We start from the raw sequence: 57525 nt of genomic DNA on the forward strand, positions 1-57525 counted from the left end.
GTAAATGCTCTAAATAATTCGTGCTACAGCTAGGCGGCGAGTGAGTTTAGCCCTAGGAGCATACATAAGTATGTGACTAGGGTGAACTCATGAAGCCAACAACGCTGTGGTGCGAAGTATGACGAGCATCATCGCAACTTACCGCGCAAGCGCTTAATAGCCTGACTATGAAGCTGACTCACCCTCGACTCCCCCACCTCCAGCACCGCACCAATCTCCTTCAGGTTCAGCTCCTCTTGGTAGTACAACGTCAGCACCATTTTTTCACGCTCTGGTAGCTGGTCTATCGCCGCCATCACTTGCGACTTTAAGCTCGACTCCATCAGCAAGCTTAGCGGGTTACCACCGTCGCTCTCATCCATTTGCGGCTCACAGCTTTCCCCGTGAACTTCATGCCACTCATCGTAGGAAAATAGCTGGCTATTATTGGTATCTAGCAGTGCTTGGCGATACTCTGCAAGGTCAATATCCAGCGCTTTAGCGATTTCTGGCTCCGTCGCGCTGCGCCCCAGTGATTGTTCCAGCGCGCCAATGGCCTTGGTCATTTCCCTTGCTTGGCGGCGCACGCTGCGCGGTACCCAGTCACGGCTGCGCAGTTCATCAAGCATTGAGCCACGAATACGCTGCACCGCATAGGTGGCGAACGATGCCCCTTGGGTAACATCGAAACGTTCCAATGCATGCAATAAACCAATGCCCCCCGCTTGAATTAGGTCGTCGATATCAACACTGGCGGGTAGTCTAACTTGCAGTTTCAGGGCTTCATGGCGTATTAGAGGGTAATAACGCTCCCATAGGCTATTTTTATTAATCACACCTTCGGCAGTATACAAATCACTCACAACCTGAATCACCCTTCAAGCTTTATAAAAGGTACCCATTATCTGTGTTGGTTTTGATTTCAATCCGTAGAGTAAGGCACTAAATGTGGCTTTATTTCCCTTATCCTAAATAGGTAAAATTTGAATATTCACGAGGTTAATGGTTGTTTTAACACAATTTTCAGGGGGTTTTACTGGTAATACAAGTGGGAGTAGTTGTTTTGTTGAAAGGTGGATTTGTCATTAAATTGCAGATTTTGATTTTAGACCTTGCCATTGACTGTAGGCTTAGTTAGCCACCCTTAAAACAAATAAAACTATTGGTAAACAACAAGCGCGCTTGGCGCTATGCATCATAACCAAGGTAAACATAGCATTTGCTATGGGAAGTAATGACAATGAAAATAATCGGACTAATAGATTATATAAAAAATATAATTCTTAAATCTATTTAATATTAATTAAACATTGAAATTATTCAGGCTAACAAGGTAAAAAATTACTATTTGACAGATTTAATTTACATAATGTATTTTTACATTCACCAATGTAACGGCAGATGAGTTTAATTAAAAAATCAAGTATGACCTTTATGAAATAATTAACTTTTAATTTTAACTTAAACCGTTAAGAATAAAAATGGCATACAAAATATATTTCTTTTATTTTTTCTTTCTTTTCCCAATGTGGATATCCAAAACATTGCAGCCCATCTATTGGGAACAGAAGGCGCAATTGAAGTTATTTTCAATTTCATACGTAATGATGGCGGTTGCGGGGGCGTGCTCACTATTTTATGCCAAAGGGCTATCCCGATTTGGTACTAAGACTGGTTTAATTGTGGGCTTTTTCCTGTATGGGTGTGGCCTTGTTCTTAGAGCCTATCCCACAGGGATGGCTATCGCCGTGACTTCAGGTTTGATGGCAGGGATGGGTGCGAGTATTATCGCTATTGCGCTAAAATCACTAATTTTTAATATTGATAAACAGGAACAAAATAAAGTCCTGCTACACACCGATAATTTAAGCACAGTTGCACAAAGCCTTGGGGCTTTTATTGCAGGAGGGCTAGTGACGATTTTATCAATTATCGATCAAACTCCATATCGTTCCGCCTTATTGATTAGCGGGGTCATGGTATTAATCGCCATAGTAGCCATTCCTTCATTAAAAATACCAAAAACTGAGAAACCATTAGTGAAAAAAGGTTCCCCAAAAGGCATTTCATTTTTTCCTTTTCTCAGTAAAGCAGATTTAATTTTATTTATTGCATTTATTATCAGTGGCGCCAGTTGGGCACTGATCTTTCCCATTATTCCTGTGTATTTAAAAAACATGCATTTTTCAGATGCGAATGTTGGCCTTGTGATGTCATTAGGCGTTATTTCTGGGTTAGTACTCAAGAACCTTTTTATGTTTATTTTTTCTGACAAAGATAAACCTATCTCATTACTCGTTTTTTCTGGTTTATGCATGCTGATGCTCTATGGCATGTTTTGGTCGATAAAATTTAGCTCCCCGATTGTTTTCGCCATCTCGGTTATTGCCATGTATATGTTTAGAACCGTTTGCTCACTATTAATTAATTTGGTTGAGATGGAGATTGCCCGCAAAGGGAATGCCGAACATATTTTTGGTTTAATACAAACCGCATTTTTAACAGGGGATATATTTGGCGGAATCGCCCTACCCTATGTTTATGAGTCTGGTTTTCTGGTTAACACCCCTCTCGTTATTATTATTTTTATTCTGTTATCAAATATATTAATTTACGCCTGTGCCAAAATTAACACTAAAACGTATGCGGAGTTTAACTGAAATACTACAGCGAGCCCTAAATAACTCGTGTTGCGGCTAGGCGACGAAGGCGGTTATCCCGATGAGCGTACATAAGTACGTGATTCGGGTGACTGACTGACGGCAACACCCTTGTAGTGCAAAATATGACAGGCAAAGAAAAGGCCAGCAATGCTGGCCTTCAGTATCATTAACCAATTACGAATTAACGTAACAGGCTCAGAACACCTTGTGGAACTTGGTTAGCTTGTGCTAACACAGCAGTACCTGCTTGTTGCAGAATTTGACCACGGCTCATGTTAGAAACTTCTGTTGCGAAGTCAGCATCTTGAATACGGCTACGTGCTGCGCTCAGGTTGTTAACAGAGTTGTTCAGGTTATTGATGGTAGACTGCATACGGTTTTGGAATGCACCAAGTTTAGAGCGGTAAGTGTCTACCGTCGTTAACGCATCATCTAAAGTAGATAATTGCTTATCAAAATCAGCCTTTGCTTCTTCTGCTGTTTTAGGATCTAATTTTACTTCAGCTTTAGCGTTCAAGGTAAAATCAGCCGTTGTCGCTGTCGTGCCATTAGCCTGGAAATCTGATTGTGCTACTTTATAGTATGCATCATCTTTTTTGGCATAAATTTGACCGTTCTCACCCTTATGGAAAGTAACGTCTGCTCCAGCATCAACTATAGTAAATGTTGCATTACCTGTTAGTTCCTTGATTTGCGCAGCAGCAGCAGCCTTTTCGTCAGCATCGCCAGTGGTTGCATCTAATTTATCCATATCAGATAAGATATCACCCTTGCCAACTTTAAACTTATCAATACCTAATTCTTCTAGGTTGATTTTCTTCATATCTAATTCGATACTTTCTTTATCATTTGCACCAACCTGAAAACTCATTTTATTTTCTGATGCTAATACATTGATTCCATTGAACTGAGTTTGGTCAGAAATACGAGTTATTTCATCCATGCGATCTTTAACTTCCGCTTGGATAGAAGCAATATCACTTGATGAGTTAGTACCGTTTTTCGCTTGAACAGTCAGTTCACGAATACGTTGTAAGTTATCGTTGATTTCGTTAACTGCGCCTTCCGCAGTTTGTGCGATAGAAATACCGTCATTGGCATTACGAGAAGCTTGGGTTAAACCTTTAACGTTTGCAGTAAAACGGTTAGCAATCGCTTGGCCTGCTGCATCGTCTTTAGCGCTATTGATACGTGAACCTGAAGATAAACGTTCAATTGCAGAACCTAATACGCCTTGTGAACGGTTTAAATTGTTCTGAGTAGTCAGAGACAGAATGTTAGTGTTAATAACTTGTGCCATGGTAATGTCCTTGTTATTCAAATTAATAAGTTAAGCCTATGCGCTTAACTGAGTGATTTTCGTCAGCAATATGTTTATCGGCTGTAACCAAAACCCCTTTAGGCTTTTTGAATAAAAATTTCATCAATAACGGCAAAACCTGCACGGGAAGCCGCTTTTTACTTTATTATTTTGCTTGGAATTATTTTATTTTTATCAATTTTCGAGTTATTTACCCCTAATAAGGATAAATACCTAGATTTACCTCGTTACTTCCCGCCATCGTTGTTTTTCAGAATAGTCTAAAATTTTGCTCCGTTTTGCCGATAAGACTCTAAATAGACTCTATTTCAGAGTTAATAACACAGGCATAGACTCTAAATCATTCGGGTTGCAGGTAGGCGACAAGTGAAGATAGGCCGATGAGCATACACAAGTATGTGATTCCGCTAGCTGAGCGAAGTCAACACCCCTGCAACTTGAAGGATGACGAGAATAGCGTAGGAGAAAACATGGCAGGAATATCCACACTCGGTATCGGGTCAAACTTAGATTTAAATGTACAAATGGACCAATTAGAAGCGATGGAGCGCCGTCGTTTAGAGCCATTAACCACCCAGAAAGCCAGTTATGACGCACAAATTAGTGCCTTTGGCAAAATGCAGTCATCCTTAGAAAAACTAAAAAAAGCCGCTGAAGACTTAAAAAAATATGGCGATATCAGCACCACCAAAGTCACTGGTGAATATAAAGCCTTTGATGTAAAAACGGACGGTAAAGCTGTCGCAGGTGTGCATGATGTGTTAGTTACACGGTTGGCAAAAGCGCAAACTATTGCCAGCCAAGGGCAAACTGATAATAAAAAATTATTAGGCAGTGATGCAGATGAACGCACCATTACCATCACTCAACCTTCACAAAAAGAATCTAAAGACAAAATCGTTATCAAACTTGATAAAGAGAGTACCTCTTTAATCGAGATTGCAGATGCCATTAATAAAACTGATAAAGGCGTCACTGCCTCCGTCATTAAAGATAAAAATAACGAATATCACCTCGTCGTGACGTCCAAAAAAGAAGGTACAGAAAACCGTATTAGCATTAATGTGGATGGTGATGATGAACTTGCTAAAATACTCAATGTTGAATCGGTGATGGATGATAAGGGTGTCGTTACCTTAAATACTGATAAAGACAGTGGTATGGTGCAGAAAGTTGCCCCACAAACGGCTTTACTGGAAATTGACGGTTTTGAGTTGGAATCACAAACCAATGAAGCCAAAGATCTCTTCCCTGGTTTAACCCTCACCCTGAAAAAAGAAAGTGAAGAAGGTAAAGCTGACCATTTAATCGTTTCTGAAGATATCGAACCGGCTAAAGGCAAAATTAAAGCGTGGGTGGATGCCTATAATGAATTCCAAAATTTAGCTCGCGAACTGACTAAGTACACACCAACAGAAAAAGGCACGGCACCGGATAAAACCAATGGCCCACTGATTGGTGATTCTACTTTACGCATGATCCAAAGTACCCTGCGCACGCAAGTTCGCGTCCCACAAGCTAGCGGTGAAATTGATACACTTGGCAAAATGGGTATTAAGCAAAAACTGGATGGCACCTTAGAAATCGATAATAAAGTGCTGGATAAAGTCCTGAAAGAAAACCCATCTAGCGTCAAAGTGTTTTTTGCTGGGGACGGAAAAGAAACGGGGTTTGGCACCGAAAACTTTAACTACTTAAAAGACACCTTAGATAGCAAAGAAGGCACGCTACATAACGCCACCGATGGTATCCAAAAGAAAAAGAAAAGTTTAGATAAACGTATTGAGCAGACCAATAAGCAAATCGAAAACACCATGGATATGTACCGTCGCCAATTCCAAAACCTCGATAAAATGATGACGTCGCTCAACAGCACCAGTAATTCATTAGGCCGACTTTTAGGTTAAAAAATATGTATCAACGACACGCACAGCAAGCCTACCAACAAGTCGATTTGGAGAGTGAAATCACCAATGCGACCCCGTACCAGCTGATCCAAATCCTGTTTAAAGGGGCGCTAAGTGCCCTGAAACGCGGGGAGATTTTTATGCAGCAAGGGAAGGTGGCTGAAAAAGGTAAAGAAATCTCAAAAGCTATCGACATCATTGACACTGGGTTAAAGCAGTCGTTAAATTATGAAGCTGGCGGCGAACTTGCGGAAAATTTAGCAAGTTTGTATGAGTATATGACAATGCAGCTACTCCGTGCCAACCTCGAAAACAACGTGGCTTATGTCCAAGAAGTTTACCAGTTACTCTCCGATATCGCCTCTGCATGGCAACAAATCGGTGCAAATGTGGATGAAAGATAATCAGGTGGACAATAAAAATCCTATCGATTTACAAGAAATATACCGTAATGTCTTAGTATTAAGTGAAAATTTAGTTGCCTTAGCGCAATCTGGGGAATGGGAGACACTGGTCTCCCGCGAAACGGAGTACGTCCTGGCGGTGGAAAACCTCACCGCGTTAACGCAAGCGTTCGAAGAACAGCAGCCAATCACTGAGGAATTTATTCAGTTATTGCATAAAATTATTGAAAATGAACGTGTGACTAAAGAATATTTACAACAGCATTTAAACTTTTTAAGCAAAGAAATTAAGCAATTAGACCAAAAACGGGTGCTCAATAACAGCTATGGGCAATTCGATGAGACTGACGCCCCGTTGGTTATTCGCCCTAGGGAATAAAATTTGTGTGTCAGGCCAACAAACCTGACACGCCTCTTCCAATGACTATTGCTGCTGTTTTAAACGTTGCTGTTTTTTCAGCTTTTTAAGCAGCATATTGCGTTTTAACGTGGATAAGTGGTCGAGGAACACTTTACCGTGCAAGTGGTCGATTTCATGTTGCATCACGATGGCTAAAAACTCATCGCTATCCACCTCAAATTCTTTACCGTGTCTATCAAACGCTTTCACTTTCACACGTAAGAAACGGTCGACATCCGCGTAGATTTCAGGCACTGACAAGCACCCTTCTTGGTAACTGGTTTCCCCTTCGCTTTCGACGATTTCAGGGTTGACAAACACCATCGGTTCATCACGGTTTTCCGAAATGTCAATCACCATAATGGATTTGGTTTCAGCAATTTGCGTAGCAGCAAGGCCAATGCCATTATCAGTGCTGTACATGGTATCGATTAAATCATCGATTAACGTTTGTACCGCGGCGAAATCCGTCACAGGGCTGCATTTAATGCGCAGTCTTTCATCGGGAATTTCAATAATTTCTCTTACTGCCATAATTCAAATCCTATTAATTCAGTCTTTATTCTTAATAATTGAATCTATTGCTCAGCCAAATTATCTAAACGAACAAAGTTGCATAAGCAAGCACCCCAACACCGCGCGTTAAACACGTTAAGAGGAGATAGGCTTGCACGCCTTTTTCTAATGAATGGCCTAATAAATAAGTATGGAAAACATTATCAACTTTTTCATTTGCCAAAAATAGGCAAAAAATGACATTGTGATTTAACCTTGCTCGCACCTTGATGCTTTTTTCGCTTCTTCGCTTGACCAAGCAATTTAAAATTTCGTGTAAAAACAAGGTACAATGCGGATTGGCAGAAAAATACCATGTTATTTAACAAACTTCACCTAAAATATGCAAAAAGTGTCATTTAAGCAATTAATCATTTTACAATTATCTATCGCTAACAATTTCTCATCACCTGTTTAAATAACACTGGAGTTAAACTATCCCACTGCCAATATCCCGAATAAACAGCTTTGTATAAGCGATTTATCATTTAAGCCAAAAGCCTATAGCATACTGGTGTCATTCAGACGATGACACATATTCAAACGATAACAAATAAAACAGAAAATAAATAAAACCACCAAACAAGCTAACTCTGGCATTGCCTCTGTCGCGACAATGAGTAATATCCCCTATTCCCTAAACAGCCGATTCAGTGCAGGGTTGGTATCGGCCGTAATCAAGACGGCAAAGTACTTGCCGCTGGGATGCAATACCCAGTTAGGCAAAATGTAAACCTACGTAGTTCTATTGCGTGAAATAACGCAAATAACCCAGTAATTAATGCGGTGCCGCTGTCGGCTGGTAAGCTGGGTAAATACAATACGTATTTTCTTCTACCAAAGTCTCAAAGTACGTTAAAGTGGTAAAGAAAATAGAGGATGCCGCCTACGCTGTGTAATAGGGTTACGCAGGCTTAGCCATCCTCTATTTAAAATATATTCAAGGGCATTAGCAATGCAAAGTAAATATACCATTTGCAAATACGCCTTAATGGGGACGCTTTCATACTTTTTCTTTGTGAAAACACAGGTAAACGATTGCAGTTGATCTAGGTTGTGAATTCAGAGAAATAACCGCAGATACAAATTGCAACCAGGGGATCAGCTGGATACAATGCTTGCCTTTGTTTGCTCTCATCTCTATTGATAACCCAAATAATCTTGATTTATTAATATGTTAACGCAAACCTTCATTAAAAACATGCGTGTTTCTGATTTAATCAGCTCAAAAGCTGAATCGAGACAACAAGATATTTGTTTTTATTAAGCATAACAATGCTGCACTGAGTAACCATAAGCAACCGCCTAAGGTTCTCTGAAATTGATTAACCCTAATTTGAAGTCGCTATTGTGAAATTACTTTTTTGTCTTTCGTTAACTACTGCAATTCTCTCGGGCCTTTGGGCATGGGTCGCTGATTTACTTGGCTTAATTGGCTGGGCAGGATTTCTGGGCTGTACGGCTTACTTTGCCTACCCGAAAGATGGCATCAAAGGCCTTGGTATTACCGCACTAACCGTTAGCAGCGGTGTTGTGTGGGGATTAGTTATCTTACATAGCGGTAGCTATTTGCAAAACTTGCCGAGCTTTATCGGCTATTTCGTCACAGGATTTGTGGCCTTTTTTATGTGCATTCAAGCAAAAAAACAGTGGTTGTCATACATCCCTGGAACCTTTGTCGGTACCTGCACCATTTTTGCTGCACAGGGGGCATGGCTGATCACCATTCAATCATTACTAATTGGTATAGTGTTTGGTTTTTCCATGAAGAAAAGTGGAATGTGGCTGGCTGAAAAGTGACAAAAAAAGCCGCTTTTAGGCGGCATAAAAGAATAAATAAAACCAAGGGAATTTCAAACAAGATTGATAGTACCTTAAATTCGTATAACAACAATATATAACATAATGATTTTATTAATAATTAATTAGAATAACGACTAAGTAAGCTTACATAGCTAAACGAAGAAAATGAAGTAAATATTGTTAACGAAATGATAAAAAATGAATATAAGATTCATTTTTTGATTAAGTAAGCTTATCTAACTACTCAATAAATAATTTCATATGAAACTATTCACATCATTATTAGTTAAATTCAGATTTATCTGTATGCTAATTAAGAGTTAAATAATGGAAAGATTAGATTGACTTAACATAAATAATAGTTTGGCTAAAAATAAAATCTTACTAGGGCTGGCGATTATTCGATATTTCTCGTTTATGAGAAAGAAAAAAACCATAAAAATAATATAGTTACCAATGGAATTCTTCTTTTTTAGAACCGACACTGCGTTTTCATTTTCAACCAAAAGTTTTGTTGGCAAATATTAAAAAACTCTTTTCTTTTTGGGAATATTTTCAGACCATTCTCTTCGACTAATTGCCAGATAATCCAGCGCTCAGGGCATTGACTATCACAGGTAAATTCCGCTATTTCAATTTCCTCTGTGCATAAAAGTACGACCCCATCCGCAAATTGCCATTGGCGAGTTTTAATAAACACTTCAGATAAACTATCTTGCTGTTGTTGGTTAACAATTAATGTGCAATTCTTAGCAACTAGGGCTTGAGATATATAATGAGAAAGCATGCTAGTTTTCTATCTATAAAGGAAGTTTAGAGATCTTACGATTTAATTTGCTGCGCACAACAGCTATTAGTGACAAATCGCCTTTTTTGTGATCATTTTTAATAAAAACCAGTTATAACCTTAAGAAATAGTATCATTTGACTTAAATTAAGGAAGAACACATGAATTACCAAATTGTGACCATCAACGAAAGCCCTACTCTTATTTTTCAAAATCTACCAACGCAAATTAATGACTTACTTAATTTAGTGATGGATGCATCATTGACTGAAGGGATAAAAACAATTGCATTACCCGTTGATCAGCTAGCCCCTGCGTTTTTTACACTCTCCTCAGGCTATGCGGGGGAATTACTGCAAAAACTAACAAATTACGCCATTCATACGCTCATTATTGGGGATATTGAGCACGTTAAAAAACAAAGCAAACCCTTTAATGACTTTGTTTTGGAAGCAAATAAAGGCCATTCAATCAACTTTATTAACATGCTGTAAAGTTTGATAAACCATAAATTAGGTGGTCAGACGGTAGCTTTCATTCACCAAGGACATCAGCTCTGCAGCATTTACCTCCGCCCCTAGCTTCACGGTCACCCAATGTTCTTTATTCATATGGTAGGCGGGGTAAATCCCTTTTTGTAACCGCAATGAGCCCACTAACTCGGGCGGTACCTTGATATTCACAATATCAATTTTTTCCTCTCCTCCACCTTCGACTACTTTTTTTGCAGCAATATCCATAATTACCGCAAACCATTTTCCGTTATTGCCGTGTTTAAAGGTCGCAAATGTGGGGGCTCTTGCCCATGGGTACTCAGGGATAACACCATAATTATTTTGAATATACGCGATCAATTCATTTCGGTTCATCGTGGGCTCCACCCGCGCGTCTTAGTGAGCATTATTATAAAGGGAATTTTATCGTGAACCTAATCAGGCCCACGATAATTTTAGTGAAGTTCAATGCGTTACTTTAAAATATGGTCTGCCACTAAATAGCCCGAAATGGCATTAAGCCCAGCACCTGGCCACGTCGCAGCACCGATCATCCACAAGTTTTTAATCGGCGTTTTATATCGTGAATGCCCAGGGAAAGGCCTAAAAAGATAGTTTTGACTGAGTTGATGGCTGCCCGATACACTGTCACCATTCACCAAGTTACGGTTATGCCGCATGAGATCTGCTGGGGATAACACTGCATAATCAAGGATATTCTGTTTGATATTCGGCGCATAATCCGCAATTTTATCAATCACACGTTCGGCATATTGCTGCTTCATTGAGCCCCATTCCCCCATGGCAATTTCATTTCGGGAATCCGCCGTCGGTGCAAATGGCAGTGCTCTGACTTGTACCCACAAAGTTTCTTTTCCTTCTGGTGCACGTGTTCTGTCACTACGACTTTGTTGCCCCACCACCAGCATTGGGCTATCGGGCAAAATCCCCCTTTGGGCTTGGTCAAAGGTTGCGGAAATATCGTCTGTATACGGGCCAATATGTACATAACCAAAGTTAGAAAAATCTTCCCCTGCATTCCATTCAAGGGGTTTATCCAATGCAAAGTGCAACATCATCGTACCCGCACCATAACGATAACGCTTCGCTTTTTGAATATAATTGCTCGGTAAGTGCTGCTCTTTGATCAGCGAGTTAACGATTTGTGTTGGTGTAATATTACCAATAACCGCTTTTTTCGCACCAAAAGTTTGACCCGATGTGGTTTTCACCCCGATCGCTTTACCATTTTCGATAATAATTTCAGTGACCTCTTTTTGAGTCAGCACTTTCCCGCCATGATTTTCAATAATTCTGGCAATACTGTGCATTAAATTTCCCACGCCACCACGGCTAATGGAGAGTCCATTAAGATGGTCACTTAAGCTTTCTAAAAATGAAAATGTTGCTCCACCTGTTACATCAGGCCCATAATCAAGGTGAAAAGCCCAAGGAATAAATAATGCGCGAGTTTTTGGATGCGTAAAATAGTCTTCTGAAAATTGCCGTGTGGATTTAAGAATTAATTGCGCCAAATTAAGCGATTCCCCCATGCCTAAATGTCTAACCATGGAAAACAACTGCTTAGCTGCTTTAAAAGATGGCAACTCCATTTGCATTAATGGTGCAAAATGCCCAACGGTTTTTTGAAAATAACTGAGTAACGCCCAAAAGCTGTCTGCATCTTGCGGAGAATATTTGCGAAACATCGCATCGGTTTTAGCTCGGTCTTGGTAAACACCTATCCCATCGCCATCTGGAAATACATTGGAGTAAGGGCGGTCACTGGTCACGATATCAAAACCATTTTTATGCAGTTCACTTTGATATTCTTGGTAAAACGGTGATCCTAAAAATAACCCGATATTGGTTGCATACAAATCATGGTGGAAACCAGGCTGCGTAATTTCAGCGGTACGAGCCGCCCCGCCTATTGTCTCTTCACTTTCTAATACAACAACTTTAAGCCCTTTGTGCGCAAGCTTTGCTCCAGCAACGAGGCCATTGTGACCACTGCCAATAATCACCACGTCATATTGCTCATCCATTCTATTCCCCTTAATTCTTATTGTTAGCTTGAGGCCAGACCCAAGTGTCAATTTACATTTAAGCCTTTTAAGTTTAGATAATGAATTAGAAAAGCTAGATTATTTTTCGATTTATCTCATGCAATCTACCATTGAAACTATACTCTTATATTTCAATTAGATAAAACCTCAATAACAACATATCATTTAACTTGTCATACTCAAAATTGTTTGATTTTTTCAAAAAAGAAACTCTGTTGGTTTTTGTCTATTATTAATTATTTCGCATACCCACTCTCACAACATGAGAATGGTAAAACATTAAATCCAAATAAATTGTATAAAGACAACTGTAATCTGTTTATTGTTTTAATAATACAGTTTCAATCATCATACAAAAATAAAGATGTAGTTATTCAAAAACAATTAAAAACCACATTAAAATAATAAAAACCATATTAGTTACTCAAAAAGTATTTGAATTACCTGATTTTAAAAGTAGTTAAAACGACGTTTTAGATAGATAATAACTTGTTCATAAAGGAAAAAACCTATAAAAATAGTATATTACATGGCTATCAATAGCATGTAAAAGTTTAATGTTCCACATTAAGTCCACAACGCTAACGCCAGATAAATTAATGGTATGTTATATCAATCAATTAACTATTAATGCGATACAACTACACATTAGAATAATATAGTGATATAACAACCCATGTTATTTTAATAGGTCTCAGATTAAGAATATCAAGTTACTAAATATCAGTACAACAAAATATTACATACATTGTATGGTGGAATAACCGATGAAAGATCTTATTTTAGGGGGAACTGTTTTTATACCAGGGATCATACTCGTATTTTTTCTAGGGTTCTTTTCATGGCTAATCTTTAGGACTATTTATATAAATTTAATGAGCAAATATGAATATGCTGGGAACCTATTTGATATCTCTATGTTATTTTTATGTATTTTATGCATACACTTCATTATTAATTCGTAGTTGGTAAAAATGAATATCAGAAAATATTTAATCATCGTTCTCTCTTTGTTCATCATTATTTCCTCTATTTATTTACTATGGAACCATTATGCACTAAGCCCGTGGACTCGTGATGGCAGGATAAGAGCTGAGATCAACCAAGTGACCGCTGAGGTTTCAGGTAAAATTGATAATCTTTTAATCATTGATAACCAAGAAGTTAAAAAAGGTGATTTGTTATTAATTATAGACCCGACAGATTACGAAATTAAAGTTCGCCAATCTGAACTCGAACTCAACGAACTGGTTATTCAACATAACTTTGCAAAAAACCAACTCGCTAGGCGTACAAAACTAAACCAAGTCGCCATTTCAAAAGAAGAGCTTGAAGATGCTCAGTCTCGGCTAGCGAGTCTGACCCAAAAAATAGAATTGGCAAAAGTAAAGATAAACAAAGCAAAACTTGATCTTTCAAGAACGCAAATAACCTCCCCCGTAAATGGCTTTATCACGAACTTAAACCTTAGAACGGGTAATTATATTAATGCTGGCTCGCCTTTATTCGCAATTGTAGATAAAGACTCCTACTATGTTATCGCCTATTTGGAAGAAACTAAAATGACAAATGTGGTTATAGGAGACAATGCAAAAATACAGCTATATAGCAATAACAATGAATTAAGCGGAAAAGTACAAAGTATCGGCCGTGCAATTGATGATAATAACTCATCAACAGGTAACCAACTATTAGAAAATGTGCAGCCCAATTACCCTTGGGTTAGGCTAGCGCAACGTGTACCAGTCAAAATATCGCTGAAAAATAGTCAAAATATATCTTTGATCCCAGGAACAACTTGCACTGTATTTATTGAAGAGTAAGCAATGAAATTAAACTGGTTATTTGCAATCAAGTATACATTAGCTATTTTACTTGCTTGGTTTTTATCCTCTTATTTTGGTTTTGATAAGCCATATTGGTCGATGATGACCGTTGCTATTATTGGCTATCCAGACCCATCGCTAAGCTTAGCTAAAATGGCTGCAAGGCTATCGGGTAGTGTTATTGGTGTCATTGCTGTTACTCTCATTGCCAATATCAGTATTAACGATCATTGGATTTTTACTGCATTAATCATTATTTGGTTATCGATATGTCTTTTTATGACATTAATTTCGCGTTATATGATGCCATATCTGTTTTCGTTATCGGGTTACACCTCCGCAATCATTGCTTTCGGTACGTCAGTATTTCCATTACCAATGACAATTTTTAACTTATCTCAAGAACGGTTAATGGAAGTGATGATAGGGATTGTCGTGTACACTTTTATAACCTACTTACTGCCTAATCAGTCGAATATACCTCAAACAAAATTAATTGATAAAAAAATACAAACAGAAAAAAAACAGTTATTATCAAACCTGTTCAAACAAAGAAATGATAAAATTCATACAAGCTTAAAAAATGTATTAGAAAGTAGCATTAGTTATGATGAAACAAGTCAATATGAAAGCCATTTTTTATCGTTTAAAACAGCAAAGCATAAAGCGAAACAGTTACCTATGCTTATCGTTTTCTCTATCATGGGCATGGTTGATAAGCACTTTTTAAAATACACTAGCTACAAACAATTTTTAGACTTTAAAAAGCAAGAGAATGATTTATCTGACAGCAGTTTCTATTATTTTTTTGATTGGAAAGATGCTTTTTTAAATACACTTAGGTTAGTGATCAGTCTGGTTATTAGCGTATTATTTTGGCTAAACACAGGTTGGGAATATGGTTATATACTCCCTGTATTAGTAAGTATTTCATTTACATTTGGCGTGACTATCCCCAATGCAAATAAACTCGCCTTTATTATATTAGTCGTTGCCATTCTAGTGATTATTATCAGCTACATATTGAAGTTTTACTTTTTGATTCAAGCATCTAGTTATTTTCAAGCTGTAATGATCATGGCTCCAATATTTTTAATTCTTGGTGTTTTAAAATCCGTAGGTAAACTCGCCTTTTTGCTCTCTCATGTCGTATGTATTTCCATGATATTTCTCATTAATTTTACTAATCCAATGGATTTTGATTTTTCTTACTTTGCTAACACCTCAATTGCACTTATTTTTTCCATTATCATTGTGATATTGATGCTATATATCATTCCACTGAGTAGTGCTCAGCAAATCGAGTCACGTAAAATGAATTTTATGTTGCAAAAAATTAGTAGCATGACATCTAAAGACCTTAATTCAGATAAATTAAAAAATACGATACTATTGAATATTAGTGCTATTTCTAACCCTAAGCACATTAATAAGCTTTATGTTTTATTGTCCTTAATTAGTCTCTACCAATTAGCTAAGTCACATGATGCCAAAAATAAAATTTTTCATCTTATTCATAGTGTTTCTATAGGTAAAGATAAGAGTTCGATTCTTTTCTCAATAAATTTAGAGGATAAATCAAACGATGATATTAGCTTAAAATATAGTCATAAAATTCTTAATTTCTTGCTCTAATTACATAGGAAGTTGGCATGTTTGAATTATTAACTGCAATTGGTATTGGGCTCGCCGTATTATTACCCTTGTCTAACCCATTAACAACTGTTGCATTATTTCTTGGCTTATCGGGTGGAATGACGATTGATGCTCGTAAGAAAACCATAAATACAACGCCGATTTATGTTTTTTTTATTATGCTTGTTTCATGGTATTCAGGCCAAGCGATTATGAATACGTTTGGTGTTAGTATTCCAGGGTTAAGGATCGCAGGCGGTTTTATTGTCGCTTATATTGGCTTTAGAATGCTATTTCCCGTTGTTGAAGCCAACAAAAATAATGATGAAGCAAAGATATTAGATAACACCTCTAGTATTGCTTTCGTTCCTTTAGCTATGCCAAGTACTGCGGGACCAGGGACAATTGCAATGATCATCAGTATGGCCTCATCTGTCATCACAAATGAAAGTGAATACCCTCATTGGGTTGTTTTAGTTGCTCCACCATTAGTTTTTTTCTTATTCTCTATTATTCTTTGGGCCTGTTTGAAAAGCTCAAATATGATAATGAAATTTTTTGGAACAAGTGGCATCGATGCAATATCAAGAATAATGGGATTTTTATTAGTTTGTATGGGAGTGCAGTTTATTATCACAGGAATTGGTGAATTAACCCGATCTGGCTTCTTTTATTAACTATTTTCCTATAACCATAATTAAACTAAGACAAAATTAAACGGACTGAGCCCTGTCATATACAGAGTTCAGTCCTTAAAGGCAGATTAAGTTATTGTCTAGTTTTATGGCGTCAGTTCACTTTTTAGGGAGCCTGCAAGCTGATTTACTTAAACCCCTAATGCCAATACATTAATGAAATAATTCCTAGTTCGATGACAATAATGCTTATAATAAATACATTTAGTCAGCCTTATATACAACAAAACCTCGCAGTGCGAGGTTTTAAATAATATTCTAATTGGCTATTAATAAGCCTAAGGTTTTATCGCACTTTTACAAAAGTGTGAATAATTAAACCTAAATAGATTTTTATTAATTTTTACAGTGCAATTACGTTTGCAGCTGCTGGGCCTTTTGCGCCATTTTCGATAGAAAATGAAACTTGTTGGCCTTCAGCTAAAGATTTAAAGTTATCACTCTGGATTGCAGAGAAGTGAACAAACACATCTTTGCTGCCATCTGCAGGAGTAATAAAACCAAAACCTTTATCATCGTTAAACCATTTTACTGAACCAGTCATTGTATTAGACATAGAATTTCCTTTAATTTTTTTAATTGCCATAAGGCATGTGTTCGTTTGGTTGTTTATTGGTACTTATGGAATTAATTAGAAGGAATTCGCAATGAAGGGGTATCTGAGATAACGCTTAATGGTGAACAACTTTAAACTGACTAGCATAAATAGGCCTGTACTTCCAAACCAGTGACGACATTAAGCCACACATAAAACATAATTGCAATTTTATTTTACACCCTGCCCGCAAACCCATGGGTAATTCCATTAAAAATTGCGCCTAATAGAACACAATTTCCATCTTCATTTTAGACATAAAAAACCCGCCATTTCTGGCGGGCTAAAATTAGTAACACTATGATTTTATATCTTTATTTTCAATCGCGATGACTTGCGTTTTTTCTTCCTCTGGAATTTCATATTCAATATCTAATGCTAATAACCCACCCGATAATTCAGCAGATTCAATTTTCACATTTTTACCTAAATTAAACTCAAGGGAGAACGTGTTTTGCGTAATTCCTTTATGGATCCATTTTTCTGAGTCATTGTTTAATTCAGTAGATTGCTCACCTTGTATGCACAATTTCCCACCTTTCATGGACACCGTTAAGTCATCTTCCTTATAACCTGGCACACTCACTGTTAATTGATAGTGCGTATCGTCTATTTGTTTTAAATTATAAGGATGCTCTGTAGTTAACGGCCGATTACCTGTTAATTGGCTAAACAATCTGTCTATTTGATCAAACCTATTTGAAAGCAAGTTATCTGATAATGTTGGAAATAATGAAAAAGATCGAATGTTAGACATAAACGCTCCTTCAATATTCTATATCGTAAACTAAACCTATATAACCTTGCACCATCAACCTAGTGTGGCGTCATGCTTTAGCTTGGTGCATTATTTATATAAGGCTTACAGCGAATATTTCAAGTTTTCAATGGCACTTTTTTTACACATTTTTATTGGCTATCTTGATATGAATAGGACAACAAATTAGACATATTTGGCGTTATTTGCAGGTTATCTTACAGCCTTTATTAGCGTATAAATAAGATGGGTATCGTCAAAGTGGAATTATGATATTTGATCGCTGGATAACTCAAAGTCACTCAAGCCCATTATTATTTTGAATAAAAATGCCTTATCGTTGCTACTAACACGCCACGATAAGACCATTAATTTATAATATTCAAATAGATAAATAACTCACACTGGCATTGACATGATATGATAGTGTAATTTGATATTTACTAGCATATTCGAGCAATATCGAGTTAGACAGGCAATTGGCCTGAAATATTTACGCTCTTACCGACCTCTTTCGATACTCTGACCGATGAAATAATGTCGCCTACTTTAAAAATCTTTCCGCACTCAATCATATGTTGAATATTCATCTCTCTTGCTGCTCCTTGAGTTTCATATATTCCGAATTGTTTGGGATTGTCACGAGGCAACCTATTCCCGCCACCCAGCATTCAACCGGCTCCATAAAGTGGAACATTTCACCTGTATCTAACTTTGATGTTTTTCATAGCGTCCTGACGCGCTTTATATCTTGCGTGGTGACGTCTATCATTTCAGTGACCTCATAGCCTAGGAATGTATGCTTTAACATCTCCTTGACGGTCTCAGGCGTGAAATTAGACTTGTTCTTACATAGATATTTGCTTATCTCTGTGCACCACAAATGAAAAGTGGCATTCTGAGATAGTGAGCGCTTGTTTTTCCAAGGCTTGATAATGATTCGGTGTGGTTGGTTTGTTGCTAGAACTTCTTTGAGGTGTTTCCATGCTGCGGTTTTGGTTGATTCGAGGAAGAGAAAATCAGCTTCCAAGTGCTTCTCCTTAACTTAAACTACAAATGAATTTTAATTAATAGTAATTCGTATTATCATTAGTGATACTTATGTAATTGTCTAGATAGCAATAATCACTAAAAATCCAAAATTACAATTTCACATGGAGACTAAAATGCCTAATAAAACAAATGATACTTATATATTGAGGTATTCAATAACTATACTTATTTTAGGCCTGACTCCGTTGATAGCCATATTTTTTGCTAGTTTCAATGAGTATTTATCAAATACCTGGCTCAACTCTATATATGAGAAAATACAAAGCCTCCCTTCATCATATTCTCAGACACATCCAGTTATAAGTACTATATTTAGTAACTACATTAAATTGTCACCTATATTTTCTTTGCTTTTTCTTTTCTGTATATGGAGAAAGTTAGAATTAAGCAATGATATTTTAGAAAAAATAAATTTTCAAAGTTGGTTTTATTCATTCTTCCCATTTACACTTATAGTAATATTAGTTATATTTTTCACATACTTTCATAGCACAAATCTATCAGAAAGCTGGAGGTATATTCAAAAAATACCCAAAACTAAAGAACTTCTTTTAATTTACTATTCATTAGCTTTCACTGCAGTATATTTTTGTTTTTGCTTATTTCTCATTTGCTTTATTTATATCCCTTATAAAATAAAAGCCAGAAAGTAAATCTGGCTTTTATTTTATAGTTTATATTTTATCACTGAGCTACCCTAATAAGCTCGTGATTAATTTTATCAACAAGACTGGCGTCAATAAGTGATGATAAATAACTAATAAGAATAATCGCAGCAATACTAGCAAGTGCGACAGGTAATGTTCCTAGCGCCAAAATAGATGCAATGCTACTAATAGTACTAAAAGTAATGCTTAAGGCCAGGCTAGCAGTGTATCCACTTAAAATCATAGCTTCTACTTCAAGCATTAGGGGTTTCCAATTTCCAGTATCAAACCCCTCAGCTGTTTTTTCCCAAACTTTCTCTATTTTTAGTCCTGCATCTAAAACTTTAAAAGCTTTACCTAAGCGATAAAAATTATCAGACAAAGTTTTTGCATGAATCTGTTTAGTTGCATTTGCTATCGCATTACGATCCTGCTTACTAACTTTAAAATTAGGATTTTTCAATACTTTATCCAAATCTTTTAAAGCATCATTAAAACTTCTAATTTTTTTTCCTTGGAAATTTTTCACATCGTTAGCAATTCTATCTGAGATGACTTTATACTCTTTTCCTAACAAAACACTTAGTTTTTCTCCTGAATCGACAATCATTGCACTTGCATCTAGCAAAGTATCTTTTTCAAGCTGTTTTACTCTACTTTTGTTTTTTTCATAATTATTAAAAAACGTATTGGTAAAGCTAATTAAATACTGGTCTAAGTCAGCATCTGTTTTAACTCCTTTACTTTCTAATTCTTTTTTTTGCCTTGCAATTTCTTTCTTTTCAGAGTAAAGAACTTTACTATATTTGGTTTTTTTCAAATTAACTAAAACACCAAATTTATTTATTTTAATATTATAGTTAAAATCTAATACATCAATTGAAAAATCACGAATTTCAGATGATTGAGTTTTATATTCAAGCTCTACTAATTTTGTGACCATTTCTTTTCTCTTGGCATCACCTAAACCTTTATATTTCATCATATCCATGTTTTTAGTTTTGCCAGTTTCTTGCTCTTTATAATCAGTAAATTTTCCATCATCATTTAATTGAACACTATAATTATAACCATGATGGTAAAAATTTATCCTATTAGTTGAGTCAAATTTACTTTTTTTAATATCACGATTAATAGAGTTATAATGCCGTGCATAATCATTTGAAAGCTTATGTGTCACAACTGCATCTTTCACAGGAAGATTTCTGTTGTATGAGTTTTTTTCAGTAGAATTCCCCCCTTTTTTCTTATCGTTTAAATCAACAAAACCTTCAATTTTAGTTTCCATTTTATTAGGATCTTTGATAGCAAGGCCAATAAAAGTCATTGTCCATCTATTTCCATCACCTGGAGCTATATCCAAAGAAATTGATGAATTAGGGTTATCAACAACAGTAATATCACCCACACCATTATCTCGACTATCTCCGTTCCCTTCAGGTCCTGTACCTCTTCCGCCACTATCATTGCTTCCTGAAACAGTTATGCTGTCATTTGAATCATCATAAGCCATAAAAACACCTCATAAATATAGTTTAAATACTGTGTGAATATACAGCCTACCACATTTTGACTTGTTACCCATCTTCACAAATAAAAACAATTAAATTATAAATATCAATAAGTAACATAAACTTAATTATTCAAATAAAAAAAACAGATTGATCAGTGTTTTGCTTTCATTGTTAGCCTGGGAAGATATAGACATGGTCGAGAAGACACTAATGGTTAGGCGCAACATATTTGCTCCATCCAAGTTTTCATATCCCAAAACCAGTGCCGGGACAGATAGGGTCATTCATCTTGTTGATGCTGCATTTAATTGCTTGAAAAACCAATCTGCATATACAAAGCTAACGTAGCAGATAGATATAAATGTAAATACCAGAGAATTTAAAAAAATAAGGAAAGATAAATGCACGTTTGTATTTCAACCATCCGTTGTAAGCGTCAATGGCGGCACTAGTAAATATTATTCTCCTGGTGGGTTCTCGCAAATATGGAAATCATTAATTCGCAAATCAGGGGTTAAGCATAGAAAATCATACCAGACTAGGCACACATACGCCTGCTGGATGCTAAGCGTAGGCGCAAACCCTTCGTTTATAGCGACGCAAATGGGGCACTCATCCTCAAAGATGGTTCAGGCGCTTGGATGCCCGAGAACGACCAAGACCAAATTTCTTTATTAAACCAAAGATTGAGTAATAATGTCCCCTATGTGTCCCCAGATGGAATTGAAATTAATAACACTCTTTTTAATTCAAATAGATAACCATATCACACTGGCATTGACATAATCTCTTGATACGCCGCAACCAGTTTATTTCGCACTTGAATACCCATTTGCAGACTTAGACTGGCTTTTTGCATATCCACCATCACATCATTTAGGGAAATATCTTGCTTCCCAAGGGTAAAATCTTCAATTTGCTTCGCAGAATCATTGCGTGTTTTATTGATTTGGTTAACGGATGCAACAAGGTGATCCGCAAAGCCCACTGGCTCAATAGTAGGTTTTATTGGGTTAGTCGCTTGCGTCGCTACCACATTTAATTGTGAAATAACCCCTTCAATGGCTTGAACTGTCATGATGTTCTCTTCTCAATATAGTGAATATGTACCACTAATTCATTCGTCGAGCTTACCCTACCACACCCTTTTTAACTTGAAGCCGATAAATAACACCAAATTTATAGGCTGATTCCGTCATTAGATTGCCCCAAGACAAGAAATAATAGCAAAGTGAAAAAGTGACGTTACGAAGAGGGAAATAACATTGTTTCACCAAAAGTATTTTCATCCGTCTAGTAGTCTGCCAAGCAGGGAATATTTATGAGTGCCGCATCTAAAGACACAGGAGAGGCTAAAAAAGGGTTTGCCTCAATGGTTGACCGCATTAAAGCCGATCCTAAAATACCGCTAATGATTGCAGCCGCTGCTGCCATCGCAATTATCGTTGCCCTCCTGCTCTGGTTACGCAGCCCCGACTACCGTGTCCTGCTTAGCAACTTAAGTGCTAAGGATGGTGGCGACATTGTTGGTCAGCTAACGCAGATGAACGTCCCTTATCAAATCGCCGATAATGGTAGCGCCATTTTAGTACCTGCCGATAAAGTGCATGAGTTACGATTAAAGCTGGCCCAATCAGGCTTGCCCAAAGGGGGGAACACAGGTTTCGAACTGTTGGATAAAGAACAGTTTGGTATTAGCCAGTTTAGCGAACAAATTAACTACCAGCGTGCGCTGGAAGGTGAGTTATCGCGCACAATTGAGTCACTCAGCCCTGTCCAAAGTGCACGAGTGCATTTAGCTATCCCTAAACCTACTTTATTTGTGCGTGAGCAAAAATTGCCTACCGCCTCAGTCACCGTAGGTTTATTGCCTGGCCGAATGCTTGATGAAGGGCAAATTAGCGCTATCGTCCATATGGTGTCGAGCAGTGTCACTGAGCTAACAGCAACAAATGTCATTATTGTTGACCAAGCGGGTCGCTTACTCACCAATAACGATAACAGCCAGCAATCCGCTAACAGTGCGCAAATTAAAATGACCAAAGAGATGGAATCCCATCTTAAACAGCGCATTGAAGATATTCTTTCTCCATTAGTGGGTCGTGCAAATATTCATGCACAAGTCACCGCACAAATGGATTTCTCCAAGGTAGAACAAACCTCAGAAGAATATAAACCAAACCAAGCAGCAAATAGCGCCGCTATCCGTTCCCGCCAAAACAGCCAAAGTATGCAAAATAACAATGGCGGAACAGGTGGCGTACCAGGCGCGTTATCAAACCAACCCGTTAGTGCACCAACTGCACCAATTGAAACAAATAAAGACAATAAAGACGCACAGCAAACCACCAATAACCGTAATAACACGACTAACTCGCAAAGCGATGAAACGACCAATTACGAGGTGGATCGCAAAATTAGTCATACCCAACGGCAAATTGGCGTAGTCGATAGGCTCTCGGTCGCAGTTATCGTCAATTACCATTCACAAGAAGGTGAAAATGGCGCAGAAATGAAGCCATTGCCGCCTGAGATGATGCAGCAAATTGAAGCATTAACTCGTGAAGCAATGGGCTACTCCACTGCACGTGGCGACTCGTTAAATATCACCAACTCGTTATTTACGAATGACACGCCAGTTGAAGTTGAACCGTCGTTACTGGAAAGCCCGCAATTTATCGCCCAGTTGCTGGATTACGGCAAAATTCTGCTCATTGCCCTAATTGCTTGGTTTATGTGGCGTTTTGGTATCAAACCGCAATGGGTTAAATACCGTAAAACGCAACAAGCTCAAACTGATGCAGAAATGTTTGTAGCAACGCAGATGAAAACACCACTTGTGGTAGACGAAGAAATTAACGAAGACATGGATGAGCAAACTCGCCGCCGTCTCACTCGCCAACGTGTTAGCGCTGAAATCCAAAGTCAACGTATTCGCGAAATGGCCGAAAAAGACCCACAAATCGTGGCAATGGTTATCCGTCAGTGGTTAGGAAAAGCGTAATGAGTTTAAGTGGAACAGAAAAAAGCGCCGTGATGTTAATGACACTCGGCGAAGATCAGGCTGCAGAAGTATTTAAACACCTGAATCCAAAAGAAGTTCAGCAGCTGAGTATGGCGGTGTCTAACATGCGCCAGATCTCCAATAACGAACTGGCGGAAGTCCTCACCGAGTTTGAAGAGTCGGCAATTCAATTTGCGGCGCTGAACATTAACACCAATGACTACCTACGCTCTGTCCTTATCAAGGCGCTAGGTGAAGAGCGTGCTGCGAGCCTGCTTGAAGATATCTTTGAAAAACAAGAAACCACCTCAGGTATCGAAAGCCTCAACTATATGGAGCCACAAACCGTTGCTGATATTATCCGTGATGAACATCCACAGATTATCGCCACGATTTTGGTTCACTTAAAACGCAACCTGGCTGCCGATGTTTTGGAGTTGTTCGAAGAACGCCAACGCAACGATATTATGCTGCGTATCGCGACTTTCGGTGGCGTACAACCTGCAGCACTTGCCGAGCTGACCGAAGTGTTAAACAATTTGCTGGATGGCCAAAACCTCAAACGCAGCAAAATGGGTGGCATAAGAACGGCTGCCGAAATTATCAACCTGATGAAGAGCCAGCAAGAAGAAAGCGTTATCGATGCAATGCGTGACTACGATGGCGAACTGGCACAACGTATCATTGATGAAATGTTCCTGTTCGAAAACCTTATCGAAGTGGACAACCGCAGCATTCAACGTATTTTGCAAGAAGTGTCTACCGACTCGCTGGTTATTGCCCTCAAAGGCAGCAACCAAGCTCTGCGCGACCACTTCCTCAACAATATGGCAGCGCGTGCAGCGGAAATTGTTCGCGACGATTTGGAATCCCGCTCACCAGTGCGTATGTCCCAAGTGGAAAACGAGCAAAAAGCTATCCTGCTTATTGTTCGCCGCTTAGTCGAGAAAGGCGAAATCGCCATCGGTGGTGGAGACGACGTGTATGTCTAAAACAAAACCGACTCATGACCAATGGCAGCCATGGAAATTACGTGAACTTAATCAATGGGAGCTGAACGCATCCGCTATCCCATCATTAAGTGATGTCCCTGAGCCTGACACACCCAAAGTGCCATGTCTTGAGCCCAAAGAAGTGTTAGAGCAGATTAACCTACTGGATAATATTAAAGAAGACGCCCAACGCACTGGGTTTCAACAAGGCTATGAAAAAGGCCAAAAAGAAGGCTACCAAGCAGGTTTTGAACAAGGTTTACGGGCTGGGGAAGAGCAAGGGCGTGAGCAAGCACTTGCTTTACAGCAACCTGTTATTGAAACCTGGCAGAAATTATTGTCGGAGTTTAATTACTCCCTCGATACCTTCGATACGGTGGTAACAACCAAATTATTGCAAATTGCCTTAACCGCAGCGAAACAAGTGCTGGGGCAATCCACCGTTTGCGATGGCACGGCCCTACTTGAAGAAATCAGCCATTTACTACAACAAAAACCAATCTTTGCAGGTCAACCTGAGCTGCACGTCAACCCGAATCACTTTGAGCTTATAGAGCAGCATCTAGGCTCATTATTAAACCTACACGGTTGGCGCTTAGTAGCTGACCCGAAATTGCACTTAGGTGGCTGTCGTGTTGTCGCCGAAGATGGTGAAATCGATATGACTGTCGCAACCCGTTGGCAAGAGTTATGCCGTTTATATGCACCGGAGAGCCTTTCATGACCGCACGTTTGGGACGCTGGATTGCCTCGCTTGACGATTTAGAATCGCGGATGAAAGGGATCCCGATGGTGCGCCGTTATGGCCGTTTAACCAAAATAACGGGGTTGGTGATGGAAGCCGAAGGCATAAAAATGCCACTTGGTGCCACCTGCTTTATTGAACGCGCCATCAATGGTGGCACGGATGAGGTAGTTTGCGAAGTGGTTGGTTTTAATGGCCCTCGCATGCTACTGATGCCACTCGCTGACCTTGAAGGAATAGCCCCTGGTGCCCGCGTATATGCACAATCAACGGGTGAGGATGGGCAAACCAGCCGCTTACTGCCGATTGGTAATGAACTGTTAGGCCGTGTATTGGATGCCCAAGGCACTCCCCTTGATGGTAAGGGGCCTTTAGAAGTGAAAACCCGTGCACCGCTCATCACGCCCCCCATCAACCCATTAGAACGCACGCCGATTAGCAGTGTGCTGGATGTGGGCGTTCGCGCAATCAATGCCTTACTCACCGTTGGGCGCGGGCAGCGTATGGGCTTGTTTGCTGGCTCAGGGGTCGGTAAAAGTGTACTACTTGGTATGATGGCGCGGTTTACTCAAGCCGATATTATCGTCGTTGGTTTAATTGGTGAACGGGGACGTGAAGTTAAAGACTTTATCGAAAATATTTTAGGGGTTGAAGGCTTAAAACGTGCCGTTGTGGTTGCTGCACCTGCGGATGTTTCGCCGCTTTTGCGTATGCAAGGTGCCTCTTATGCCACGCGTATTGCCGAATATTTTCGCGACCAAGGCCTTAGCGTATTGCTGATTATGGACTCACTCACCCGCTACAGTATGGCACAACGTGAAATTGCCCTTGCCGTGGGCGAACCACCTGCGACAAAAGGCTATCCACCGTCTGTTTTCGCTAAACTGCCTGCGCTAGTTGAACGTGCGGGGAACGGTAAAAATGGCGGTTCAATCACCGCATTTTACACCGTCTTGACCGAAGGGGATGACCAACAAGACCCCATTGCAGACTCTGCCCGCGCGATCCTTGATGGTCACATCGTGCTTTCTCGCTCGTTAGCCGAATCTGGGCATTACCCTGCTATTGATATTGAAGCCTCTATTAGCCGTGCAATGACCGAATTAATTCCCAAAGAACATTATCGAAAAATTCAGCGGTTTAAACAGTTAACGTCTAGTTATCAACGTAACCGCGATTTAATCAATGTGGGGGCATATGCCATGGGGAGCGACCCCATGTTGGATACCGCTATTCAGTATTACCCACGGATGTCGGCATTTTTACAGCAAGATATTGATGAGCGTTGTGACTATCAAACCGCTTGCGAACAGCTGATGCAAGTTGTTCCCAACGAGTAATGAGAGGATAAATGGCCAAAAACAATGCGTTGACAACTTTACTCAGCTTAGCTGAGGAAGCCTCTGAAGAGGCCGCAAAAGTGTTAGCTCAAGTGCGCCAAACACACACGCAAATGGCGCAACAACTACATATGTTGGAAAACTACCAGTCTGAATACCGACAAAAGCTAAACCAAACGCTACACAGCGGGATGGCATCAGATAAATGGCAGAATTACCAACAGTTTTTGGTCACTTTAGAGCTGACCATCGAACAGCAACAGCAGCAGCTTAATGTATGGGAACAACGCGTTAACGATGCCAACCGCCATTGGCAAGAAAAACAACAACGCGTCAATGCATTCGATACCTTAATTCAACGCGCTGAACAAACTGAATACCAACGTCAAAATCGCTTAGAGCAAAAGCAAATGGATGAATTTGCTCAACGCGCGACTTTACGGAGACCACAATAGATGGACATCAACGCCAATAGCGTACCAACACTTGCGCCAGCTAAAAACAATAACGCGCAACAAAATGAATCACGCATTGATGAAAACCAAGCACCCGCCCTGCCTTTCCAAGCAGTGTTGGATAACCAACAGCCTGCCCCTAAAGAAAGCACGGTTACCCCGCCTATCGACGAAAAATCTGTCAACAAAGAGATTGTCGATAATAAACTGACCAGTGCAAATGAAAAAAACGCTGAACCAACGAGTGTCTTGCAAAAAAGTGCGGAAAACACGATAGAGCAACTAAACTTTAGCCGTAATTTGCGCCCAGATAGTGTACAAACTGCATTGAATGCTGATTTATTAACAGGTAAAGAAGCCAATGAGCAATCTTGGCTCAATAACTTAAAGCAATCGTTAAGCAATCAAGCGCAATTAACGGCGAAACCTTTAACGACGCCAGAAACTCACTCCACGCTTGGGGCATTTACCCAGCGCATGCAGCAGCTTAACCAAGGTACTCATGATGTGTTACCTGATGATGGCAAGCACCTTGAAGGGTCGCAATTGCAATTAGCGGGTGAAGATGAAGCCCCTGCTTTAGGCACCGTGATTAAGAATGAAAAAGAAGAGCGCCGCGATCAACCGCTTTTTGCACTTGATAACCCACGAGATGTCCGTGGGAAAAACCTAACTCAAGACTTTATGCCGTTGAACAAAAAAGTTAGCGACAAAGACCCCCTTACTAACATGCAAACAGTAACGAACGAAACGTTAAGCCAAACAGCAAAAGGCGCGTTTACCTTGCAAACGGACACGGGAGCATTTACCTCCAGCGCCTCGCACCATACCAATACGCAGCCAATCAGTATGATGCCAACGACCTCAACGGTTCAAGCTGCGGCGATGAATGCGCCAACAGCAGCGCCAACCCTGCATTTAACCAGTCAACTAGGCAGTGAAGCATGGCAACAGCAGTTAAGCCAGCACATGCTGTTTTTCTCACGCCAAGGGGTTTCCCAAGCACAAATTCGTTTACACCCTGAAGAATTAGGTTCACTCAATGTGCATTTACGTATCGAAGATAACCAAGCGGTGATGCATTTTGTGTCGCCTCATAGCCATGTTCGCGCAGCGATGGAGTCGATGATGCCAGTGCTACGCAGTGCGCTACAAGAAAGTGGCATTCATCTGGCACAAGGTTCTGTTGGGCAGGAGAACTTAAACCACCAATCCGATGGTTCACAACAAGGCTCACAACAGCATCGTGATGGGCAAATTCAAGCAACACATCCGTCGGTTGGCGTAGTTGGCATCAGTGAAGCCAATGCCACTGTTTCGGCTAAAACCACCCAAGTGCGCCAAGGTGGTATCAGTACCTTTGCATAATTAATAAACAAAATGCGGTGATTTCACAACTAAAGCGCCGAGTTACCGCCTTTTTGTTTCGTTTTTCACTCCTTTAACTCTCAGCAAGCAAGCCATAATGCTAGAGATCATAAAGAAAAAACCCATTTGGGTTTAGCATCCAAGAAACAGGAATTCAGCTAACATGTCGTCACGCAAAGAATCTAAACGTTCGAATAAAGGGTTACTCATTCTGTTCGCCCTTGTTGCCCTCGCGGGTGCTGGTTTTGGTGGGTACACCTGGTGGACGACACAGCAAGACACTCAAACGGCAAGTGAGGACGAAAAGCGCCCGAATATGCCGCAGCCAATTTTTATGGAATTAGAGCCCTTTACGGTGAACTTAGCGGGTGTTGATGGCCCTGACCGCGTGCTTTATATCCACGTAACATTGCGCCTTGCGAATGAAAAATCTCGCAAGCAACTTCATGAATACCTTCCTGAAGTTCGCAGTCGCTTACTACTACTTTTGTCTGAGCAAAAAGCCAAAAACATTGAAAATCATGATGGTAAGTTGCAGCTAATGAAAGAAATTAAGCAAACGCTCACCCCAACCCTGATCCCTGGCGATACCGATCAGGATATTTCAGATGTGTTATTTACGACTTTTATTCTGCGGTAATATTCATGAGCGATAATATTTTATCTCAGGCTGAAATTGATGCGCTTCTTAATGATGATGCGCCATCAAGCAACACGCCTGCACCTGAAATGCAAGGGAAAGACCACGTTCGCCCTTATGACCCGAATACCCAACGTCGGGTTATTCGTGAGCGAATGCAATCCCTTGAAATCATTAATGAGCGTTTCGCCCGTCAGTTCCGCATGGGGCTGTTTAACATGTTACGCCGTAGCCCAGACATCACCGTTGGTGGCATTAAAATCGAGCCTTATCATGAATTTGCTCGCAACTTACCCGTGCCAACGAACTTAAATCTCATTCATATGCCACCTTTGCGAGGCACGGCCCTATTTACCTTCGAACCCGCGTTAGTGTATATCGCTGTGGATAACCTATTTGGTGGCGATGGTCGTTTCCCTGTTCGCCAAGAAGGTAAAGAGTTTACCAATACGGAACAACGTATTATTAACCGCATGTTGAAATTAGCTCTGGGCGCATATCGTGATGCATGGAAGCCCATTGCTGATATCGAAGTGGAATATGTACGTTCTGAGGTGCAAGTTAAATTTACCAATATCACCACTTCACCAAACGACATTGTCGTGACTACACCGTTTTTAGTTGAGATTGGCAACACGGTGGGTGAATTCAGCATTTGTATCCCTATTGCCATGATTGAGCCATTGCGTGAGCGTTTAATCAACCCACCCGTGGAGCAAGGGCATCAGGAAAATGAAGCATGGGTCTCTAACCTTGTGACCCAAGTTAAACGTTCTGAACTTGAGTTGGTTGCCAACTTTGTTGACATTCCAATGCGAATTTCTCGCTTACTGCAACTGCAAAAAGGGGATGTTATCCCCATTGAGAAGCCAGACCGCCTAATGGTGAATGTCGATGGCGTACCTGTGTTGACCAGTCAATACGGCACTCAAAATGGCCAATATGCGTTGCGTGTAGAACATTTGATTAACCCTGTTTTAAACACTCTAGATGAGGAAAGTACCAATGAGTGAGGCGAAGAACTCTCCTGATGCATCAACCAATCACGACAGTGAAGACCTGTGGGCTGAAGCGTTAGAACAGCAAAAAAAAGCGGAATCCGCCTCTGCTGGTGCACAGGCTTTTGATAACTTTGATGGGCAAAACCCATTAAATCAGCTCTCCGATATCGACATGATTATGGACATTCCCGTTCGCCTGTCGGTTGAACTAGGTCGCACCAAAATGACCATTAAAAAACTGCTGAGTTTATCCCAAGGCTCTGTGGTGTCTTTAGATGGTTTAGCGGGCGAACCTCTGGATATTTTAATCAACGGCTATTTAATTGCGCAGGGTGAAGTTGTCGTGGTTTCAGATAATTACGGTATCCGTATTACTGACATCATTACGCCTTCAGAACGTATGCGCCGCTTGAGTCGTTAAAATACAAGAGCAATTGCCAATGACAATGTTTTCGCAAATCGAACCCATAACGCAGCCGCAAACAGCGCCATTTTTATCCAATACGATTTCGCTCAGTGAGCCGAATGCACCAGCCATTAACCAAAATGATAGCTTGGTACAAATTTCAGGTTCACTCGGTGGCATTATTTTGCTGATCCTCGCAGGTGCTTGGTTGGTTAAAAAATTGGGATTCGCCCCGAAAAAATTTGGCAAAGACTCGCTGATAAAAGTCAAAAGCAGTTGCTCATTAGGTAATAAAGAACGGGTTGTCGTGGTCGAAGTGAATAATGAATGTTTAGTTCTTGGGGTGACGGCGCAAAATATCAATGTGCTACATCAATACCCTGTACAAACTGAGCATTTACCCGTTTCAATAAATGAACCACTGACGTTTCAATCTGTTTTCAAGAAAAAACAAGATGCTGCGAACCATGCAGCGTCAGTGACTCCTTTGTATAAGTAATCGGAAGCTCGCATGTCACTTGTAAAAAACGCGTTGTTTGTTGCTGCGCTTCTGTTTGCTTTACCCCATTCCGCTTTTGCAGCGTTACCTGCGGTCATCAGCCACAGTTTAGCTGATGGCGGACAAACTTGGTCGTTACCCGTCCAAACCTTGCTGTTTTTAACGTTATTAGGCTTTATCCCCGCACTACTGTTAATGATGACCAGTTTTACACGCATCATTATCGTGCTGGGCTTGCTACGAAATGCGTTAGGGACACCATCTGCCCCACCTAACCAAGTGCTGCTTGGCTTAGCGCTGTTTCTGACTTTTTTCGTGATGTCCCCTGTTGCAGACCAAGTCTATCGTGAAGCTTATCAGCCTTTTAGCGAAGATAAAATCAGCCTTGAGACAGCTCTGGAAAAAGGCACGGCACCGTTACGTACTTTTATGCTAGGGCAAACGCGCGAATCTGACCTTGCGTTATTTGCACGTATCGCCAAGGTGGGAGATATCCAAGAAGCCAAAGATGTACCACTGCGTATTTTAGTCCCTGCGTTTATTACCAGTGAACTAAAAACCGCCTTTCAAATAGGCTTTACGATTTTCATTCCGTTTTTGATCATCGACTTAGTGGTCGCCAGCGTCTTGATGGCATTGGGGATGATGATGGTTCCCCCAGCAACAGTTTCATTGCCATTTAAGCTGATGTTATTTGTTCTCGTCGATGGCTGGCAATTATTGCTTGGCTCATTATCGCAAAGCTTTTTTAATTAGGAACAATTATGACACCTGAATCCGTAATGGCGATGGGAACAGAAGCGATGAAAATCGCACTAATGCTAGCAGCGCCGTTATTACTTGCCGCCCTCGCAGCAGGTTTGATTATCAGCCTGTTACAAGCTGCCACCCAAGTTAATGAGATGACGTTATCTTTTATTCCCAAAATTTTATCCGTGATTTCGGTGATCATTATTGCTGGCCCGTGGATGCTCAATCTACTGATTGACTACATGCGCACTTTGCTTAGTAATTTACCCTTCATCATTGGCTAACGATGCTAACCATTACCAGCGAAACCCTGACCCTCTGGCTTAGCCAAGGTTTTTACCCATTTATACGCCTCTTAGCGCTGCTGGGTACAGCGCCTTTTTTCAATGAAAAACAAGCCATTACCAAGGTTCGTGTCGCCCTTGCCTTTTTTGTTGTCTTGATTGTTTCGCCGCAACTTCCCGTCGTAAATATTCCGTTATTTTCGGCAATGGGCTTGTGGGTGATAGTGCAACAAATGGTGATTGGCATCGCAATGGGCTTAACCATGCAGATGGCGTTTGCGGCAGTTCGTCATGCAGGGGAAGTGATTGGTTTGCAAATGGGGTTGTCGTTCGCCACCTTTTTTGACCCAACTGGCGGCCCAAACATGCCAATTTTAGGGCGTATTTTCAATGTAATTACCATTTTATTGTTTCTCGCTTTCGATGGGCACTTGTGGCTTATTTATATTGTGGTCAATTCATTTGAGCTTATCCCAATTCAAACCGCACCATTAAATCGTGATGGTTTTTGGGTATTCGTTCAATTCGCCAATACCATATTTATTAATGGGTTAATGTTAGCCTTACCGTTTATTACCTTATTTTTAATTCTTAACCTTGCGCTGGGTATTTTAAACCGTATGACTCCACAACTGTCGGTATTTGTGGTCGGCTTCCCACTGACACTGACCATTGGCATCAGTATGTTAGGGTTGATTATTTCAATTCTCCCCCGCTACACCGAACGGCTTATCCACCAAGCATTTGAGCAGCTCTCTCTGATGTTTAATTTGTTTGTTTGAGTGTCGATAATTAATCATTAGCAACGGCCTTCTAAGCCGTTTCTGCGGCAGTGAATCCGCATTTAAACAGCCCTCATTGAGGTTTGATTTGTTTAAGTATTTACTCAAGATCACCATAAAGCAATTAATCTAACTTACCTTTACGATTTATATATATGAGTCATTATTGACTTTTAAAGAATATAAATATTCCTGTGGTGTCATCATAATTCCAGTAGTCATATCAAAAACTCTATCTGCAACAGAAATAGCATCTAAGCGATGCGCAGCAAATAAACGAGTTATCTTCATGGCCTTAATCGCTGCATTTATATTTCTTTCATTTTTTATGTCAAGAGCTGAGGTAGATTCGTCTAAAATGAGTATTTTAGGTCTTCTATAAAGTGCACGCGCAAGGAATATTCTTTGTTTTTGCCCTCCAGAAAGCATACTCCCCATGTCACCAACTATGGAACAATACCCATTAGGCATATTAATAATATCATCATGAATAGATGCAATCCTTGCACAATCATACATAAATTCAATATCTACCTGTTCAGAAAAACAGGTAATATTATCCATTAATGTTCCGGAGAATAAAAAATCATCTTGTTGAACATAAGAAATATATTTACGATACACCTCAATTCCAATATTCGATATTGGAATTTTACTAAACCGAATTTCTCCTTTTGTCGGTGTAAGTAAAGATGCGATAACATGTAGCAATGTGGATTTTCCACATCCTGATACACCAACAAATGCAACACTTTCTCCTTTCTCAATAGTAAAAGATACATTCTTAAAAATAAAAGGCTCATAATTTGAATAAGCGAAAGACAATAAAAATATTTCTAATGTACCGTCAAAATTTTCAGAAGCATCCTCAATATAATTCGTTTCTGAGTATTCACTTTCAGTAAAAAACACATCGCTAAGTCTATCTGTATGTATAGTCAACATTTTAAATTCATATATTACATCACATACATTTATAGTTCTCTGTATGAATGTATCTGCATATACCATAAAAGCAAATAAAATACCCATAGTGAAAAAACCATTTTCAATTAATTGTGCACCGCCATAAATAACCGTACATGCAACTAACCCGGTCATGCATCCACCAATTAATCGAAAAACAAGCTCAATATTTCTCAATTCATTTTTCTTATTCAAAATAGCTTCTGACAATTTTAATAATCTTCCATCTCTTTTTTTTATTTAATAGAGTGATTTTTTCATTAAATAGTTTCATTCTATTATTTAGATTTTTCCTTTTCTCTTTTGAAACCACCCCTGATGTACCTTTAATTTTATTATTAATACGCATTATTTTTTTGTTCACACTAACATATTGTCCGTCAAAAACCTCTACCTCTTCTACCGTACCATCCATAGGTGCAATTAGAGAGTAAGCATTAGGATTAAAAGCAACATACCCAGAAGCTTCGATACTAATACTATAAGTACCTTTAACAATTAAAAGAAACAGTACGAAAATAATTATAAAACTTAGAAAAAGAGGTATTCCATATGCTTTCGGGATACTTCTAGAGTTTCTGCCGATCCAATTATCTTTATTACTAGCAATAGCTTCCTTACGAAATATATCCATAAACAATAACTTTTAATTATTATGTTTAGGAAAACTTATCAATATTTGATTATCTGTTATAACTAATATTCTATTTGACAAATAATCATAACCAAGCAACCCATCAAAATCTATCCTACTATCTTTAACTTGAAATAATAATGCATTAATATTAGTCGAGTCTGGTGTTGTAATTATTTTTTTTGGGCAAGATGTTGAAGCATTAACACAGCCTTTTTCAGTACCAGTAAAGATAACTGAATGACTGGCTCCTGTATCAATTACCATCCTATACTTTTCATTACTATCAGATATTACATCAACCATAAACCCTTGTTTTGTTCGAATGTAATTTAAAGAATACCAATTATAACCATCAAGAATCTTATTTAAATCATTTGTTATTATTAGAATGTTTGAAATATAGTCGATAACCAGTGTTTTATTGCCATTCATAATACCCAGCCCTAACACTCCATTAATAATATATTCTCCATTTTCATCTATCATTCCTTTACCCCATGGTTTTAATATTTCCACATTCATATTTTTAAATACTTCACCATTAATTTTAACATCCCCCCCTCTCGACATAACCGTTGAAATTTTATGGCCAAAAACATCAATAGAATTTTGTACGACTGCCTCACGTTTATTAAAATTAGGAATAATTAAATCGAAGATAGTTTTAGGAAAATAAAAAGCATTTGATGCTCCTGTATCAATAAATATCCGGTCAATTTCATGACCATTGATATTCATAGATATTAATGGCATGTTCTTTTCATCAAAGGTAATAGGAACACGAATATCAGCCCAAACAAGTTTCATTGATGAGGCAAGAATAAAAAATAGAATAAATAAATATTTATGCATTTTTATCAATCCCTATATTTTTTGCTATTTCATTCGAACTTATACCTAGATTTATAAGATATGCTGCTCCACGGCTGAGGAATGACTGCATTGCATCACAGTAAATTGTCTTTTTCTTGAAAGCACTATCTTGTGAGTATCTATTAATAGGTCTCCCACCTGCACAAACTGATTTCCAAATACATCCATGACAATCTTCAGGTAAAAAAGATTCTATTTTACTCAGTTCTCGCATCGGAAGACTATTAACAATTTTTTGATAGGAAGCATCTCTAATATGACTTATTGGAACAAAGATGTCTGAAAGTGTTGAACGTAACGTATCATCAACATAGATATAGCCTGTAGAGGTCACTGTTATAGCTATTGTTTGATGTAATTCATTTTGAGGAGTAACCCCTAGGACTATGTAATCCTCAGCACCAGTTAAAATTCTAAGGTAGGCTGATAAAATTCGTATATCACATTCTGGATCATTTTGCTCAAACCAAGCATCGCAAATCTCAACTAGAAAACGTTTGATTCCTTCTGTATTGACTGCATTTACATAGTTATTATCCGGAAGGAGAAAATCAAATTTTCTACATTTCATGTCATGGTAAAAATATTCGAAAAGTTCTTCACCACTAGCATCTGGATTGATGACTGATAGTATTGGCGGCATGGGAAGAATTTTTCTATTCTCCGCTGCTGAGTATAACATTTGATATCCATTCATTGTTGCTTCATATGAACTACGCCCTTTGTGATCTAAACGATGTCTATCATTTATATGCTTTGGCCCATCAATAGAAATACTTACAGATACTTTGTATTTTTCAAATATTTCGATCCATTCATCATCAATCAATGTAGCATTAGTCTGTAACCCAATACGAAACTCAGCCCCTTTATAGTCTCCTGAACGAAGAGTTTCGCAAAGATAAATAAATCGTTTTTTTTTGAGCATCAAAGGTTCACCTCCATGTAGGTCAACTTGTATTACATTGTGCTCAACTTCTTCTGCCACTCTTTCTAGAAAACTTTTAAGTTCTATTATTGTATTATTGGATATAACTGGAGCACTATTTAGCGCTAATTCACTTCCCATATTAAATATATAGCAGTATGAACAATTTAAATTACAACGTTCACTAATTTTAAGTATAACTTCAAAATGTTTGATTTTTAGCATAATAACTAACTATTTAATTAATTGAAAATGCGGCCATAGCCGCACTTATATTACCAAGTGTTTTTCCATTGGAAATTAACCCATCCTCCAGCAGCTTCAGACTTCCCCCCTCTGATATATTCAAGTAGTTTAGATACATCACTATCTTTTTTAATTTTTAAATTTGCAGAATTTTCTTGTATAACAGTTTTGAATTTTTCCATAAGACCTCTATTGAGAATTAAATTTTCCTTTCGAAGAATCAATAGCATTATTTAAATACGCTATAGCAAGTTGATAATAATCTTATATAACCAATACTGTCCATCTCTTTTTTTTAACATCTATATATTATATTTCACACTGTGAAACAAATAATCACACAAATAAATTATAAAATCTCAATGTATTTCCACAGCATCAAATTGCAATATAAAATTCGACCTTTCTCATAACCAAAAATAAATATTTACGCGCAGAGAATATTTAAAAAAAACAATACCATCACCAATTTAAATAACATTGAATAGTATACTTTCAACATAAAAAAATCAGATAACAACACTTTAATTTAATAATTCGATAATTAATTAAAACAAAAAAACCGCGCTCCAATAACGGCAAAGCGCGGTTGAGTAGAACTCAAGTATTAGATGATTAACGACTACCAAATAAAGACATGCTGTTTAAATCTTTGAAAATACTTTGTGAGGCTTCAAACATCGCTTTTTCTTTATAGTAATCCGTGGTGGTGCCTGTCCAGTTAGTCTCAAGCAACTCACTTTTACGAGCAGCATTTTGAATTGAACGCGTATCTGCTAAAAAATCCAACTTATCAATTTCTTGTAGTTGTAAGCCTTGTTTTGCTTCAATATTGGAAATTTGGTCTAGTGCCGCTTTAATGCCACGGTTGGCTTCATCCATCCCTTCTTGCGCACGGTCTAAATCCGCTTGAGGTGCATCTTGCTGTGGGATTTTTAACGCGTCAATACCTGCATTTAATGCTTTGAAAACATTCACAACATTACTACTGTCTGTATCAAATACCTGAGCACCTGTGAAATAAGTGGTCATTTCACGGTCGCTGGAGACATTCTGCATTACCGCTTTATCACCACCGTGATAGAGCACATCCCCATCGGCGTTAATTTCAAAAGGCGGTTTATCCGATTTAAAACCTGCAAAAATATAGCGCCCATTGCCGTCTGTGGAATTCCCCAATGCCACCAGTTGTTCTTTCAAACCTGTTAACTGCTCCGCTAATGTATTGCGGTCTTTATCACTCAAAGCACCTTGGTTAGAGGCTTGAATAATCGTGGTATCAATCTGTGTGGTGACATCCGTCATTTGAGTCAAAATGCTCATTTGTAATGTCATACCCGTTTTCGCAAATCCACGGCTGGTCACGTATTGCTGATTGCGAGTTTCAGATTGGTTAATTCGTACCGCTTGAGATGATGCTTGTGGATCATCCGACGGTTTGCTAACTCGCTTACCTGATGCTAATTGGCTACCTGCTTCCATCCAACGCGCTTGGGAATTATTCATATCTTGTAGGCGTTGGTGATAAATCATATTTGTGCTTAAACGCATCGCTAAATCCTTATTATATCGCTAAAACTTAGAATGCACGCATCAGCGCATTAAACAAATCATCCACGGTTTTCAACACTTGCGCATTGGCATTGAAAAATTGTTGGATCTTTTGCATTTGAATACTTTCTTCGTTCATATTCACGCCAGAGATAGCTTGCTCTTGTGCATAGAAACTCTCTGTCATTTTATTTTGCGTTTCAGAGTCAATTTGCGCTTGTTTGGTTTTGCTTCCGACATCATTGACTAACGTCGCGTAGAAATCAGAAAACGTTGAGCCGCCATCAATCAGTTTTTGGTCTTGTAACTTCACCAATTCTTTGATGTTTTCGTTATCACCAGGGCCGCTGTCTTTGCTGCCCGCGGCGGCAAATTTTGTTGCATCGCTGATCAACGTTTGCATGCCATTAATCACGCCACTGACAGGCTTCGCGAGGAATGAATCCCCTTTTTGCGCGCTGCTGTTGCTGATATTAATTTCAATACCCTCAAATTTCAGTGTCGTTGCGGTTGAATCATCATCTAAAGCAACTTTGGTGCCTTCAGGCAAGCGCGTAACACTCCACCCATCATCACCAAAGCGAATGTCATAGTTGCTACCAGTAACTTTGGAAACATCACTGTATTTTAAGTCGAAATCAGCCTTGCCTGTGTTGTGAGTATTGCTCACCACATTGCCTTTACCGATTTCAAAGAAGTTCTCACCCGTTTTACCGCTGGCATCATAGCCTTTACTGTGGACTTCGTTGAATTTGGTAGCAAAAACTAGCGCAAGCTTATTGAGTTTTTGATACGCGGGGTCGATAACATCTTGACGTGAACGCAAGATACCGCTGAGCTCTCCACCACGGAAAGATTCATCAGGAATTTCACGGGCTTGGCCATTTGCGCCAACAAAACCAATGCTAAAGCGGCTATCATCTTTTGATGATGGCACAGCTTCTAAACGGTTTGCTTTTTCCCCCGTAACTAATGGCAAGCCATTCGCAAACGTGACGTTATAGTTGCCATTTTGCTCAATCACTTTGACGCCAATTAACGAATTTACTTCGTTAACTAAACGATCTCGCACATCAAGCAAGTCATTAGGTTCCGAGCCACTGACAGAACGCACACGGGAAATTTGCTGGTTTAAACCTGCAATTTTCTCAGCGTAGATGTTAATGTCTTTCACCTTGTTTTCGATTTGGCGATTAACATCACGCTCCATTTCTTGTAAGCGTCTGTCTGCTTCTTTAAATTGGCTCACCAACGCATTAGAGTTACCAAGAAAAACATCAATTAATGTTTTATCACTGGCATCACTAGTTGCCGCATCTAATGACGTGAAGAAGCTGCCAATATTGCTGGAGATATCTTCGATATCATTGGTTAGCAAATCATCGACTTTATTACAGTTTTTAACGTACGCTTCGTAGTCACCACTGCGCGCACGCGCTTGGCTGTACTGTGCATTGATAAATTCATCAAACTCACGGCGAACATGGCTGAAATACGTGCCGTTACCAAAATAGCCACTCGGTGTCATCGTACCGGGATTCTCCCCGAAAACAGCACTTTGGCGGTGATAATATCCCACACCAGCGTTGGCTAAGTTGTTAGAAATCACACTTAGCCCGCCTTGTGCAGCATTCACACCACTGAGCGCATTATTCATTACATTGTTCAGCATAAGCTTTCCTGTTCTGGGTGCGTATCGCGTTCATTGGCTGACACAATGTCGGCGATAGCAACTCAAATTATTTAGAGCATATTTAGTTATCGGAAAATCGACGTAATTATTTAGCCCTAACACGTATAAATTCTGTATTTTAGAAAATATCATTTAAGTCGATGGTATAAGCCTGTACAGCACGTGATGCTGAAGTATTTGCCGCAGGCTGGTTGCCTCGTATTTGATTAATTAAGGTGATTAATTTATCGGAATAACCTGGGTCTGTGGCGTAACCTGCTTGATGTAAACGACGTGCCGCAATTTCAGGCGTTGGTGCTTTTTTGACGTCTTTATAGCGTGGGTTATCCGTCAATAAACTGATGTAATCCGCAATGGCCTCTTCATATGAACCATAAACACGAAAATCATCGCGCATTTTGATCGTTTGGCCGTTAATCACTTCCGTCGTCATGATATTAGTGACAGGGCCCTGCCAACTTTTCCCTGCTTTAATACCAAATAAGTTATGGCTGGTTTTCCCATCCATTTTTAATATTTCCCTTTGCCCCCAACCGCTTTCCAGCGCTGCTTGTGCTAATACCAGCAAATGGGAAATACCACTGTCTTTACTGGCGGCTTTAGCAGGTTCAATCAAACGGCTAATAAAGTTGCTACTGTTAAGGGATAACGCTTTGATTTTTTTCAAAGGTGCAGAAAGCGCATCCCCCATCGGGGCAAAATGGCGCATCATCTGTTCCATATTAAATGGCGGTAAGGATTGCACCGTTTTTTCATCAAATGGCAATAAACTGTTGGAATTTGGGACGCTTGACGTGTGTTGATCACGCGTCAGTTGCTGGTACATCATCTCCCCAAAACCTAACCCTTTTTGGGAGAGGTCTTGGGCAATTTGCTGGTCATACATACTGGTCAACATACGGGTTTGGTCATTGGAAAATAGGCCATCCTGTGGGAGTGCGTCACGCATGCTTTTTAGCATCATTTGGACAAATGTTGCTTCCAATTGCTGCGTGACTTGGCGCAGCCCTTGCTCCGTGTTTTTATTCAATTCGCCCTTTAACTGACTTAGCGACTGTAAATCGAACGCCGCACCTTGCAATAGCTGCATATCGCCCATTAGATAATCTCCAGTTTCGCACGTAAACAGCCTGCACTTTCCATCGCTTGCAAAATCGACATTAAGTCGTTTGGTGTTGCCCCTAATGTATTCAGTGCTTGAATCACTTGGTTGAGCTGCACGCTGGCATTGACTTTTTGCAACGCGCCACCGCGGTCTTGTACGCCGACACTGGTGTTACGTGTTACCACAGTTTGTCCGCCCGCAAACGGTGTATCTGGCTGGCTAACTTGAGTTTGTCTTTCCACGGTGACAGCCAAACTGCCGTGAGCTACCGCGCAACTTTCCAGTGTTACACTGCGATTGATCACTACTGAGCCCGTCCGTGAATTTAAGATCACTTTGGCCTCTGCCATTGGCGTGCGAACATTCAGCTCTTGTACCCGAGCGAGGAACTGCACTTGGTCTCGGTTGTTTGCAGGCACTAATAATTGCACTGTACGAGAATCCAATGCGCTAGCCGTTCCCATCCCGCCCATACGATTGACCGCGTCTGCGATATCTTGCGCTAATGTGAAGCTGTCTTCGTTTAATTGCAGGTTAATAGCACCACTTTGCCCAAAACTGCTTGGCAGCTCGCGTTCAATAGTCGCCCCGCCAGTAATGCGCCCACCGTTAAGTTGGTTAACTTTGATGCTACTACCGCCACCACTTGCCCCTGCGCCACCCACGAGGATATTACCCTGTGCCATGGCATAAATTTGTCCATCCACGCCTTTTAATGGCGTCATTAAGAGTGTGCCACCACGTAAACTTTTCGCGTTCCCCATAGAAGACACCACGATATCCACCGATTGCCCTGTACGTGCAAAAGGCGGCAGTTTTGCCGTGACCATCACCGCTGCCACATTTTTAAGCTGCATATTCGTGCCAGGTGGCACCGTGATCCCCATCTGAGATAACATGTTATTTAAGCTTTGCGTGGTAAACGGCGTTTGCATGGTTTGGTCACCCGTGCCATCCAAACCCACCACTAAACCGTAGCCAATCAACGCGTTATCGCGCACCCCCTGAACGGTGGTTAAATCTTTAATACGCTCACTGTGCGCCGAAAAGGTAAAAAAGCAAAACAGTGATAGCAAAATTAATACGTTGTTTTTCATTGAATTCTCTCGGCCGTTACTCGCTAATGTTTAATTAATAAGGCGAAACATTTAAGAAAAAGCGTTGTAGCCAGCCCATATTTTGCGATTCGTTGATATAACCATCGCCAACATATTCGATGCGAGCGTCCGCCACTTGTGTGGAGCTCACATGGTTATCTGAGCCAATAGTTCGTGGGTTAACCACTCCCGAAAAACGAATAGATTCAGTGCCTTGGTTAATTGCGATGCGTTTTTCACCCACTACATGTAAATTGCCATTCGCCAGTAACTGGTCGACGGTCACCGTAATGGTTCCCTTAAAGGTGTTATTCGCATTTGCACCACCTTTACCGCTAAAGTCACTGTTTCCTTTGATATCCAGTTCGGTGTTGTTGCCACCGATCCACCCTTGCATAAAGCCAGGTAATATCGCGGCAAGGAACCCCGTTTTACCGCTGCGATTCGCATTGGCAGAGGAATTTTTGCTGGCGCTGACATTTTCTTGCAAATTAATGGTTAGAATATCGCCAACATTACGCGGTCGCCTATCTTCAAAAAGCGGCTGATAACCGTAATAAGCAGGCTGGGCACTTTGAAATATCGAACCGTTTGGGGAAGGTGCTGTAGGGGCAGAAGGAATAGCCGTCGTTTGTGTATCCACTAACGGACGAGATGGAATGTGAGCACAACCGCTGGTGGCTAAAACCAAAACGGCAAGTAACCATACCTGTTTAGGTGCAGTCAAACGCATCTGCAACGCTGTTTTTTGCTGTTGGGAAATAAGGCCGCTTTCAATCATTATGCTACTCTTTTGCTGCTGTGTACGTTGTTCATCCCAAAGAGATGTCTTTCATAGGGCTCACAGGAACCCCATGAGCGCCTATACAAAACCAATTACAGTTGCGTTAAACGCTGAAGCATTTGGTCTGATGCAGAAACCGCCTTACTGTTAATCTCGTAAGCACGCTGAGTTTGGATCATATTGACCAACTCTTCGGCGACATTCACGTTAGAGGTTTCTAGCATGTTTTGATAAAGCAGACCGGCACCGTTGGTTCCCGGCGCACTTTCATTCGGCGCACCTGAGCTCGCTGTTTCCATATAGAGGTTTTCCCCCATACTTTCCAACCCTGCATCGTTAATGAAGGTTGTCAGCGTAATTTGGCCGATTTGCTGAGGTTGACTATCGCCATAAACGGTGACAGATACCGTACCATCACGCCCAATCGTTAAACTGTTGGCATTATCTGGGATGGTGATCGCAGGAACGATTTGATAGCCGCTGGAGGTGACTAACTGGCCATCTTGGTTAGGCTGTAATGCCCCATCACGAGTATAAGCGTCTGTGCCGTCAGGCATTTGTACATGTAAAAAACCTTGGCCTTTAATGGCGATATCCGTTGTGGTGCCCGTTTTATTCAAGGCACCTTGACCATGAATACGCATAGTCGCAACGGGGCGTGCCCCTGTCCCCAGTTGTAGCCCTGATGGCAAAGAGGTTTGTTCAGAGCTCATCGCCCCTGGCTGGCGAATATTTTGGTACATTAAATCTTCAAAAACCGCGCGTTGGCGTTTAAAACCATTGGTGCTAACGTTCGCCAAGTTATTGGAAATCACGTCTAAGTTAGTTTGTTGAGCATCAAGCCCAGTTTTTGCAATCCATAATGAACGGATCATAATTATTCCTTACTGAATTTAGCTGACGGCAAGCAATTGGTTGGCGCGTTGGGCATTTTCATCCGCACTGCGAACCACCTTCATTTGCATTTCAAAATGCCTTGCATTGGCTATCATCGACACCATCGCTTCGGCGGCATTGACGTTACTTCCCTCAATCACACCAGACGTCACAACCGCACGGTCACTCAGTGGCAATACATTGCCATTCGCGGCTTGCCCCTGAGGGGATAAATGGAAAAGCCCATCTTCCCCGCGAATTAAGTCTTGCGGCTGCGCTTCAACCACTTTCAAACGGCCGATTTGCCCCAACATAGTTGGCGGATCCGTCGCCAGCAATGCGGTGATGGTGCCATCCATGCCAATAGTGATTTCTGCATTTTGCGGGACGTTAATTGGCCCGCCATCGCCTTGCAGACGGCGTTCACCAATCACTAACTCACCTTCGCCCGAAATTTGGATATTCCCATTTCGGGTATACGCTTCTGTGCCATCGGCTAATTCAACCGCCAAAAAATGCTTATCGTTTAACGCAACATCTGTTGGCTTACCTGTGTAGTTCAGCGGCCCTTGGCTCATATCCGCGCCAGGGGTTGAAGAAACCACCAAGGTTCTGGTTTGCGCGCTATCCCCATTCACGGGCACTGCGCGCATGGCAGAGAGCTGCGCTTTAAACCCTGCGGTAGACACATTAGCAATGTTGTTGGAAACCACCGCTTGGTTCTCAAGCGCATGACGCGCTCCCCCCATTGCGGTATAAATGACGTGATCCATGGCCACCCTCTAGGCTTATCGTAAGTTAACCAAAGTTTGTAACATTTGGTCTTGCGTCTTGATGGTTTGCGCGTTTGATTGGTAATTGCGCTGCATCACAATCATGCTGATAAGCTCTTGGCTCATATCCACGTTGGAAGATTCCAATGCACCGCTGGTTAATTTACCGAACTGCCCTACACCAGGTACGCCATCCATCGGGTTGCCCGATGCGTTTGAAGATGCCCATACGTTGCCACCTTGGGAAACGAGACCATTCGGGTTCGCAAACGCAGAAAGCGCCACTTGCCCAACCACGCGTTTTTGTTGGTTTGAGTAGTTCGCAACGATTAAGCCGTTATCTTCAATTTTGAAACTGGTGTATTCACCCGCGGGGAAACCATCAACATCAATGGCACTGACGGAGGACTCGCTCACTTTTTGTTGGCGGGTTTTCGATAAATCAACGTTTAAAACGCCGTCATCCGCACCGTTTAAGCCGTTATAGTTGAAAGGAAATGTCGCTTTATCCGCATCTTTTAGCTTGCCGTTACCATCAAACTCTAATTTGCCAAGTTCTTTTGCAGACTTATCACTTGCATCTTTTGCGTAAGCTGTCCATTCGTTGTCCGCATTTTTAACAAAGTACACGGAGATTTCATGGGTATTACCTTGGCTGTCATACGCCGTCATTGTGGTGCTGAAGTTATAGGTTGATGAATCATCAGGCTTATCAACATCAAAGGCTTTATCTTTGATTTTGTCTTCTGAGTTCAAGTTAATGGTTAACTTGGCAAGTTCAGATTTTTTCGCATCCATCATGTCCGTTGGGATGTTTAATCCTTCAGGCACACCACCGCTTTGAATGGTGACATTGCCTTTTTCATCGACACTGGCTGGGTAACCTGTCACCACCATGCCTTGGTTATTGACTAAATTACCGCTTTTATCACGCAAAAATTGGCCATCACGGCTGTAGTAAGTATCACCATTTTTATCTTGAACGCGAAAAAAGCCACTACCTGAAATCGCCACGTCAGTTGGTCTATCTGTACGTGTAATTGGGCCGTCTTTAAAGTTTTGCGTAACTGCAGCAACGTTAACACCAAGGCCAACACCCGAACCTGCGAACATATCCGCAAATGATGTCGTTGCACCTTTAAAGCCGTTAGTTGCGGAGTTGGCAATATTATTACCAATTGAATCGAGCCCCGCTGACGCTGCATTTAAGCCACTGACTGCTTGTGAAAAAGACATATTTTCTCCATGAGTATTGGGGGTAAAAATTAAGAAGAAGGGTAAACTTTGAAAATGCTACTAAGAGGCACACTTTGCCCGATGCCAACATCTAATAATGGCGCGTCAGATCCTGGTGTGACACCATTGACGCGGGTATAGCCCAGTTTCGTGACCTCAACTTCAGCCCCGTTTCTGATAGCTCTCACATCAAAGTAATATTTCCCTTTCGTATCGGTGACTAAATTGCCGTTGTTGTCCAAACCATCCCATGCCATGTCATAAATGTCGGGCTTAACTTCAGAGTCATAGGTGATGGTTCGCACAACCATTTTGTTTTTGTCGCGAATAGTGATTTCAACGCTATCGGCCAATTTCGGTAAAAAGAAACCAAATGGCGATGAAATAAATTCAGATTTTGGCTCTTCGCCGTCCTCTTCAGAGGTGTTTTGATTGCTCAACGCTGCGGTAGATGGGCTGTTTGGACTAATTCCTTCATCGGGTAACGGGTTCGATGGTTTCGTCACCGTGCTATTTTCGCCTGAACTCTCTTTTTTAAGCGGAGCTAAAACAATTTCATTACGCGGAATAAGTACGCCTTTGCCCACCAGAGCGGTAGCTTGTAGTGATTGCCCTGAGCCGATTTGTTGGGAAATACCACTCACGTTATCGCTGAGTTTATTCATACTTTCCAGCGTGGCAATTTGTGCCAATTGGCTGGTTAAATCGGTATTTTCCATCGGGTTCGTTGGGTCTTGGTTTTGCATTTGCGTCACAATCATTTTCAAAAAAGTGTCACGCATATCATCACTTTGACTTTTCTTAGGCACATTACTTGCCGCAGGTTCTGGCCCTGCGGTAGTGTTGTCCAAAGAATCGTACATCGTGGCTGCAATCCCCATGTCATACCTCCGTTACTGGCCAATAGTCAGTGTTTTTTGCAGCAAGGTTTTTGCTGTATTCATCACTTCTAAGTTGGCTTGGTAGCTACGAGAGGCCGAAATGGTGTTGATCATTTCCCCCACCATATCTACGTTAGGCATTTGCACATACCCTTTCTCATCCGCTAAAGGGTGACCAGGTTTGTATTCCATACGTGGTGGTGCTGGGTCTTCAATCAGTTCACTGACTTTTACGCCACCCACTTCGTGGCGGCCTTGTGGTGCCATCTGGAAAACCACTTGTTTAGCGCGATACGGCTGCCCATCAGGCCCCGCAATACTTTCTGCGTTAGCCATGTTGCTTGCACTGACGTTTAAGCGCTGAGACTGGGCAGTTAATGCAGAAGCTGAAATGTCAAAAATACTCAGTAAGGCCATAATGATTACCCTTGCTGTAAAACAGCCAACATGCTTTTAACGCGGCTATTAATAAATGTAAGATCAGCCTGATATTTCAGGGTGTTATCGGCGAATTGACTGCGTTCAATATCCATATCGACGGTATTACCATCCATTGAGGTTTGGTAAGGGACGCGGTATTTCAAATCCATATTTGGTGCCTTAATACCTCGGCCTTCAATATGACCTTTGGCTGTCACCGCCAGTGCCACCCCCTTGCCATTCACAGCGCCTTTATCCATCGCTTGTTGGAGTTGACGATTAAAATCAATATCCCGCGCCTGATAACCCGGTGTGTCCGCATTAGCAATATTGGAAGCCAAAACAGTTTGCCTAGCTTCACGTATTGACAACGCCTGCTGCTGGAAGGCAAACGTGGCATTTAACTTATCAATCATGATGATCCTTAATGGATGTATAGCGATGTTGACTACGAACGCTCGTTATATTCGCCCCCTCAATTAGGCAAAACCCATCAAGAGAGTACGAAAGTTAAAATTCGACGTGCATATCTTAGCGGTCTACGAAAAAATCTAATGGCGGGATAAAGGCAAAATAATTGACCTATTTGGCTCATTCATTATGAAAGAGGTGGGTAAACTGCAAGCGTGAAAAAGTGTGTTGATAAAGGAGCGAGTAACCCGATGGCTAATCTTAAGAAATTGACCTATTGCATAATAATCAGTGGATTAAGCTTAACTCCAACGCTATCTCAAGCCTCTCTTCCACAAGATATCAATCACTATTTTCGTCAAGTGCATGGCAAAAACAACCACGTTTCCATTGAGATAAAAACACCGATTGAAAAATGGCCAAACTGTGATAAACCGCAGATCAGCCCGCCTATTGGTGGACGCAACATGGGAAATGTGTCGATACCTGTGCTATGTGGGAAGAAAAAACAGTTTTTGCAGCTCACAGTTAATGTGACGGGACAATATTATGTTGCAACTCGTAATTTAAGCCGCGGTGAAACGATTGAATTTGTTGATATCGGAACCAAAAAAGGCCTGCTACACAAATTACCAACTGGAGCCAGTACGGACAAAATGGCGCTGCGGGGCGCAATTGTGCTACGCACAATTACTGCAGGACAAACATTCACCAAATCAATGGTTAGGCAACCTTGGGCGATTAAAGCTGGGCAAACCGTATTTGTATTTGCCAATGGGGATAATTTTTCAGTGAAATATGAGGGACGCGCTATTAATAATGCCACCGCTGGGCAAAATATTCGTGTAAGATTGCTCAATGGTCAAGTGGTCAATGGGTTAGCACAAGAGAATGGCAGTGTTAATATTGCGTTAAAATAAATGCCATCCAGACTGAAGTCCTTTGAAATATGACGAATCTATCTTTGACATAAAATTGCTCAAAATGAATGTTTACCTTAAGGTAAAATGAACGTTTATTCTAAATAGTTCAAGTCGCATCAAGGCAACAAGTGAATGAGTCGCTAGGAGCTTACATAAGTAAGTGACTAGTGCGAATGAGCGCAGTTAACACAGAGGCGACTTGAAATATGACGAATAAAAGCAACATTTTGTAACACTATACAGACTAAAGATCCCCAAAAATACGCCGATAACTGACATATGATAAAAATCGGGAATAGGAAAATACATTATGGCTATTGAGCAAACCCCTGCAATTTCTGCGCTGACTCAAGTAACAAACCGTGATCCGCAAGATGCGGCGGCCCCGATGCGCGATAAAAAAGTTGCTGCTGATGTCACTGTCAAAGAAAGTACTTTTGCACCTAGCGAATTACAAAAAAAATTATTGCAACCGCAAGCCTCTGATATCAACCTCGCAAAAGTTGAAAGAATTAAACAAGCTATTAAAGATGGCACCCTAACGATGGATGCGGAAAAAATTGCAGATGGTATTTTACGCGATGCCCACGAATGCATGTTATCAATGAAATAAATAACCGTTATGACTGATGAATTACTGATATTGCTAGAGCAGCAACTTTCCCATTTACAATCACTGCAAATCGTGATGAAGAATGAAGAAATCTTATTAGGTTATCACCGTGTGCCGCCATCACCCTTCCAAGAAACGACTGAGCAAAAACGCTTTCTTGTCGCGGCTATCGGCCACGGTGAAACCCATCGCTTACAGCTTGAGGCACAGGCTGAAATCACCGCTCCCTACGAAAGTGATGCGGCCTTGGCTGGTCTATGGGAAGCGATTAAAGTGTTAACGACTGATCTTAAAGAGCTAAATTATCGTAACCATCAAATGCTGCAATTACACATTGAGCTCAATACCCAGCGCCTGAACTTTGTCAAAAAACACAATAACCAATCTACCTATGGTGCTGATGGCTTAGAATCAAAACGCCCTGTTTTAGGTAAGAAAATTTCGATTTAGCTTGCAGAGCAGTTTATTTAAAATGCATTAATTAAATAATAAACATTCTCTCATCTATCATTGTGAGAAGCCTCAATGCCGCGCCATTAGGCTTAATCTCCCCTCTTTCCCACTTAGACTCTCTTTCGTCATGTTTAAGATAAGTGCAAGGGAAGATTGTGAGATATTATTTTGCTCACGAATGCGCTTAATATCTTCCCCTGTCATTGGTGTAAGATGGGCAAATTGCAGTAACTCATTAATTTTATTATTCATAATTAACCTCCACTAACAAGTTAGCTTTTAGCATTTTCATTATTTTTTCATCATCTAATTACAAAAGTACCTTCGCGATATCTTTATAAGATTCAAGTGTATCGTCCTCAATTTCTTTGGTTCCTTTTGCATTTAAACGAGATTTCAGCCAAGCATATACCAAAATAAGTGCCGCTCCTGCTTATAAAAATAAGCGTTCTGACGCCTCCGCTTTTTCCTTTTCCTTGTAGTGGTAAACGCTTTTTAATAACGCCATTACCAAGATGGGCTTCATATTGGCCTGCAAACACATCCATTACCGCATTAATCAATTCAAAATCACTAATATTTATCTTTTTTGATACTATGATTAAACATCTTCGTTTTATAGATAGCTATCCATAGCCCCCATAATTTAACTATAGTAAAAATTACTACAGCTCAGTTAAAATAAAAGTAAATCCGAATTCAGGTTAGATTCCCGTATGGGGTATACAAAAAAAGAGCGGCTTGATAAGAATCTCCCCGCTCCTTTTATCTCAATAATATTCGCCATTCATCTTGGCGAATACACGCTCTTATCAACTGCCGCTGATCATTGACGTCATTCTAATTTTACGGTGATCTGTCATTTCTAAATTCGACATCACCACCAATTGTGGCAAGCTGCGGCGCAAAAAGCGCGAAAGAATTACCCGCAACGCATGGTTCACTAACAAGACATTAGGCGCACCCATCGCCTCTTGGTGAGAAACCGCTTGCTCCGCTTGCGTTTGGATAAACTGCGCAAGGTTTGGCTCTAATCCACCGCCATTTTTCGCCGCTTGCAGAAGAATTTGTTCCAGTCCGGCATCTAACCCAATCACTTGAATTTCTTCCGCATTACCAAACCATTGCTGAGTAATCGCACGGCCTAGTGCAATACGAACTTGTGATGTGAGGTAATCAGTGTCTTTTTGCTCACCATTTTCCCCTGCCATTTCCGCTAACGTTTCAATGATGGTGCGCATATCGCGGATCACCACATCTTCCATTAATAAATTTTGCAAAACACGATGCAAAATCGTTAACGAAATCGTGTCTGGGATCAGGTCATCTGCCAGTTTCGGCATCTCTTTTTTCACTCGGTCATACAGCATTTGTGCTTCTTGGCGACCAAATAATGTGCTCGAGTTTTGCAGTAAAATTTGGTTGAAGTGTGTTGCAACCGCCGTACTCGCTGAAACCACGGTATAACCTTGAATTTGCGCTTCTTCGCGTAAGTCGTCATCAATCCAAACTGCAGGTAAACCAAAAGCGGGCTCTCTTGTTGCATCCCCTTGTAACGTCCCCGCGGCATTACCAGGATCAATGGCTAAACTACGCCCTGGTTGCGCTTCGCCGCGTCCTACCTCTGCACCTTTAATTAAAATACGGTACTCACAAGGGGAAAGCGCTAAATTGTCACAAATGTGGACAACTGGCGGTAAGTAACCGACTTCTTGAGCGAATTTTTTACGCAATCCTCGCAGACGGCCTAATAATTCACCTTGCTGGTCGTTATCCACAAGTGGGATCAAACGGTAGCCCACCTCCATTGCCAATAAGTCTTCTAATTGCACATCATCCCACGTGGCTTCTACCACCTTGTTGGCTTCTTGGAAATGTTGTGCTTGGTTATTATCGCCCTTTGCACTTTCTGGTTGTTGTGATTTACGTACTAAATACCAACCTAATCCCGCAAGTGCTGCTGTAAATAATAAGAAGACAAAGTTTGGCATCCCGGGGATCAGGCCTATCAAACCCAAAACACCTGCACTCAACCACATAACACGCGGGTTATTAAACAGTTGGTTGACCATCTGCTCACCGACGTCTTCATCCGTCGCAACACGAGTTACGATAACCCCTGCCGCTGTGGAGATAATCAACGCAGGAATTTGGGCAACAAGACCATCACCGATTGTCAGCAAGGTGTAGGCGCTCGTGGCCTCCCCTAGCGACATATTGTGTTGACCTACACCAACGATTAACCCGCCGACCACGTTGATCACCATAATCATGATCCCCGCGATAGCATCGCCACGTACGAATTTACTGGCACCGTCCATCGAACCGTAAAAATCCGCTTCTTGCGTCACTTCTGCACGACGTTTTTTGGCTTCATCATCATTGATGATCCCTGCATTGAGGTCAGCATCGATAGCCATTTGCTTACCAGGCATTCCGTCTAACACAAAGCGAGCACCCACTTCGGCGATACGCCCCGCTCCTTTGGTGATAACCATAAAGTTAATCAAAACCAGAATGATAAATACCACAATACCAATGGCAAAGTTGCCGCCCACTAAAAAGTGGCCGAATGCCTCAACGACTCGACCTGCAGCGTCAGGCCCTGTATGCCCATCCAACAAAATAATTCGTGTTGATGCGATATTCAACGATAGGCGTAATAGCGTGGCGAATAGTAAGATAGTTGGAAATGCAGCAAAATCAAGGGTTCGTTTAGTGAACATCGCCACCAATAACACCATGATGGAAAGCGCAATATTAAAGGTAAACAGTAAATCCAATAAAAATGCGGGTAATGGCAATACCATCATCGACAAAATCAATAAGATTAGAACTGGACCCGCGAGTATTTGCCACTGCGTTCCTTGTAAGTTTTTCGGCAATTTTAAAAGTGCAGCCAAATTAGCCATCGCGATTGTTATCTCCAGCAAAGTCCAGCGTCGGTGGCACTGGTAAATTTTTCGGTTTTTTCGGTCTGAGCCCACCTTCACGACGCCAGCGGCGCAGTTGGTAAACCCATGCTAAAACTTCTGCAACCGCCGCATATAACGCGACAGGGATGCTTTGCCCTATCTCTGCATGACGATATAACGCCCTTGCAAGCGGCGGTGCTTCTAATTGTAATATTCGGTGTTCTTCACCAATTTCCTTAATGCGCTGCGCTATCACCCCTGCGCCTTTCGCCAACACTTTTGGTGCCCCCATACGTTTATCATCATATTTCAGCGCCACTGCATAGTGCGTGGGGTTAGTCACTATCACATCGGCAAGTGGCACATCCGCCATCATGCGATTTCGCGCTATCGCCCGCTGTTGTTGACGAATTTTCGCTTTAATATGTGGGTCACCCTCTTGCTGCTTAAACTCATCTTTAATTTCTTGGCGGCTCATACGCAATTTCTTCAAATGAGAGCGAAATTGATAAAACACGTCAAATGCCACCATTGGGATCAGCAAAAACACAATCAAATACCCCGCAAAAATCACTTTTTGCAGGGCATTACTCAGTGCGGTAACAGGTGACTCCATCACTAAATGCAGCAATGAAGGCCAGCTTTGCCATAAAAAAATAAATGCCCCCAACCCAACAAACAATGATTTCAAAATTGCCTTGAACAATTCTGATAACGCATTCATTGAAAAAATACGTTTTAGCCCTTTAATTGGGTTGAGCTTTTTTAAATCGAACTTAATCAATTTACTGTTAAACACTAACCCGCCCACTAAAGACGACGCGGAAATCCCGACGAGCGCTAAACCGCCAATAACAGGCAATAATGCAAATAATGCCTCACTGACCACACGCCCTAAATAGCTGATCATTAAGCCTGTATTTTGCAAATAATGGCCATCAAAAATAAAGCCTTGTCGGGCAATTTGGCGAAGTTGTGCCGCAAGGTGCCCCCCGCTTAACCAGAGCAAACTGATACCCGCCAACATCATCATTAGCGAGCTAAGTTCCTTTGAACGAACGATTTGCCCATCATCTTTGGCTTTTTGCTTTTTATGGGGGGTGGGCTCTTCTGTTTTTTCTACATCACTCTCGTCGGACACCGTGGTTCCAAAATTTAGCGAAAATACGAGTTATCGCTATAGCATGACAGAGTGTAAAAAAATCAATGGTGGAAAATAGACGCAGTTCGAGGGGGTTATTTGCCTATTGAGCAATAAGACAGCAACTTTGCGAAGCGCTTGGCAAATAAAAAACGGGCAATTATATTTTTCTCGCGCTGCTCAAAAATGGCGATAAAATATCCATATTCACACGAAACCGTGACAGCTTACACGGGTGAATACACATGTATAAGGAATTTATCATGAGCAGTCTGGTAACACATAGGGTTAAAAAAACGGTGAGTGTAACCGTTACACCCGAGCTATATGAGCAAGCCAAATAAGCGAAATTAAATTTATCAGCCATCTTATGTAAGGCATTAGCCGAAGAATTAAAAAAGTGGAAACCATAAAGTGGAAAGAAAAAAACATCGCGGGTTTCAATGAACTCAATAGGATCAGCAAAGAGCATGGACTATTCTCAGACAAATACAGGGAATTTTAATGCAATACCATCTCTATCAAAATAGAGGCGATGCTATCCATGCTCCCTACTTATTTGATATTCAAAGTGATATTATTGATATCCTGAATACTCGATTGGTCATCCCTTTATATGATAGCGATTTATTACATCAGCCCGTGCCTGATAAACTAACCCCATGCCTTTCGGTTCTTGACCATGACTATATTTTAATGACTCACTTAATGGCCGCTGTACCAAAATTATAATTTTTCAAATAAATCAATACGTTAAACAATGAAAGAGAACGTATCAAAAAAGCCATTGCCCTACTCATTGATGGGTTTTAATTAATAAGGTTCTTATGGATACTTGCCACCTAGTCGCCCCCGATATCACACTTGAAGATGCGCCAAAAGAAGCGGCTCGCATGCTAAATTGGCTACAAACACAAGGGATCATCGACCCTAGCTTCCAAGCGATTGAATATGATAAGGTAATTTATCGCCCAATGCCTGCTTATAAAGAACCTATTTTATATGTTATTGATGGCAGTATTGTTCCCACCCAACTACCTGAAAACCAATTAAAAAATACCCTATCCATTGTCACAGAACGCACTGTTTTTCATGCAGGCGGCAATGGGATTGGCATTTACTGCCCACAATGCGGCAATGAACAAACAGAACACAGTCATGCATGGGGTGATGCCGTTTCTGATTGGTATGAAGGAAAAAACGAAAGCTTATCCTGCTTTCAATGCAATTTTCATTCACCGCTTTTCGGTTGGCAATTTAACCCTCAATGGGCCTTTGGCAACCTAGGTTTTAGCTTTCATAATTGGGATATTAGCGATGATTTTATTGCCCAATTTGAACATGTACTCGGCAGTAAAATTATTGCCGTCTACCAACATGACTAGCACAATATTATTTAGTCGTTGGGTTTAACGTAATTTGCATGCCAACAGCTTGCGCATATTTGAGTAACGTACCGAGTTTAGGGTCAAACTGCCCTTTTTCTAAACGGGAAATATTTTGCTTTTGTGTTTGCATTTTTTCAGCAATTTCAACTTGCGTAAAATTATTAGCAAGGCGAGCCATACGCAACTGGCTAATTAACGCTTTGCGCATTTCTAATTCAAGGCAAGCGGTTTCTTGGTCAAGTTCTTCTCGCCTTTCTCCTTTTTCATCATTTATCAAAGTAGAAATCAAATCATTATTTATCATCTGAATACACTCGATCACAGTAAGCTAACTAATTGAAATGGATAATATGAAGCTACGTTAATCGTTATCAACTAATGTAGCTCCATAAAAAGCGGTTAGGTTATCGTAATAACCTAAAAACCAAGTTCATCAAGCAGGTCATCAACTTGCGACTGTGATGCCATCACATTAACGCCTTCTTTATTGATTTGCGGGCCATTGAGTAAACTTTCGTTTTGTGTTTTCGCACGCATTTCAGGGGGCGTATTTTCCATTAACAATGCCAGCAGTTGTTTTTCCGCTTCTTCAACCACTTCCATCATTTTTTTAATGACTTGCCCTGTTAAGTCCTGAAAATCTTGCGCCATCATGATTTCCAGTAATTCAGCCTTAGTGGTTTCGCTGTCTTGGATCACTTGCCCTAAAAAAGCTTCTGTTGACTCACGCAATTGTGTAGGAACCACACCAGTCGCTGTTTCTTGCCATTGCTGTTGCAACGTCTGCGCATTTTTATTCATATCCACTTGCAGTGGTTTGATGACATCAATGCCATTTAAGGTTTTTTCTGCCGCTTGCGCCGTCATTTGCGCGATATAACGCAGTCTGTCTTTCCCATCTGGAATGCTTGCAACAGCCTGTTGGACACTTTTTTCTAACCCCAATTCGCGCATACTTTCACGCAAGGTTCTCATCAGCGTACCAATGCGTGTAATGACTTGTTTTAAATCATCATTACCATTGCGAATACCTTCCATACCCACTTGCTCAGTCATGAAAATCTCCTTTGGCACTCACTATTATTGCAGTCCCATTTTTTCAAATACTTTGTTCAGTTTTTCTTCTAAGATAGCGGCAGTGAACGGTTTAACCACATAACCACTTGCCCCTGCTTGTGCAGCAGCAATGATGTTTTCTTTTTTTGCTTCCGCCGTTACCATCAAAACTGGGATATGCTTAAGTGCATCATCGCCACGAATTGTTTTAAGCAGTTCTAAGCCATCCATATTTGGCATATTCCAGTCTGCAACAACAAAGTCGATGTTACCCGCACGGATTTTTTCTAATGCATCAACACCGTCTTCTGCTTCTTCTATTTTGCTAAACCCGAGCTCTTTTAATAAGTTACGGACGATACGACGCATGGTAGAAAAATCATCAACAACCAGAAAACTAAGATCTTTAGCGGCCATAACCACTCCTTCAAATACAATTGTGAATTTCCGCCGCTGCTACACAGTGACAGAAGAAAGTCTTGCTAAAACACTTGGGGCAATTTTTCGAATATCTTGCACTTCGTCCACTGCATCCATTTCAATCGCAGCTCGTGGCATACCAAATACCACACAGCTACTTTCGTTCTGCGCGTAAGTAATCGCCCCTTGTTTACGTAAATTCAATAACCCTTTGGCGCCATCCATCCCCATACCAGTCAGTAACACACCAATGCATTTTCGTCCGACACATTGAGCTACTGAATCAAATAGCACATCTACTGACGGGCGATGGCGATTAACGGGTTCACTTTGTTGCAAAATCACTTGGAAACCTTTGCCTTTGTCTGCAATCAACATGTGAGAATCACCTGGCGCGATATAGGCGTGTCCTTTTTGCAGTAACTCGTTGTTTTCTGCCTCTTTTACCGTTAGTACACACAATTTATTCAGTCTGTCAGCAAATGAGCGGGTAAATCCTGCGGGCATATGCTGCGTGATCACCACAGGTGGGCATTCACGGGGTAGCATTTCTAAAAATTGGCGGATCGCTTCTGTCCCGCCAGTAGATGCGCCAACCGCAATCACACGGCTGTTACACACATACGGGGACAACGCTTTGGCTTGAGCAACTGGCTCAGACATTTTTTTCTCTGGCCGCGCAAACCGACTGCGTTGAGTGATCTTAGACATTGCCGCCGCACGAATTTTTTCACCAATAATGTCACGGTAGCTCATCATGGTTTCGCGA

The 57525-nt window shown here is 40.7% G+C and carries 66 protein-coding genes (1 of these 66 only partly in view); 30 read left to right on the plus strand and 36 right to left on the minus strand.

What is annotated here, in order from left to right:
• Positions 1–128: 128 nt before the first annotated feature.
• The gene (locus PR808_RS02955) at positions 129–842 is read right to left on the minus strand and encodes an RNA polymerase sigma factor FliA (protein ID WP_206083888.1); all 714 of its coding nucleotides are present in this window, start codon (positions 840–842) and stop codon (positions 129–131) included.
• Positions 843–1460: 618 nt separating this feature from the next.
• Here PR808_RS02955 and PR808_RS02960 point away from each other — a divergent pair.
• On the plus strand, positions 1461–2639 hold the full coding sequence (locus PR808_RS02960; RefSeq protein WP_272538666.1) for an MFS transporter: 1179 nt from the start codon (positions 1461–1463) through the stop codon (positions 2637–2639).
• Positions 2640–2823: 184 nt separating this feature from the next.
• Here the strand turns inward: PR808_RS02960 and PR808_RS02965 are convergent, their stop codons facing one another.
• Entirely contained in the window at positions 2824–3942 is a 1119-nt protein-coding gene (locus PR808_RS02965) for a FliC/FljB family flagellin (RefSeq protein ID WP_272538667.1), read from the minus strand.
• Positions 3943–4433: 491 nt separating this feature from the next.
• Between PR808_RS02965 and fliD the strand changes: the two genes are divergently transcribed.
• The 3 genes from fliD to fliT are packed head-to-tail and all read left to right on the plus strand — an operon-like array spanning position 4434 to position 6653.
• Positions 4434–5870, plus strand: a complete 1437-nt coding sequence (gene fliD / locus PR808_RS02970; protein ID WP_272538668.1) for a flagellar filament capping protein FliD — start codon at positions 4434–4436, stop codon at positions 5868–5870.
• 5 nt (positions 5871–5875) lie between these two features.
• Positions 5876–6274, plus strand: coding sequence for a flagellar export chaperone FliS (fliS, locus tag PR808_RS02975; RefSeq protein WP_004909969.1), 399 nt, complete (start codon positions 5876–5878; stop codon positions 6272–6274).
• Positions 6264–6653: a flagellar protein FliT gene (fliT, locus tag PR808_RS02980; protein ID WP_206083885.1), complete on the plus strand. Its 390-nt coding sequence runs from the start codon at positions 6264–6266 to the stop codon at positions 6651–6653. Before fliS ends, fliT begins: the two co-directional genes overlap by 11 nt.
• Positions 6654–6698: 45 nt before the next feature.
• On the opposite strand, the gene def is transcribed toward fliT, so the two are convergent.
• The gene (def, locus tag PR808_RS02985; RefSeq protein WP_206083884.1) at positions 6699–7208 is read right to left on the minus strand and encodes a peptide deformylase; all 510 of its coding nucleotides are present in this window, start codon (positions 7206–7208) and stop codon (positions 6699–6701) included.
• Between the two features lie 1371 nt (positions 7209–8579).
• Here def and PR808_RS02990 point away from each other — a divergent pair.
• Positions 8580–9029 carry a DUF1097 domain-containing protein gene (locus tag PR808_RS02990; protein WP_272538669.1) on the plus strand — a complete coding sequence of 150 codons (450 nt, stop codon included), beginning with the start codon at positions 8580–8582 and terminating at the stop codon, positions 9027–9029.
• A gap of 475 nt (positions 9030–9504) precedes the next feature.
• On the opposite strand, the gene PR808_RS02995 is transcribed toward PR808_RS02990, so the two are convergent.
• Positions 9505–9819: a hypothetical protein gene (locus PR808_RS02995; protein ID WP_272538670.1), complete on the minus strand. Its 315-nt coding sequence runs from the start codon at positions 9817–9819 to the stop codon at positions 9505–9507.
• Between the two features lie 161 nt (positions 9820–9980).
• On the opposite strand from PR808_RS02995, the gene PR808_RS03000 reads away from it, so the two are divergent.
• On the plus strand, positions 9981–10313 hold the full coding sequence (locus PR808_RS03000) for a DUF4180 domain-containing protein (RefSeq protein WP_272538671.1): 333 nt from the start codon (positions 9981–9983) through the stop codon (positions 10311–10313).
• Between the two features lie 18 nt (positions 10314–10331).
• On the opposite strand, the gene PR808_RS03005 is transcribed toward PR808_RS03000, so the two are convergent.
• Positions 10332–10688, minus strand: coding sequence for an MmcQ/YjbR family DNA-binding protein (locus tag PR808_RS03005; RefSeq protein ID WP_206083880.1), 357 nt, complete (start codon positions 10686–10688; stop codon positions 10332–10334).
• Positions 10689–10786: 98 nt separating this feature from the next.
• Entirely contained in the window at positions 10787–12361 is a 1575-nt protein-coding gene (locus tag PR808_RS03010; RefSeq protein WP_272538672.1) for a phytoene desaturase family protein, read from the minus strand.
• Positions 12362–13356: 995 nt separating this feature from the next.
• On the opposite strand from PR808_RS03010, the gene PR808_RS03015 reads away from it, so the two are divergent.
• From PR808_RS03015 to PR808_RS03025, 3 genes are read left to right on the plus strand one after another with little or no spacing between them, the layout of a single operon-like run.
• Positions 13357–14205, plus strand: coding sequence for an efflux RND transporter periplasmic adaptor subunit (locus PR808_RS03015; RefSeq protein WP_206083878.1), 849 nt, complete (start codon positions 13357–13359; stop codon positions 14203–14205).
• Positions 14206–14208: 3 nt separating this feature from the next.
• A complete protein-coding gene (locus tag PR808_RS03020; RefSeq protein WP_272538673.1) occupies positions 14209–15843 on the plus strand; it encodes an FUSC family protein in 1635 nt (544 codons plus the stop codon).
• A gap of 17 nt (positions 15844–15860) precedes the next feature.
• Positions 15861–16520 carry a MarC family NAAT transporter gene (locus tag PR808_RS03025; protein ID WP_206083876.1) on the plus strand — a complete coding sequence of 220 codons (660 nt, stop codon included), beginning with the start codon at positions 15861–15863 and terminating at the stop codon, positions 16518–16520.
• A 361-nt stretch (positions 16521–16881) separates the two neighbouring features.
• Here the strand turns inward: PR808_RS03025 and cspE are convergent, their stop codons facing one another.
• The 4 genes from cspE to PR808_RS03045 all read right to left on the minus strand — a co-directional run bounded on the left by cspE (position 16882) and on the right by PR808_RS03045 (position 18920).
• Positions 16882–17094 (minus strand): transcription antiterminator/RNA stability regulator CspE, encoded by a 213-nt coding sequence (gene cspE, locus PR808_RS03030; RefSeq protein ID WP_206083875.1) that lies wholly within the window; start codon positions 17092–17094, stop codon positions 16882–16884.
• Between the two features lie 337 nt (positions 17095–17431).
• Entirely contained in the window at positions 17432–17890 is a 459-nt protein-coding gene (locus tag PR808_RS03035) for an Hsp20 family protein (RefSeq protein WP_206083874.1), read from the minus strand.
• A gap of 467 nt (positions 17891–18357) precedes the next feature.
• On the minus strand, positions 18358–18561 hold the full coding sequence (locus PR808_RS03040; RefSeq protein ID WP_272538674.1) for a hypothetical protein: 204 nt from the start codon (positions 18559–18561) through the stop codon (positions 18358–18360).
• A 53-nt stretch (positions 18562–18614) separates the two neighbouring features.
• On the minus strand, positions 18615–18920 hold the full coding sequence (locus PR808_RS03045) for a recombination protein NinB (RefSeq protein ID WP_272538675.1): 306 nt from the start codon (positions 18918–18920) through the stop codon (positions 18615–18617).
• Positions 18921–19056: 136 nt separating this feature from the next.
• Between PR808_RS03045 and cui the strand changes: the two genes are divergently transcribed.
• Positions 19057–19596: a colicin immunity protein Cui gene (gene cui, locus PR808_RS20665; protein ID WP_442960045.1), complete on the plus strand. Its 540-nt coding sequence runs from the start codon at positions 19057–19059 to the stop codon at positions 19594–19596.
• A 31-nt stretch (positions 19597–19627) separates the two neighbouring features.
• On the opposite strand, the gene PR808_RS03050 is transcribed toward cui, so the two are convergent.
• Positions 19628–21103, minus strand: a complete 1476-nt coding sequence (locus PR808_RS03050) for a colicin-like pore-forming protein (RefSeq protein ID WP_272538676.1) — start codon at positions 21101–21103, stop codon at positions 19628–19630.
• 499 nt (positions 21104–21602) lie between these two features.
• On the opposite strand from PR808_RS03050, the gene PR808_RS03055 reads away from it, so the two are divergent.
• Entirely contained in the window at positions 21603–21782 is a 180-nt protein-coding gene (locus PR808_RS03055; RefSeq protein ID WP_272538759.1) for a tyrosine-type recombinase/integrase, read from the plus strand.
• An 88-nt stretch (positions 21783–21870) separates the two neighbouring features.
• On the opposite strand, the gene fliE is transcribed toward PR808_RS03055, so the two are convergent.
• The gene (fliE, locus tag PR808_RS03060; RefSeq protein WP_206083873.1) at positions 21871–22182 is read right to left on the minus strand and encodes a flagellar hook-basal body complex protein FliE; all 312 of its coding nucleotides are present in this window, start codon (positions 22180–22182) and stop codon (positions 21871–21873) included.
• A gap of 243 nt (positions 22183–22425) precedes the next feature.
• Between fliE and fliF the strand changes: the two genes are divergently transcribed.
• The 13 genes from fliF to fliR all read left to right on the plus strand — a co-directional run bounded on the left by fliF (position 22426) and on the right by fliR (position 33370).
• Positions 22426–24108, plus strand: a complete 1683-nt coding sequence (fliF, locus tag PR808_RS03065) for a flagellar basal-body MS-ring/collar protein FliF (protein ID WP_272538677.1) — start codon at positions 22426–22428, stop codon at positions 24106–24108.
• Positions 24108–25100 carry a flagellar motor switch protein FliG gene (fliG, locus tag PR808_RS03070; protein WP_206083871.1) on the plus strand — a complete coding sequence of 331 codons (993 nt, stop codon included), beginning with the start codon at positions 24108–24110 and terminating at the stop codon, positions 25098–25100. The genes fliF and fliG overlap by 1 nt, the downstream gene beginning before the upstream one ends.
• Complete coding sequence (gene fliH / locus PR808_RS03075) at positions 25093–25824, plus strand: flagellar assembly protein FliH (RefSeq protein WP_206083870.1); 732 nt, start codon at positions 25093–25095, stop codon at positions 25822–25824. The genes fliG and fliH overlap by 8 nt, the downstream gene beginning before the upstream one ends.
• Complete coding sequence (gene fliI / locus PR808_RS03080) at positions 25821–27185, plus strand: flagellar protein export ATPase FliI (RefSeq protein ID WP_206083869.1); 1365 nt, start codon at positions 25821–25823, stop codon at positions 27183–27185. The genes fliH and fliI overlap by 4 nt, the downstream gene beginning before the upstream one ends.
• Positions 27186–27196: 11 nt before the next feature.
• Positions 27197–27640, plus strand: a complete 444-nt coding sequence (gene fliJ / locus PR808_RS03085; RefSeq protein ID WP_047756920.1) for a flagellar export protein FliJ — start codon at positions 27197–27199, stop codon at positions 27638–27640.
• Positions 27641–29008, plus strand: a complete 1368-nt coding sequence (locus PR808_RS03090) for a flagellar hook-length control protein FliK (protein ID WP_272538678.1) — start codon at positions 27641–27643, stop codon at positions 29006–29008.
• 163 nt (positions 29009–29171) lie between these two features.
• A complete protein-coding gene (fliL, locus tag PR808_RS03095) occupies positions 29172–29648 on the plus strand; it encodes a flagellar basal body-associated protein FliL (RefSeq protein WP_206083867.1) in 477 nt (158 codons plus the stop codon).
• 5 nt (positions 29649–29653) lie between these two features.
• Positions 29654–30661, plus strand: coding sequence for a flagellar motor switch protein FliM (fliM, locus tag PR808_RS03100; protein WP_206083866.1), 1008 nt, complete (start codon positions 29654–29656; stop codon positions 30659–30661).
• Positions 30654–31070: a flagellar motor switch protein FliN gene (fliN, locus tag PR808_RS03105; protein ID WP_004255621.1), complete on the plus strand. Its 417-nt coding sequence runs from the start codon at positions 30654–30656 to the stop codon at positions 31068–31070. The genes fliM and fliN overlap by 8 nt, the downstream gene beginning before the upstream one ends.
• 19 nt (positions 31071–31089) lie before the next feature.
• Positions 31090–31554, plus strand: coding sequence for a flagellar biosynthetic protein FliO (fliO, locus tag PR808_RS03110; protein ID WP_272538679.1), 465 nt, complete (start codon positions 31090–31092; stop codon positions 31552–31554).
• Positions 31555–31566: 12 nt separating this feature from the next.
• Positions 31567–32310: a flagellar type III secretion system pore protein FliP gene (gene fliP, locus PR808_RS03115; RefSeq protein ID WP_206083864.1), complete on the plus strand. Its 744-nt coding sequence runs from the start codon at positions 31567–31569 to the stop codon at positions 32308–32310.
• Between the two features lie 8 nt (positions 32311–32318).
• The gene (gene fliQ / locus PR808_RS03120) at positions 32319–32588 is read left to right on the plus strand and encodes a flagellar biosynthesis protein FliQ (protein ID WP_206083863.1); all 270 of its coding nucleotides are present in this window, start codon (positions 32319–32321) and stop codon (positions 32586–32588) included.
• A gap of 2 nt (positions 32589–32590) precedes the next feature.
• Complete coding sequence (fliR, locus tag PR808_RS03125) at positions 32591–33370, plus strand: flagellar biosynthetic protein FliR (RefSeq protein ID WP_117162049.1); 780 nt, start codon at positions 32591–32593, stop codon at positions 33368–33370.
• 147 nt (positions 33371–33517) lie between these two features.
• Here fliR and PR808_RS03130 read toward each other — a convergent pair whose 3' ends face one another.
• The 16 genes from PR808_RS03130 to flgB all read right to left on the minus strand — a co-directional run bounded on the left by PR808_RS03130 (position 33518) and on the right by flgB (position 47852).
• Positions 33518–34531: an ATP-binding cassette domain-containing protein gene (locus tag PR808_RS03130; RefSeq protein WP_272538680.1), complete on the minus strand. Its 1014-nt coding sequence runs from the start codon at positions 34529–34531 to the stop codon at positions 33518–33520.
• The gene (locus PR808_RS03135) at positions 34524–34970 is read right to left on the minus strand and encodes a hypothetical protein (RefSeq protein WP_272538681.1); all 447 of its coding nucleotides are present in this window, start codon (positions 34968–34970) and stop codon (positions 34524–34526) included. The genes PR808_RS03130 and PR808_RS03135 overlap by 8 nt, the downstream gene beginning before the upstream one ends.
• A gap of 12 nt (positions 34971–34982) precedes the next feature.
• Entirely contained in the window at positions 34983–35825 is an 843-nt protein-coding gene (locus PR808_RS03140) for a hypothetical protein (protein WP_272538682.1), read from the minus strand.
• Complete coding sequence (gene xyeB, locus PR808_RS03145; RefSeq protein ID WP_272538683.1) at positions 35818–36999, minus strand: cyclophane-forming radical SAM/SPASM peptide maturase XyeB; 1182 nt, start codon at positions 36997–36999, stop codon at positions 35818–35820. The genes PR808_RS03140 and xyeB overlap by 8 nt, the downstream gene beginning before the upstream one ends.
• A 50-nt stretch (positions 37000–37049) precedes the next feature.
• A complete protein-coding gene (locus tag PR808_RS03150) occupies positions 37050–37202 on the minus strand; it encodes a hypothetical protein (protein WP_272538684.1) in 153 nt (50 codons plus the stop codon).
• A 433-nt stretch (positions 37203–37635) separates the two neighbouring features.
• Positions 37636–38571 carry a flagellar hook-associated protein FlgL gene (flgL, locus tag PR808_RS03155; RefSeq protein ID WP_206083855.1) on the minus strand — a complete coding sequence of 312 codons (936 nt, stop codon included), beginning with the start codon at positions 38569–38571 and terminating at the stop codon, positions 37636–37638.
• A gap of 28 nt (positions 38572–38599) precedes the next feature.
• Positions 38600–40243, minus strand: a complete 1644-nt coding sequence (gene flgK / locus PR808_RS03160) for a flagellar hook-associated protein FlgK (RefSeq protein WP_206083854.1) — start codon at positions 40241–40243, stop codon at positions 38600–38602.
• Between the two features lie 139 nt (positions 40244–40382).
• Positions 40383–41363 carry a flagellar assembly peptidoglycan hydrolase FlgJ gene (flgJ, locus tag PR808_RS03165; protein WP_272538685.1) on the minus strand — a complete coding sequence of 327 codons (981 nt, stop codon included), beginning with the start codon at positions 41361–41363 and terminating at the stop codon, positions 40383–40385.
• Positions 41363–42466, minus strand: coding sequence for a flagellar basal body P-ring protein FlgI (locus tag PR808_RS03170; protein WP_206083852.1), 1104 nt, complete (start codon positions 42464–42466; stop codon positions 41363–41365). The genes flgJ and PR808_RS03170 overlap by 1 nt, the downstream gene beginning before the upstream one ends.
• A gap of 34 nt (positions 42467–42500) precedes the next feature.
• On the minus strand, positions 42501–43199 hold the full coding sequence (locus PR808_RS03175) for a flagellar basal body L-ring protein FlgH (protein ID WP_241016843.1): 699 nt from the start codon (positions 43197–43199) through the stop codon (positions 42501–42503).
• A 143-nt stretch (positions 43200–43342) separates the two neighbouring features.
• Positions 43343–44125: a flagellar basal-body rod protein FlgG gene (flgG, locus tag PR808_RS03180; protein WP_206083850.1), complete on the minus strand. Its 783-nt coding sequence runs from the start codon at positions 44123–44125 to the stop codon at positions 43343–43345.
• A gap of 18 nt (positions 44126–44143) precedes the next feature.
• Complete coding sequence (locus PR808_RS03185) at positions 44144–44899, minus strand: flagellar basal body rod protein FlgF (RefSeq protein ID WP_206083849.1); 756 nt, start codon at positions 44897–44899, stop codon at positions 44144–44146.
• A gap of 15 nt (positions 44900–44914) precedes the next feature.
• Positions 44915–46135 (minus strand): flagellar hook protein FlgE, encoded by a 1221-nt coding sequence (gene flgE, locus PR808_RS03190; RefSeq protein ID WP_206083848.1) that lies wholly within the window; start codon positions 46133–46135, stop codon positions 44915–44917.
• Positions 46136–46164: 29 nt separating this feature from the next.
• On the minus strand, positions 46165–47016 hold the full coding sequence (locus PR808_RS03195; RefSeq protein WP_206083847.1) for a flagellar hook assembly protein FlgD: 852 nt from the start codon (positions 47014–47016) through the stop codon (positions 46165–46167).
• 12 nt (positions 47017–47028) lie between these two features.
• Positions 47029–47433, minus strand: coding sequence for a flagellar basal body rod protein FlgC (gene flgC, locus PR808_RS03200; protein ID WP_047755990.1), 405 nt, complete (start codon positions 47431–47433; stop codon positions 47029–47031).
• A 5-nt stretch (positions 47434–47438) separates the two neighbouring features.
• Entirely contained in the window at positions 47439–47852 is a 414-nt protein-coding gene (gene flgB, locus PR808_RS03205) for a flagellar basal body rod protein FlgB (protein ID WP_206083846.1), read from the minus strand.
• A 246-nt stretch (positions 47853–48098) separates the two neighbouring features.
• Between flgB and flgA the strand changes: the two genes are divergently transcribed.
• The 3 genes from flgA (at position 48099) to PR808_RS03220 (ending at position 49833) form a co-directional block, all read left to right on the plus strand.
• Positions 48099–48767 carry a flagellar basal body P-ring formation chaperone FlgA gene (flgA, locus tag PR808_RS03210; RefSeq protein WP_272538686.1) on the plus strand — a complete coding sequence of 223 codons (669 nt, stop codon included), beginning with the start codon at positions 48099–48101 and terminating at the stop codon, positions 48765–48767.
• A gap of 313 nt (positions 48768–49080) precedes the next feature.
• The gene (gene flgM / locus PR808_RS03215; protein WP_206083844.1) at positions 49081–49383 is read left to right on the plus strand and encodes a flagellar biosynthesis anti-sigma factor FlgM; all 303 of its coding nucleotides are present in this window, start codon (positions 49081–49083) and stop codon (positions 49381–49383) included.
• Between the two features lie 9 nt (positions 49384–49392).
• Complete coding sequence (locus PR808_RS03220; protein ID WP_206083843.1) at positions 49393–49833, plus strand: flagella synthesis protein FlgN; 441 nt, start codon at positions 49393–49395, stop codon at positions 49831–49833.
• A gap of 72 nt (positions 49834–49905) precedes the next feature.
• Here PR808_RS03220 and PR808_RS03225 read toward each other — a convergent pair whose 3' ends face one another.
• From PR808_RS03225 to flhB, 4 genes are all read right to left on the minus strand, one after another.
• A complete protein-coding gene (locus PR808_RS03225; RefSeq protein ID WP_272538687.1) occupies positions 49906–50088 on the minus strand; it encodes a hypothetical protein in 183 nt (60 codons plus the stop codon).
• Between the two features lie 107 nt (positions 50089–50195).
• Positions 50196–50399 (minus strand): type II toxin-antitoxin system RelE/ParE family toxin, encoded by a 204-nt coding sequence (locus PR808_RS03230; protein ID WP_442960046.1) that lies wholly within the window; start codon positions 50397–50399, stop codon positions 50196–50198.
• A gap of 249 nt (positions 50400–50648) precedes the next feature.
• Entirely contained in the window at positions 50649–52748 is a 2100-nt protein-coding gene (gene flhA / locus PR808_RS03235; RefSeq protein WP_206083842.1) for a flagellar biosynthesis protein FlhA, read from the minus strand.
• Positions 52741–53892 (minus strand): flagellar biosynthesis protein FlhB, encoded by a 1152-nt coding sequence (gene flhB, locus PR808_RS03240; RefSeq protein ID WP_206083841.1) that lies wholly within the window; start codon positions 53890–53892, stop codon positions 52741–52743. The genes flhA and flhB overlap by 8 nt, the downstream gene beginning before the upstream one ends.
• Positions 53893–54292: 400 nt before the next feature.
• Here flhB and PR808_RS20670 point away from each other — a divergent pair, with 400 nt between their 5' ends.
• The 3 genes from PR808_RS20670 to PR808_RS03255 all read left to right on the plus strand — a co-directional run bounded on the left by PR808_RS20670 (position 54293) and on the right by PR808_RS03255 (position 55277).
• Entirely contained in the window at positions 54293–54397 is a 105-nt protein-coding gene (locus tag PR808_RS20670; protein ID WP_404460600.1) for a type II toxin-antitoxin system CcdA family antitoxin, read from the plus strand.
• A complete protein-coding gene (locus PR808_RS03250) occupies positions 54397–54624 on the plus strand; it encodes a CcdB family protein (protein ID WP_272538689.1) in 228 nt (75 codons plus the stop codon). The genes PR808_RS20670 and PR808_RS03250 overlap by 1 nt, the downstream gene beginning before the upstream one ends.
• 95 nt (positions 54625–54719) lie before the next feature.
• Positions 54720–55277: a hypothetical protein gene (locus tag PR808_RS03255; protein ID WP_206083839.1), complete on the plus strand. Its 558-nt coding sequence runs from the start codon at positions 54720–54722 to the stop codon at positions 55275–55277.
• A 7-nt stretch (positions 55278–55284) separates the two neighbouring features.
• Here the strand turns inward: PR808_RS03255 and PR808_RS03260 are convergent, their stop codons facing one another.
• From PR808_RS03260 to PR808_RS03275, 4 genes are all read right to left on the minus strand, one after another.
• Positions 55285–55584 (minus strand): helix-turn-helix transcriptional regulator, encoded by a 300-nt coding sequence (locus PR808_RS03260; RefSeq protein ID WP_206083838.1) that lies wholly within the window; start codon positions 55582–55584, stop codon positions 55285–55287.
• A 113-nt stretch (positions 55585–55697) separates the two neighbouring features.
• Positions 55698–56336 (minus strand): protein phosphatase CheZ, encoded by a 639-nt coding sequence (locus PR808_RS03265; protein ID WP_047756177.1) that lies wholly within the window; start codon positions 56334–56336, stop codon positions 55698–55700.
• A 24-nt stretch (positions 56337–56360) separates the two neighbouring features.
• The gene (cheY, locus tag PR808_RS03270) at positions 56361–56753 is read right to left on the minus strand and encodes a chemotaxis response regulator CheY (protein WP_206083837.1); all 393 of its coding nucleotides are present in this window, start codon (positions 56751–56753) and stop codon (positions 56361–56363) included.
• Between the two features lie 39 nt (positions 56754–56792).
• On the minus strand, positions 56793–57525 hold the 3' portion of the coding sequence (locus PR808_RS03275; RefSeq protein WP_206083836.1) for a protein-glutamate methylesterase/protein-glutamine glutaminase. The gene runs 335 nt beyond the window's last position; only the last 733 of its 1068 coding nucleotides appear in the window; the start codon falls outside the window, past its right edge; it ends in the stop codon at positions 56793–56795.

It is taken from the genome of Providencia sp. PROV197, from assembly GCF_028479625.1.
GTDB classification, from domain to species: Bacteria; Pseudomonadota; Gammaproteobacteria; order Enterobacterales; family Enterobacteriaceae; genus Providencia; species Providencia vermicola.

Excerpts from the sequence above, each read along its gene's own strand:
- fliR (WP_117162049.1), top strand. The coding sequence starts at position 32,591 with ATGCTAACCATTACCAGCGAAACCCTGACCCTCTGGCTTAGCCAAGGT.
- fliJ (WP_047756920.1), top strand. The coding sequence starts at position 27,197 with ATGGCCAAAAACAATGCGTTGACAACTTTACTCAGCTTAGCTGAGGAA.
- fliM (WP_206083866.1), top strand. The coding sequence starts at position 29,654 with ATGAGCGATAATATTTTATCTCAGGCTGAAATTGATGCGCTTCTTAAT.
- flgC (WP_047755990.1), bottom strand. The coding sequence starts at position 47,433 with ATGGCCTTACTGAGTATTTTTGACATTTCAGCTTCTGCATTAACTGCC.
- fliD (WP_272538668.1), top strand. The coding sequence starts at position 4,434 with ATGGCAGGAATATCCACACTCGGTATCGGGTCAAACTTAGATTTAAAT.
- fliI (WP_206083869.1), top strand. The coding sequence starts at position 25,821 with ATGACCGCACGTTTGGGACGCTGGATTGCCTCGCTTGACGATTTAGAA.
- flgL (WP_206083855.1), bottom strand. The coding sequence starts at position 38,571 with ATGCGTTTAAGCACAAATATGATTTATCACCAACGCCTACAAGATATG.
- fliP (WP_206083864.1), top strand. The coding sequence starts at position 31,567 with ATGTCACTTGTAAAAAACGCGTTGTTTGTTGCTGCGCTTCTGTTTGCT.
- fliF (WP_272538677.1), top strand. The coding sequence starts at position 22,426 with ATGAGTGCCGCATCTAAAGACACAGGAGAGGCTAAAAAAGGGTTTGCC.
- xyeB (WP_272538683.1), bottom strand. The coding sequence starts at position 36,999 with ATGCTAAAAATCAAACATTTTGAAGTTATACTTAAAATTAGTGAACGT.
- flgM (WP_206083844.1), top strand. The coding sequence starts at position 49,081 with ATGGCTATTGAGCAAACCCCTGCAATTTCTGCGCTGACTCAAGTAACA.
- PR808_RS03040 (WP_272538674.1), bottom strand. The coding sequence starts at position 18,561 with ATGCTGGGTGGCGGGAATAGGTTGCCTCGTGACAATCCCAAACAATTC.
- flgG (WP_206083850.1), bottom strand. The coding sequence starts at position 44,125 with ATGATCCGTTCATTATGGATTGCAAAAACTGGGCTTGATGCTCAACAA.
- flhA (WP_206083842.1), bottom strand. The coding sequence starts at position 52,748 with ATGGCTAATTTGGCTGCACTTTTAAAATTGCCGAAAAACTTACAAGGA.
- PR808_RS02995 (WP_272538670.1), bottom strand. The coding sequence starts at position 9,819 with ATGCTTTCTCATTATATATCTCAAGCCCTAGTTGCTAAGAATTGCACA.
- fliG (WP_206083871.1), top strand. The coding sequence starts at position 24,108 with ATGAGTTTAAGTGGAACAGAAAAAAGCGCCGTGATGTTAATGACACTC.
- flgE (WP_206083848.1), bottom strand. The coding sequence starts at position 46,135 with ATGTCTTTTTCACAAGCAGTCAGTGGCTTAAATGCAGCGTCAGCGGGG.
- PR808_RS03265 (WP_047756177.1), bottom strand. The coding sequence starts at position 56,336 with ATGACTGAGCAAGTGGGTATGGAAGGTATTCGCAATGGTAATGATGAT.
- def (WP_206083884.1), bottom strand. The coding sequence starts at position 7,208 with ATGGCAGTAAGAGAAATTATTGAAATTCCCGATGAAAGACTGCGCATT.
- PR808_RS03260 (WP_206083838.1), bottom strand. The coding sequence starts at position 55,584 with ATGATAAATAATGATTTGATTTCTACTTTGATAAATGATGAAAAAGGA.
- cspE (WP_206083875.1), bottom strand. The coding sequence starts at position 17,094 with ATGTCTAATACAATGACTGGTTCAGTAAAATGGTTTAACGATGATAAA.
- PR808_RS03175 (WP_241016843.1), bottom strand. The coding sequence starts at position 43,199 with ATGCGTTTGACTGCACCTAAACAGGTATGGTTACTTGCCGTTTTGGTT.
- PR808_RS03020 (WP_272538673.1), top strand. The coding sequence starts at position 14,209 with ATGAAATTAAACTGGTTATTTGCAATCAAGTATACATTAGCTATTTTA.
- PR808_RS03140 (WP_272538682.1), bottom strand. The coding sequence starts at position 35,825 with ATGCATAAATATTTATTTATTCTATTTTTTATTCTTGCCTCATCAATG.
- PR808_RS02965 (WP_272538667.1), bottom strand. The coding sequence starts at position 3,942 with ATGGCACAAGTTATTAACACTAACATTCTGTCTCTGACTACTCAGAAC.
- PR808_RS03225 (WP_272538687.1), bottom strand. The coding sequence starts at position 50,088 with ATGAATAATAAAATTAATGAGTTACTGCAATTTGCCCATCTTACACCA.
- PR808_RS03135 (WP_272538681.1), bottom strand. The coding sequence starts at position 34,970 with ATGGATATATTTCGTAAGGAAGCTATTGCTAGTAATAAAGATAATTGG.
- cheY (WP_206083837.1), bottom strand. The coding sequence starts at position 56,753 with ATGGCCGCTAAAGATCTTAGTTTTCTGGTTGTTGATGATTTTTCTACC.
- PR808_RS03015 (WP_206083878.1), top strand. The coding sequence starts at position 13,357 with ATGAATATCAGAAAATATTTAATCATCGTTCTCTCTTTGTTCATCATT.
- PR808_RS03005 (WP_206083880.1), bottom strand. The coding sequence starts at position 10,688 with ATGAACCGAAATGAATTGATCGCGTATATTCAAAATAATTATGGTGTT.
- flgK (WP_206083854.1), bottom strand. The coding sequence starts at position 40,243 with ATGCTGAACAATGTAATGAATAATGCGCTCAGTGGTGTGAATGCTGCA.
- fliQ (WP_206083863.1), top strand. The coding sequence starts at position 32,319 with ATGACACCTGAATCCGTAATGGCGATGGGAACAGAAGCGATGAAAATC.
- flgA (WP_272538686.1), top strand. The coding sequence starts at position 48,099 with ATGGCTAATCTTAAGAAATTGACCTATTGCATAATAATCAGTGGATTA.
- PR808_RS03010 (WP_272538672.1), bottom strand. The coding sequence starts at position 12,361 with ATGGATGAGCAATATGACGTGGTGATTATTGGCAGTGGTCACAATGGC.
- fliN (WP_004255621.1), top strand. The coding sequence starts at position 30,654 with ATGAGTGAGGCGAAGAACTCTCCTGATGCATCAACCAATCACGACAGT.
- fliT (WP_206083885.1), top strand. The coding sequence starts at position 6,264 with ATGAAAGATAATCAGGTGGACAATAAAAATCCTATCGATTTACAAGAA.
- fliS (WP_004909969.1), top strand. The coding sequence starts at position 5,876 with ATGTATCAACGACACGCACAGCAAGCCTACCAACAAGTCGATTTGGAG.
- PR808_RS03185 (WP_206083849.1), bottom strand. The coding sequence starts at position 44,899 with ATGGATCACGTCATTTATACCGCAATGGGGGGAGCGCGTCATGCGCTT.
- PR808_RS03000 (WP_272538671.1), top strand. The coding sequence starts at position 9,981 with ATGAATTACCAAATTGTGACCATCAACGAAAGCCCTACTCTTATTTTT.
- PR808_RS03220 (WP_206083843.1), top strand. The coding sequence starts at position 49,393 with ATGACTGATGAATTACTGATATTGCTAGAGCAGCAACTTTCCCATTTA.
- cui (WP_442960045.1), top strand. The coding sequence starts at position 19,057 with ATGCCTAATAAAACAAATGATACTTATATATTGAGGTATTCAATAACT.
- PR808_RS03090 (WP_272538678.1), top strand. The coding sequence starts at position 27,641 with ATGGACATCAACGCCAATAGCGTACCAACACTTGCGCCAGCTAAAAAC.
- flgJ (WP_272538685.1), bottom strand. The coding sequence starts at position 41,363 with ATGGGCGATATGCAGCTATTGCAAGGTGCGGCGTTCGATTTACAGTCG.
- PR808_RS03170 (WP_206083852.1), bottom strand. The coding sequence starts at position 42,466 with ATGAAAAACAACGTATTAATTTTGCTATCACTGTTTTGCTTTTTTACC.
- flgB (WP_206083846.1), bottom strand. The coding sequence starts at position 47,852 with ATGATTGATAAGTTAAATGCCACGTTTGCCTTCCAGCAGCAGGCGTTG.
- PR808_RS03250 (WP_272538689.1), top strand. The coding sequence starts at position 54,397 with ATGCAATACCATCTCTATCAAAATAGAGGCGATGCTATCCATGCTCCC.
- PR808_RS03035 (WP_206083874.1), bottom strand. The coding sequence starts at position 17,890 with ATGTCTAACATTCGATCTTTTTCATTATTTCCAACATTATCAGATAAC.
- fliL (WP_206083867.1), top strand. The coding sequence starts at position 29,172 with ATGTCGTCACGCAAAGAATCTAAACGTTCGAATAAAGGGTTACTCATT.
- PR808_RS03195 (WP_206083847.1), bottom strand. The coding sequence starts at position 47,016 with ATGGGGATTGCAGCCACGATGTACGATTCTTTGGACAACACTACCGCA.
- fliO (WP_272538679.1), top strand. The coding sequence starts at position 31,090 with ATGACAATGTTTTCGCAAATCGAACCCATAACGCAGCCGCAAACAGCG.
- fliE (WP_206083873.1), bottom strand. The coding sequence starts at position 22,182 with ATGACAGTTCAAGCCATTGAAGGGGTTATTTCACAATTAAATGTGGTA.
- PR808_RS03255 (WP_206083839.1), top strand. The coding sequence starts at position 54,720 with ATGGATACTTGCCACCTAGTCGCCCCCGATATCACACTTGAAGATGCG.
- PR808_RS02960 (WP_272538666.1), top strand. The coding sequence starts at position 1,461 with ATGGCATACAAAATATATTTCTTTTATTTTTTCTTTCTTTTCCCAATG.
- PR808_RS03050 (WP_272538676.1), bottom strand. The coding sequence starts at position 21,103 with ATGGCTTATGATGATTCAAATGACAGCATAACTGTTTCAGGAAGCAAT.
- PR808_RS03150 (WP_272538684.1), bottom strand. The coding sequence starts at position 37,202 with ATGGAAAAATTCAAAACTGTTATACAAGAAAATTCTGCAAATTTAAAA.
- fliH (WP_206083870.1), top strand. The coding sequence starts at position 25,093 with ATGTCTAAAACAAAACCGACTCATGACCAATGGCAGCCATGGAAATTA.
- PR808_RS03025 (WP_206083876.1), top strand. The coding sequence starts at position 15,861 with ATGTTTGAATTATTAACTGCAATTGGTATTGGGCTCGCCGTATTATTA.